This window comes from Tropicimonas sp. IMCC34011 (assembly GCF_003390865.1).
Taxonomy (GTDB): domain Bacteria; phylum Pseudomonadota; class Alphaproteobacteria; order Rhodobacterales; family Rhodobacteraceae; genus Tropicimonas_B.
Genome location: NZ_QMEJ01000006.1, coordinates 57,672 through 111,881, shown reverse-complemented (window position 1 = coordinate 111,881; position 54,210 = coordinate 57,672). Strand labels below are relative to the sequence as shown.

Below are 54,210 nucleotides of genomic sequence, written 5' to 3'. Positions count from 1 at the left end.
CGAGGAAGGAGGGGTGCAGGCTCATGCGAGCCGGAAGATCGCTTCGATCTCGACCGCGACGCCCATGGGCAGCGATGCGGCGGAAACGGCGGACCGCGAATGCCGCCCCTTGTCGCCCAGGAGCGCGACGAGAAGATCGGATGCCCCGTTCACGACCTTGGGCTGGTCGGTGAATTCGGCGGTGCTGTTGACGAAGGCGGTGAGCTTGACCACCTGCGCCAGCCGCCCGAAATCGCCGCCGCAGGCCGCGCGCGCCTGCGAAAGGAGGGACAGCGCACAGGCCCGCGCGGCCTCCACGCCCTGCTCGAGGTCGAGATCGGCGCCGAGCTTGCCGCGGATCAGACCGTCCGGGCCTTGGCTGATCTGCCCCGACACGAAGACAAGGTCCCCCGACACGACATAGGGCACATAGTTGGCGGCAGGCGCCGGCGCATCCGGCAGTGTAAGGCCCATCTCGGTCAGTCTCGTTTCGATCTCGGTCGTCATGGCTCTCGCCCTCATCTCATGTTCGCTCGCGCGCACCGTATCTGCATCGCATGGCGCAGAGAAGACGACGTACTACCTCGGATTCAACGCCAAGACGGGCGACATTGCCACATCGGGAGTAGATCATGGGTTATCTGAAGAACGGCGAATGGAATACCGGCTGGTACGACACCTCCGACGGGTCCTTCGACCGGCCGGAAACCGCCTTCCGGAACTGGGTCACCGCCGATGGCAGCCCCGGCCCGAGCGGAGAGGGCGGCTTCCCTGCCGAGAGCGGGCGCTACCATCTCTACGTCTCGCTGGCCTGCCCGTGGGCGCATCGGACGCTCATGGTCAGGGCTCTGAAAGGGCTGACGGGGGATATCGATGTCTCCGTGGTGCATCCGCACATGCTCGACGAGGGCTGGACCTTCGACGACAGCCGCGACGGTGCGACGGGAGACAAGCTCTATGGCCTGCCCTTCCTGCGGGACATCTACACCAAGGCCAAGTCGGACATCACCGGCCGCGTGACCGTGCCGGTCCTCTGGGACAAGGAGCGCGAGACCATCGTCTCGAACGAGTCCGCCGAGATCATCGTGATGCTCAACTCCGGCTTCGACGGCATCGCCTCCGGCCCCGAGCTGGAGCCCGAGGACCTGTCCTCCGAGATCGAGAAGGTGAACGAGCGCGTCTATCCGGGGATCAACAACGGCGTCTACAAGGCTGGTTTCGCGACGAAGCAGGAGCCGTACGAGAAGGCCGCCAAGGAGGTCTTCGCCACGCTCGACTGGATGGAGGAGCTTCTGGCGGAGCGTCGGTACCTCGCGGGCGACCGCCCCACCCTCGCGGACATCCGCGCCTTCACGACGCTCGTCCGCTTCGACGCGGTCTATCACGGTCATTTCAAGTGCAACCGCCGGAAGCTGATCGAGTACCCGAACCTGTGGGCCTACGCGCGGGAAATCTACCAGTGGCCGGGTGTCGGCGAGACGGTTAATTTCGATCAAATCGTGCAGCATTACCACTACAGCCACGACATGATTAACCCGAACCGCATCGTGCCCATCGGCCCCGCCGACGACTGGACAGCGGACCACGGACGGGGCGCCGCGCCGTTCTGAGGCATCGCCCGCGCTGACAACTCCGTCAGCGCGGATTGCCATGGGCGGGGGTGGCTCTAGGGTGCGGGCAACATCTGACCCCACCCGCCGGAGACCTCCCCCATGCGCTACATCGCCCTTGCCGCCCTGCTCGCAGCGCCGCTTCCCGCTCTGGCGCAGGAGAGTTGCGGCGGCGGCTTCCCGGCCTTCGTCGAGGGATTGAAGGCCGAGGCGTTGGGGCGGGGCGTTTCGCCGGACACAGTGGAGGCGTTCTTCAACGGCACCCGGCACGATCCGGCCGTGATCGCGGCGGACAACAAGCAAGGGGTCTTCGCCGTCCCCTTCGTTGACTTCGCCCGCCGCCTGATCTCCGAGAACCGCATGAGCCGCGGCATGGCCAACCGCTCCGAGTATTCCGCCACGCTGTCCGAAGCGGAAGCGCGCTTCGGCGTGCCGCCGGGGATCCTCCTCGCCTTCTGGGGCTTCGAGACCGACTTCGGCGCGGTTCAGGGGGACTTCAACACCCGCAACGCCCTCGTCACGCTGGCGCATGATTGCCGCCGCCCCGAACTCTTCCGGCCGCAGGTCTTCGCCGCGCTGGACCTCTATGCCCAGGGCGATTTCGAGACAGGGACCACCGGCGCGTGGGCCGGCGAGATCGGACAGGTGCAGATGCTGCCGGGCGACATCCTTCGCAACGGCGTGGATGGCGACGGCGACGGACACGTGGACCTGAAGGGCTCCGCCGCGGATGCCCTGATGAGCGGCGCCAAGGCGCTTGCCGATCGCGGCTGGCGCGCCGGAGAGCCGTGGCTGCAGGAGGTTCAGGTGCCCGAAGGGATCGACTGGTCGAAAACGGGGCTCGACCATGCGCTGCCCGAGCAGGAGTGGCAGGCGATGGGGATCAGCGCTCGCGGCGGAACCCTGTCGAACCCGGAGCTCTCCGCGCACCTCATCGCGCCGCAGGGACGAGGCGGACCGACCTTCCTCGCCTACCCGAACTTCAGCGTGCTCTTCGAGTGGAACGAGAGCTTCGTCTATGTCGCGACGGCGGCCTATTTCGCGACCCGCCTGTCCGGTGCACCGGTTTTCGATGCGGGCTCCCCCGCGCCGGGGCTGAACCAGACCCAGATGACCCAGCTCCAGCAGAAGCTTCAGGCGAAAGGCTATGATGTGGGGGGAGTGGACGGGATCCTGGGCGAGATGACGCGCCGCGCGGTCCGCGCCGAACAGGTTCGGCTCGGAAAGCCCGCCGATGCTTGGCCGACCCCGGATCTTCTGTCCGCGATGTGAGCCTCGCGCAGTTCCGGCGATGGCGCGCCCATCGTCCGGAGCCGCCGGAACCCTGGCGAGGATCGGGAGTTTGGCGGCATACCCGCTCTAGAATGCGGGGCGTGTTTTCACGGAGGACACCCCAATGAGGAAGTTACTCGCTTCCACCGCACTTCTGGCAATCGGCGCGACGCCGCTTTTGGCCCAGACAGATACCACCGCCACCCAGACCGCCGGGGAGGACAGCGTGTTCCTCGCCGATGCGACGCCGGGTCAGATGCTCGCGTCCCGCCTGATGGGAATGCGCGTCTATACCAGCGAGGCGGATCTCGGCGATGCGACCTTCGCCGACGCCGACCAGGACTGGGACGACATCGGTGAGGTCGGAGACGTCATTCTGTCGCAAGATGGCAGCACCGAAGCGATCATTCTCGACATCGGCGGCTTCCTCGGCATCGGCGAGCGCAACGTGGCTGTCTCGCTCGATCAGATCCAGTTCGTCGCCGACGACAACGACCCGGGCGATTACTTCCTCGTGGTGAACGCCACGCAGGACCAGCTCGAGAACGCGCCGCAATTCGACCTTGCCCAGATGAACGGCACCGCGGCGATGACGGCCGGGGACGACGCCGAGCTTGCGGCGACCGACGCGCCCGAAGCGGGTCTCGAGATGGACGCCGCTGAGATGGACGCCGAAACTCAGCCGAGCGAAGGCGAGGTCGCCGAGGGCGGTGAGCTCGTGACCGAGTCCGAAGCCGGGGCGACGGACCAGGCTGACCTCGCAACCGACACCGACACCGAGACGCTGGCCAACGGCGGGATGGCCCCTACCGCCACCGAGCCCGGCATGGTCGGCGACGGCCTCGCGACCGGTGAAGGCTTCAGCCGTGAAGGCTACCAGATGGTCGACGCCACCGCGATGACCGCCGAGGAGCTCGACGGCGTCCGCGTCTACGGCACAGATGACAGCTGGATCGGCGAGGTGTCCGACATCCTCCTCAGCCAGGAAGGCTCCATCGAGTCCGTGATCGTCGACGTGGGCGGCTTCCTCGGCATTGGCGAGAAGCCCGTTCAGCTTTCCTTCGAGGATCTGAACCTGCAGCGCCAGGAGAACGGCAACCAGCTCCGCGCCTATGTCGGCGCCACCGAGGAAGAGCTGGAAGCCCTGCCTCGCTTCGAACAGTAAGCCCCTTTCGGGCACAGACGTCGAAGGCCCCGAACCGCTCGGTTCGGGGCCTTTTTCTGTGCCGCTTTCCCTCCAGCCCCGCGCCGGTCAGCTTCCCCGGTACGTGCTGTAACCGTAGGGGGAGAGGAGGAGCGGGACGTGATAGTGGCTCTCTTCGGCCATGCCGAAGCGGATGGGGACGTGATCGAGAAAGAGCGGCTCCTCCCCGGCCAGACCCGCCCCGCGCAGGTAGTCGCCGGCGTGGAAGAGAAGTTCGAACCGGCCGGTATGGAAGCTCTCCTCCGGCAGGATGGGAGCGTCCGTCCGGCCATCCTCGTTCGTCACCTTGGTGGCGAGAAGGAGTCGCTCGCTCTCCCCGACGCGAAAGAGCTGGATCGTCAGCCCCTCGGCGGGAATGCCGCGCGCCGTGTCCAGAACGTGGGTTGTCAGGAATCCCGGCATCTCGCCTCCGCTGTCTTGCACCTGCCTCATAAGGGCGGAAAACTGGGCGGGGACGCAAGGGGACCGGCCATGGACAGATACGAACGCGACATGCTCGGCTACGGGCAGAGGCCGCCAAACGCGAACTGGCCGAATGGTGCGAAGATCGCGGTGCAGGTGGTGGTCAATTACGAGGAGGGCGGTGAGAACTCGATCCTCCACGGCGACAAGGCCTCGGAGGCGTTCCTGTCGGACGTGATCGGCGCCCAGCCCTGGCCGAACCAGCGTCACTGGAACATGGAATCGATGTACGAATACGGCGCCCGTGCCGGCTTCTGGCGACTGTACCGGATGCTGACGGAGGCGCGCATCGGCGTCACGGTGTTCGGCGTCGCCACCGCCCTCGCCCGCTCGCCCACGCAGGTCCGCGCCATGCAGACGGCCGGGTGGGAGATCGCCTCCCACGGGCTGAAATGGATCGAATACAAGGATTTCTACCGCAAGGACGAGCGCGACCACATGCTGGAGGCGATCCGCATGCACCGCGCCGTCACCGGCCAGCGCCCCGTCGGCTGGTATACCGGGCGCTGCTCAGAGAACACGGTGGAGCTTGCCGCCGAAGAGGGCGGATTCGCCTACGTCTCCGACGTCTACGATGATGACCTCCCGCACTGGATGGAGCTCGAGGGGCGCCGCCAGCTCGTCATTCCCTACTCGCTCGAAACCAACGACATGCGCTTCTCCGTCGCGGCGGGCTTCGGCTCGGGGACGGAGTTCTACGATTACCTCAAGGACAGCTTCGACTGCCTCTATGCAGAGGGCGAAGCGGGCAGTCCCAAGATGATGTCCGTCGGCCTGCATTGCCGTCTTGCCGGCCGGCCGGGGCGGGCGGCGGCGCTGAAGCGGTTCCTCGATTATGCGCGGGGGCACGAGGGCGTCTGGTTCCCTCGGCGGATCGACATCGCGCGGCACTGGGCAAAGGAGCATCCAGCGGCCGACCGCGTCCGCCCCAGCCGGATGGACAAGGCCCTTTTCACCGAGCAGTTCGGCGGCGTCTTCGAGCACTCCCCCTGGATCGCGGAGCGCGCCCATGCCCTGGAGCTTGGTCCCGCCCACGACTGCCCGGCCGGCGTTCACTCGGCGCTGGCGCGGATCTTCCGAAGGGCAAGCGAGGAGGAGCGGCTGGGGGTCCTCGCGGCGCATCCGGACCTTGCCGGGAAGCTCGCGGCGGCGAAACGGCTGACCCCGGACAGCACGGAAGAGCAAAGGAGCGCCGGCCTCGATGCCCTCACCGACGAGGAGCGCGCCACGTTCGATGCCCTGAACGCAAGGTACACGGCGAAGTTCGGCTTTCCGTTCATCATCGCCGTGCGGGATTACGACAAGGCCGGCATCCTCGCGGCGTTTAAGCGGCGCATCGAGCATGACCGCGCCGAGGAGATCGAGGAGGCGGCCCGGCAGGTCGAGCGGATCGCCGAGCTCCGGCTCTACGCGATGGACTTCTCATGAGCGCACCGGGGGCGAGGGTGGACGGCTCCGTGTCGGGGAGAGACGGGCCGGAGGTGATCGCGGCGTCCCTGACGCGAGAGGCGTTCGCGCCGTTCGGGGAGGTTCTGGAGGCCGCGGGAGATCCGGACAGGATCATCAATGACGGGGCCTGCGGACGGTGGCACGATCTGGCGGGGCTCGACATGGCAGGCGGCCGCGCCGGGATCAGCCTGTTCCGGGCCGAGCCGCGCGCCCTACCCTATGCCTGCGCCCTGCTGGAACGCCACCCCCTCGGCAGCCAGGCTTTTCTGCCGATGTCGATGGATCCGTTCCTCGTCATCGTGGCGCCGGACGAGGCGGGCCGGCCCGGCATGCCTGTGGCCTTCGTGACCGCACCGGGCCAGGGGGTGAACATCGAGCGCAACACGTGGCACGGTGTATTGACGCCGCTTCATGCCCCCGGCCTCTTCGCCGTGGTGGACCGGATCGGCGAGGAGGCGAACCTCGAGGAAGTGCGGCTGGACACGCCGTTTACCGTCCGCCTTGCGCAGGAGACATCATGAACGAACTATCCGTCCTCTTCGTCTGCCTCGGCAACATCTGCCGCTCGCCTCTGGCCGAAGGCGCGTTCCGCGCGGCCGCGGAGGAGGCCGGGGCGGACATTCGCGCCTCTTCCGCCGGGACGGGAAGCTGGCATGTGGGCGAGCCGCCCGATCCCCGCGCCATCGCCGTGGCGAACGCCAATGGTGTCGACATCTCGGCCCTGCGGGGGCGGCAGGTGACGGCGGAGGACTTCCTGCGGTTCAGCCACGTCATCGCCCTCGACCGCGAGAACCTCGCCCATCTCAAGCGGTTGCGGCCAAAGGGCGGTGGAGCGGCGGAGCTGTCCCTTCTTCTCGACCACGTTCCCGGCCGGGAGGGTGAGCCGGTCGCCGATCCCTATTTCGGCGAAGAGGACGGGTTCGCCGAAACCTGGGACGACGTGGTGGCCGGCACGCGCGCGCTTCTGACCGAGCTCGCACCGTGAGGATAACGGCGGAGCGGGCCGCGGAACTCCTCGGCGGCACCCTTGCCATGTCGGAGCGGCTGCAGGGCGGCGACGTGGCCGAGGTCTTGCGCCTCGAGCTTGCGGACGGGCGCACGGCGGTGGTGAAGGCCGATCGCCGCGCCGAAGCGGAAGCCCGCATGCTCGAGGCGATCAAGCGCGCGGGAGCGCCGGCGCCCGACATCCTGGCCCGCGCGGACGGACTTCTGATCATGTCGGATCTCGGCGGGTCGGAGGGAGTGGCGGCGGCCTCCGCCGATCTCGGCGATGCGATCCTGCGCCTGCATGCAGCGACGGGCGAGGTTTATGGCTGGGAGACGGATCACGGTTTTGGACCGGTCGCGATACCGAACGGAGAAACGGAGGACTGGCCCACTTTCTGGGCCGAACGACGTCTCCTCCCCTTCTGCGACACCCTGCCAGACGATCTTGCGCATGCCGTGGAAGCGGCGGCCTCGCGGCTGGGAGAGATCCTGCCGAAGCGTCCTCGCCCTGCCCTTCTGCATGGTGATCTGTGGTCCGGGAACGTGATGACACGGGGCGGTCGCGTGACCGGGTTGATCGATCCGGCCTGCTATCACGGCCATGCCGAGGTCGATCTCGCGATGCTCTGCCTCTTCGGCAATCCGGGCGATGCGTTCTGGGAGGTCTATGGACCGGATGCGGGGCACGAGACACGGCGCCCGGCCTACCAGCTCTGGCCGGCGCTGGTGCACCTGACGCTCTTCGGCAGCGGCTATCGAGAGCTGGTGGAGCGATGCCTCTCGGCCCTGCCCCGCTGACAAAATCCGCCCGGCCCGAGAGAGGGGCCGGGCGGCGCTCTGGCATAGTGCCGCGGGACTTCAGCGGCGATAGACCGCCGAGGACACGTTGATCTTCAGGCCCTCGCGCGTCAGCAGGGGCCGGGTGGCCAGATCGACGCAGATCGGAGCGCCGGAGCGATGCGCCGGATCGGAGCAGAGCATGCCGTCCTGCATGCCCGTCACGACGCCGAGCATCTGGCCGTCCGAGGAGATGAGAGGCTGCCCGACAACGGACACGCCGCCACCGCCCGAGGACGATCCGCTCGTACCGCCAGCCGTCGTGCCGAGCCCGGCCGTTGTCGCCCTGCCGACGGTGGCGCCGACATTGACATCCGCGACGCTACCGCCGCCGACCGTGGCTCGAACGTTCGCATCTGCGACACTGCCGCCACCGACCGTCGCATCGACATTCGCATCTGCGACACGGCCACCGCCGACCGTCGCATCAACGTCAGCGTCGGCCACCGAGCCGCCACCGACCGTCGCGTCAACGTCAGCGTCGGCCACCGAGCCGCCGCCGACAGTCGCACCGACATCGGCATCAGCGACCTTGCCGCCGCTGCCGAGACTGGCGCCGACATCGACGTCGGCGACCTTGCCGCCGCCGATGGATACGCCGGCCCCGAGGCTGAGATCAGCCTGCGCGGGGATGGCGGCGAAAGCGGCGATGGACGCCGCGCTGAGGAAGGCAAAAGTTCTTGTCATAGCGTTATATCCCTTGAAATCGTACAGAACCATTTGGCTCGGATCGCCCCTCGATCTTTCCCCGGTTTCGCCTCGTTCCGCGGGCGGCTGCCGGACAGTCCTTCGGTTACTGGATGTCGTTGCGCACCTCCCCGGTCGTCCGTGAAGCGGGCGTCGGTGCAGCGCCGGGGCAGAGCACCGGCGTTCCATTGGCCCAAAGGATGGCGGGCCCGCCGCACCGGATCTCGATCATGTCGAGACGGCGGGACGCGGTGACGGGGTCGGCGCCGCAGCCCAGAAGGTCTCGCGCAAAGGCGAGCCCGGCGGGGCGGCCGAACATGAGCTGCATCTGCGGGCAGGTGATGGAAATACGTTGCTCCGGAATGACCAAGAGGTCCGAAGTCGGCATCGCAAGATCAAGCGCGCCGGCATGGATCCGGACGAGGGGGCCGGTGAAAGACAGCCGCCGAACTTCGTGGACAACATGCGTCGCACCGTCTGCGTCGATGACGCGATCACCGGAGCGAACTGTCTCCGCGGGCAGCTTGCCGAGCGTGGTCAGGATCCGCGTGCCAGCGGCGAACCCGGTGGGTGTCTCGCGGGGCGTTATCCGGGATCGGTGAGTTTCGCAGGTGGCCTCGACTGCGGACATCGAAGAAGCGGCGGACGGCGTCGGCGCGCTTGGACTTGCGATATGCGAAGCCTGCGCGGCCGTCTCCTGGGACGAGGATGACCATGCGTCATTATCGAATTTGTCTATACGCCATGCTATGCCGCTGCCCATCAGCGTCGCTGAAATCAGACGGCTACCCTGCCCCGTCGAACTGCACTCACTCATGCCGCAACCCCTTTAATACAGGCTCCGCTGCCTCCCCAATGATGCTAGCGGGGACGGCAAACGGGAAAAGGGCAGCACTTCTCACACGTTTCGCGTGAAACGTTTAATCAAATTAACCAAAGTTAAAATTTGTGGGCAGTACAAAGATTTATCGGATAGTGAATTTTCTGTGTTCTTTTCATGTTGCGAATGCAGCAATCCGCAATGCACTACCAATCAGTAGGTCTGGGCAGCGATTGTTGAGCGAATCGTCGGATGCTCGCATCGGGTCCGCATCCTCGGCGCATGAAAAAGGGCCCCGAGAGGGGCCCTTTGATCGTCCTGCGGGGGGCGGATGTGCGCCTCAGCTAAGCCCGGCCATGATCTTGTCCAGCGTGGCCGGGAAGTCCCTCACGCGAACGCCGGACGCATTGTAGATTGCGTTGGCGACAGCGGCCCCTGCGCCGCAGATACCGAGCTCGCCGATCCCCTTGACCTGCATCGGGTTCGCCCAGGCATCTCGTTCATGCAGGAGATCCACCTCGATCTGCGGTACGTCCGCATTCACCGGGATGTGGTACTCGGCGAAGTCGCGGTTGGCGAGGTGACCGTCCCGCATGTCGAACAGCAGCTCCTCGGTCAAGGCCATCCCGATGCCCCACGTCATGCCACCGAGGCACTGGGATCGGGCAGTCTTGTGGTTGAGGATGCGGCCCGCGGCGAAGACGCCGTGCATTCGTCGCACCCGCGGCTCACCGGTGACGGCGTTGACCGCGACCTCGGCGAAATGCGCGCCCCACGTCGCCTGGCGCACCTCCTTGGAGGTCTTGCCCGGCTCCACATGGCCTTCAGCCGTCAGCGCCTCGGAGTTCAGGATTTCCGAAAGGCGCATCCGCTTGTTGCCGGCGATCGCTTCGCCGTCCTTCAGCGTCAGATCATCCGCCTCGACGCCGAGCTTGCCGGCCAGGGTCTTGCGGATGTTGTCGCAGGCGAGCCAGATCGCGGTTCCGGTGGACGCCGCCCCGAACGAGCCGCCGGACCCCGAGCCCGGAGGAAGGTCCGTATCGCCCAGGACCACGCGGACCTGCGATGGCGGCAGGCCCAGCATCTCGGCGGCGATCTGGGTGAAGATCGCGTAGGAGCCCGTGCCGATATCCGTCATGTCGGTCTCCACGACGGCGGTGCCTTCGGGATCGAGCCGGACGCGCGCCTTGGCCTCGATGACGAAGTTGACCCGCACGGCGGAGGAGACGCCCATACCGACGAGCCACTCCCCTTCGCGGCGCATCCCCGCCTTCTGGCGCTGGTCCCAGCCGAAGGACTTCGCCCCAGATTTGAGGCATTCGGCCAGCATGTGGGAGCTGAACGGGATCTCCTTCGTCGGGTCCTGATCGGGGATGTTCCGCAAGCGCAGGTCGACCGGGTCGATCCCGAGCTTCTCGGCCAGCTCGTCCATCGCGACCTCGACCGCGAGGATGCCGACCGCCTCGCCCGGCGCCCGGACGGAGCCCGCGCACATCCGGTCGGTTTCGGCGACCTGCTGCACGATCTCCCGGTTCTCGCCCTTGTAAAGGAACGGCGTCGCCTGCGTGACCGGCTCCGCGAAGGATTGGCTGCCGAGGTTCGACACGAGGCTGTGGTGCCCCATGCCGGACATGTTGCCCTCGGCATCCGCGGCGAGCCGCACGCGCTGGCGCGTCTCGGACCGGCGCATGGTCGCCTCGAGCACCTGCTGGCGCGAGAGGGCCACCGACACAGGCCGCCCGATCTCCCTCGACGCGAGCGCTGCCGCGACCGCCTCGTGGCAGATACCGAGCTTGGAGCCGAAGCCGCCGCCGACATAGGGCGACAGGATGCGGACGTTCTCGGGCTTGATGCCGAGACTGTCGGCAAGCTCGTTCTTGTTGAACTTCAGCATCTGGTAGGAGCCGTGGAGTGTCAGCTTGTCGCCGTCCCACTGTGCCACGGATGTGTGCGGCTCCATGGCACCGCTGTTGTGGCCGGCGGTGGTGTACGTCTCGTCGACGGTGAAGGCGGCGTCCGTCATCGCCTTGTCCAGATCACCCTGGCTCGACTGTTTGGCCTTCGGCGTTTCGACCTTGGTGTCCGCCGCCCAGGGGTCGTAATGGGCGCCCTCGTCCAGCTCGACCACGACCTCCATGCTCTGCGCGGCAAACCGGGCCTGTTCGAAGCTCTCGGCGACGACGAGCGCCACCGGCTGACCGTCATAGGCGATGCGGTCATGCCCCTGCTCGGGCGCGGCATTCGCCATGCCCTGCGCGGGCACGGTGAGAAGACGCTGATCCGTGACAACGTCGATCACGCCCGGCATCCCGCGCACCTCGTCGGCGCCCAGGTGCTTCAGGTTCCCCGGCCCCTTACCGGCGCGGACGAGAACACCGTGACAGAGCCCCTCGGGGTGCCACTCGTGAGCGTACATCGCAGTGCCCGTGACCTTGAGCGGGCCGTCGGGACGGTTCATCGGCGTGCCGAGGACGCCCTGCGCGGTGTCGTCGAGCATGTTGCGCTCGTCCGGCTTGTCGATCTTGAAATGCTCGGTCATTGACGGACCTCCCCGGTCGCTTCGGCCAGCACCGCCTTCAGCGTGCGCCGCGCCAGCGGTATCTTGAAATCATTGCCGCCCTGCCCCTTGGCATCGGCCAGAAGGACGTCCGCGGCCTTGTCGAAGACGGCTTCGGACGGCTCGCGCCCGATCAGGACCTGCTCTACCTCATCCGTGCGCCACGGCATGTGCGCGACGCCACCGAGCGCGATGCGGACCTCGGCAATCTTGCCGGCATCGACACGCACGACGGCCGCGACGGAGACGAGCGCGAAAGCGTAGGACGCGCGATCGCGAACCTTGCGGTAGACCTGCGTCGTGCCCTCGGGCGCCGGCGGCAGTATGACGGCCGTGATCACCTCGCCGTCCTTGAGGTTCGTTTCGATCTCGGGCGTGTCGCCGGGCAGACGGTAGAACTCGCCAAGCTCGAGACGGCGCGTGCCGCCCTCACCTTCGATCTCCACCTCCGCGCCCAGCGCCCTGAGAGCGACCGCCATGTCCGACGGGTGGGTCGCGATGCAGTGCTCCGAGGCGCCGAGGATGGCGTGAAGCCGCGTGTGACCCCCGATAGCACTGCATCCGGATCCCGGCTCGCGTTTGTTGCAGGGCGTGGCGGTGTTGTAGAAATAGTAGCACCGCGTCCGCTGGAGGAGATTGCCGCCCGTGGTCGCCTTGTTGCGCAGCTGCCCGGACGCCCCGGCCAGAAGCGCGCGTGAGAGGACCGGATAGGACGCGCGCACCTTCGAATGCGCGGCAAGGTCGCTGTTCGTCACCAGCGCGCCGATGCGCAGGCCGCCCTCCGCAGTCTCCTCCACGTCATTCAGGGGCAGGCGCGTGATGTCCACCAGTCGCTCCGGCGTCATCACCTGAAGCTTCATCAGGTCTAGCAGGTTGGTTCCGCCGGCGATGATCTGGGCGCCCTTGGACTTGGCGGCTGCATCCGCGACGTCCGTCGCCCGTGTGTAGTCGAACGGCTTCATTCTGCAGCCTCCTTCGTCTCGCTGGCGCCCACCTCGAGAATAGCGTCCACGATATTGGGATAGGCGGCGCAGCGGCAAAGGTTGCCGCTCATGCGTTCGGAGATCTCTTCGGCGGTCAGCTTGGGCGGGCCGTCGAGCGTGCCGGAGACGTGGCTCGGCCAGCCATCCTTCAGCTCCTGCAGCATCCCTTCCGCGGAACAGATCTGACCCGGCGTGCAATAGCCGCACTGGTAGCCGTCATGATCGACGAACGCCTTCTGCAGCGCGCTCATCTGCTCCGGCATGCCGAGGCCCTCGATGGTGGTGATCTCGTCACCGTCGTGCATGCAGGCGAGCGACAGGCACGAATTGATCCGGCGGCCATTGACCAGAACCGTGCACGCGCCGCACTGGCCGTGGTCGCAGCCCTTCTTGGACCCGGTCAGACCGAGGTGGTTGCGCAGCGCATCGAGAAGAGTCGTGCGGGAATCTGCATCAAGCGACCGCAACTCCCCGTTGATTTTGAGATCGGTTTTCATGAGCCTCATTCCTGCTGGCTGGGATGCTTGCGGTGGCGGGACGCAAGGCGCCCCCGTTTCGAATTCATCGCCAAACGTCCCCGGCCGCGGCCCTGTTCCTAGTCTTCGGGCCATGCGTGAAACCAGGTTGACCCGACCCCACGTCACAGGCGGGATAACGTCAGCCGAATTACTCCCGGGAGGCACGGGCCATAGCCAGATCCCAAACCACGGCAACGCAGTTCGCCGCGATGCCGCTCCGCAAGAAGAACGGGCGGCTTGAAGTCTGCCTCCTGACCTCCCGCGACAGCGGGCGATGGATCATCCCCAAGGGCTGGCCGATGAAGAACAAGGCCGGCTGGCGCGTGGCGGAGATCGAGGCCTTCGAGGAGGGTGGCCTCGCCGGACGGCTCGCCCGAAGGCCGATGGGAAGCTTCAGATACGTGAAGGGCATGGAGGGCGGAGTCCATATTCCGGTCGTCGTCCACCTCTACGCGATGCGCGTGCGAAAGCAGCACGGCAACTGGAAGGAAAAAAAGCAGCGCACCCGCCGCTGGACGCCCCTCAAGGAAGCCGCCGAGATGGTGGAGGAGCCCGAACTGGCCGAGCTCTTCCTCACAGCGCGCCGGGCGGGCCTCCGCCGCCTCGTCGGGTGAGTCGCCACGCGGGAACGGCGCATACGGACCGCGCGTTGGACTTCAAGGTTTAGAGAACGGGAGCGGCGGCAGATGAGCGAGATGTCAGGCACGATCGAGGGGCGGCTCCTCGCGCAGCGCAAGGTGCTGTCGATGATCCTTTCCCACCTTTCGGCAAGCGGCAACGCGGAAAGCCTGATGGACCGGTTGCGGCAGGAATCGACATTTGAAGGGTTCGAGGAGGATCCGGGCGAAGGTGAAGGCTGCGCCTTTGCCATCGAGGAATCCCTCGCCGAGGAAATCCGGGCCATCCTGCGCGGCGTGGATGCGCGCTCGGACGGCTAGGCGAACGTCACTGCTCGACATCCCGATCGGCGTCGCCATCGGCACCGGGCTAGGAGAGGCCCTGAGACTCGCATCAGGCGGCAAGGCGAGGAGCCCGAACAAGACGGATGAAACGGACTGACCCCACCCGGCGCCGGGCGGGGTCTGAAACTTCGAAGCGCGAGCCGGCCTAGTTCGGGTTGTCCACCCGCGCGGTCAGGTGCACCCGCCCCTGGCAGGGCTCAGGCCATTCGACCTTGACCTGATTGGCGTTCGGTCCCTGCTCCACCCGAACGAAGGGCTGTGCCCAGATCGTCCCGGACGCGCCGGTGATGGGCAGTTCCTTGACGATCTCCGTGATGTTCCGCGCGCGCCCCCCGAACGGCAGGAAATCCCCGAAATTGAGCACCCAGACCTGCGTATCGGTGTTCTGGTCGAACTGGAGCGTCACCGGCGAGGCGCAGAGCTGGCTCACCCCGTTATAGGTATTGCCCTCGATCCGGATGTTTCGGAATCGTCCGTAATCCAGATCGGCGTAGCTGGTATCCACCTGCTCGATGCGGTCCACCGCGCCGCCGATGGCCTTGAACGTGTTGCCGCCGACATTCAGCCCGTGAAGGAAGTGCCCCGGCCCGTAGGGCTTCACGATCAGCCAGCGAAACCACGGCGCGACATTGGTGCACACGAAGATGTTGTCCGTCACCGTCAGCCCGCCGAAGGACAGCTCGCTTCCGAAATCGGGCCGCGCGTCGTGTTCGTTCGTCCATTCGATGGGACAGTTGTCGACGTAGTTGCCGTCCACGATCATGTTGACGTTGAGCTGCGTCAGAACCAGCCCCGCGGTGCGCACGCCATTGGGCTCGTTGTCCCCCTGGAACCAGTGATTGCCGCTGATGATATGGCCCGATCCGTTCAGCACCGCGAAATGCAGGAAGCGCACCACACGGTTGTTGCGGATCTTGCTGTCGTTGGCATTGACGTTGAGCGCGATGGACACCCGATCCTGCGACGCCAGCGGCTGCTCCGAGGACAGAAACTGGCAGCGATCGACGTTCAGCCCCTGGCAGGCCGTACCATGCGAGGTGATCCCGCGATCCTTCGGCTGGGTGAAGTAGCAGTCGTTGAACTGGAAGTTGATGCCGGACGGCGGCAGCAGGATGGCGCTGCACTCGGAGTTGCACTGGAAGTCGATCCCCTCGAGCGCGAACTTGTCCATATGCGCCATGTTCGAGAAGTCGAACGCGTACTTAAACCGGCGGAACGTATAGATCTGCGTCCCCTCCGCATCATAGAGCGGCTGGGAGAGCGTGACCGTTCCGGCGCTTTCGTCCTTCCCGCGGACGTAGACCTCCCGGCCCACCCCATTCCCCTCGACCAGCGCGCCAACCGGCACGTTCACCACGTTCTGCACGCCCGAGAGCAGGGTCGGAGAGTTCGGATGGTAGGTGCCGTGGGACGTCACCACCTCTGTGTCCCAGGCCGGCGACGGGCGGACGTAGATCTGCCCGTTCCGGATCACCCGGCGCACGGTCAGCGAATCGAGGTTCCCGACGGCTGCCTGAATGTCGAGCGGCTCGAAAAGATCGACGCGGCGCCCCCTGAGATCGAGTGCGTCGTGGTCGGTATAGTTGAAGAGAGCCTGGATCGCCTTGCGTAGCCCGAGCGCCTCGTCCCCGAATGCATCGATGTAGCTCGGCAGCTCGAAGGACCGGATCAGCGCCAGCCGCGCTTCGTCCGGCATCGACAGCGTGCCGACGAAGCGGACCGGACTGTCCAGCGTCAGGGTGCTGTTCACGCGGTACGTTCCCGCCGGCACCAGAACCGTCCGCCCGTTCGCCGCGCTGTCCGCCGCCTCCAGCGCGGCCCGGTCGTCGGAGATCCCGTCGCCCTTCGCGCCGTAGTCGCGGACATCGACATAGGAGAGCGTATCGCCGAGAAAGTGCGAGGTCACATCCTCGACGCGCAGATCGTCGATCCGCACGGCCCCGCCGCTTGGCCCGACGAGGTCCAGCCCGATGAGCGCCTCGTCAGGCACCAGTCCCCAAGCAAGGTCCACCCCGTCCCGCGCGCCCGTTCCCAGCACTGCCGAGACCTGGGTGATCGCACCATACTCCGTCAGCGCGACCTCCGGCCCCGTCTCCACCAGCCCCGCCACATGGGCGCCGCCGGATCGGCCCGGGCGGGCGGCTATCCGCACACGTGGCAGCGCGCCGCCCACGGCCTTCACCCGCGCGACGATCCGCAAGTACCGCCCCGGCACCATCGCGATCGGCTGAGTGTATCTGAGATATTGCGGCTCCGCCGTCTTCAGAAGTTCAAGGCAACTTCCGAAATCCTGATCTGCGGGAACGATCGCCGCGTTGCCCGCCCCGTCATAGGTCGGCGCGCCCGCGGTGCCGTCGCCGCTCGACCAGTTCTCAAGCCCGTCTTCGAACGGGGTCGGCATCAAGGCCGCCCCACCGATCGCAAAGGTCATTCCGCTTGCCCCTTCTCGCCATCACAGGTCCACCCGCGAGGCTAGGGAATGAGGGATGAAGCGCGCGTGATCCGGCCGTTCGCCTCGGCGCCGCGCCGGGCAACGCCCCGCCCGGTCAGGCTCCGACCTGTGGCGCCTGCAAGAGGGAGACGCCGTTGATCTTCCAGCCGTCTTCGGTCTCGACCATCTCGTAGCGCAGGACGTGAACGGCCCCCGCCTCATCCGTGATCACGACGTTCTGTAGGACCGCGCCGCCCTGCTCCTCCCGCTGGCCGTAGGACACGTCCGCCGGGCGGTGCACCATCGGATATCCGCTCCGCACCATCGCGCCGAAGTTTTCGGAGGTCTGGAACAGCCCCCGGATCATCGGGGAGGCGTGGGAGAAGGCATCGTCGAAGTCATCGGCGCCGAACGCCTCGAGCTGGTCCGAGATAACGCCTTCGATGGGATCCGCGCTCTGGGCCGAGACCGGGGAGAGCCCGAAGCCGAGGCAGAGCATAAGCGCAAGGGCTGCGTGTCGCATGATTTCGTCTCCTCCTCGCCTAGATGATGAAAGATACGGACCGGCCGGTCCAATGGTTTCATGACCCGTGGAAGGAGAGCGGACCCCTTGGCCTACCGCATCAAAAGAGGTGACGCGACGCTCGGCGCCGCCTTTCGCCGCATCGCCGCCGAGCAGATCGAACGCGGGATGGAGGAGGCACGCGATCCCGAGAGTATCGGGACGGCCAATGCCGTTCATCAGGTCCGCAAGCGCTGCAAGAAGGTGCGCGGCCTGATCAGGCTCGTCCGGCCCGGCTTCGAGGACTACAAGCAGGCGAACAAGGACTTGCGGGATATCGCGCGGGGCCTCTCCGGCCATCGGGATACCGGCACGCTGATCGAAACCCATGATGCGCTGATGAAGCGCGCCGGCGCCGACCGGTCGCGATTCGCCCCCGTACGCGCGGCGCTGACGCGGGATCACAATGCCTCGGAAGATGCCGGCGACACCGGTGCGGCGCTCGCCCGTGCGCATGACGACCTCGCCACCGTCGCAGCCACGGTTCCCGAATGGTTGCTCCGAGGCAAGTCCCGCAAGACACTCGAACTCGGCCTGTCCAGAAGCTTCGGTCAGGCGAGAACGGCCATGGCGCGCGCCCGCAAGGATCCGAGCGTCGACGCGATGCACGAGTGGCGGAAACGGGTGAAGGACCACTGGTATCACGCGCGCATCCTCCATCCCGTCTGGCCGGACATGATGACCCCTGAGCGGCGTGCGGCGGGCAGGTTGTCCGAGCTTCTCGGCCTTCACCATGATCTGGCGCTCTACGCGGACCGCCTCGTGACGGGAGACCTGCCAGACGGCGAGGGCGGCCGTGTGACGGCTCTCGCGGAACATGCCCGCGAGCAAAGCGCGATCATCGAGCAGGACGCCTTTGCCCTCGGCGCGTTCCTGTTTGCCGAAGATGAAACCGCGTTTGCCGCGCGGTGGACCAGGTGGTGGCGGATCTGGAAAGGATCGGGCGCGCCTACCTGACGGGACAGGCGATGCATGGATACCGGAGAGCCGATGCCCGCCCCTTTTGGTGGCATTCACCGCACCGGCTCCACAGGAGCATGTCCCAAGCGTCGGGCTACGCGCCACGCCGCTATCCTCGATCAGCAGGAGGCCTCCGCCCGTCCTGTGCCCCCGGCGGATAAACCGTGCCTACTCAGCGTGTCAGGTCTTTGGGAACGACGGCGCCAGAGAGTTCCGCACGCCCCGCATATCCATCCCGAACCAACCGTAGATCTCAGTCCGGCCCCACCACCACGGCGCTCCGTCGTCCGGGCATGACACTCGGCCAAGGGAACTTGCCGAGCCCGATCGTCCAGCGCAGCCACGGTATCCGCGCGATCCCGAGGGTCATCGCGTAACTCACGGCCACGGCGAAACTCATGTTCGCCAGGACATAGACCGTCGGACTTGCGATCCTGTGCTCGAACGCGAGGCGAAAGAGGTCGAGCGCGATGGGATGCACCAGGAAGATACCGAAACTGTAGGGCGCGAGACGGCCGATCCAGCGGGGCCACGGCACCGGTGCCAGCATCGCGAGACCGAACAGCGCCACCGGCATCGCCAGGTTGGCGTAGCCCGCGTAGGGATAGTTCCCCTGCCAGCTGCCCGCCTCGATCGTCGCGAAGGCCTGCGCCAGCTTGAGATGGATGCACGCCGCCGCGATCAGGACGAGCGCGATCAGGAGCCCCCGATGCAGCAGCGTCCGGCGCATGCCGTCATGAGTGCCGCCCTGCCCGCCGGCCCCGATGCGCAGGTAGATCCCGTAGAGCCCGGCCGCGGCGAACCCGTAGCCGGTATAGGTCACGCAGCGTATCGCCCTCAGAAGGTACTGCCGCATCACCGGATCGCCGACCTCGCTCCACACCTCAAGGTTCAGATGCCGCTTGGCGATCAGGAGCGGAACGAGGATCAGCGCGACCGCCGGCCATCGCACCCCGATCCTGTAGAGCGGATAGCACAGGACAAGCACGAAGAGCGTCGGCAGGAAATGCATGTGCTGCTTGACGTCGCCGAGGACGAGATACCCGACCCACGGCTCCACCATCGTCGTGAGGTCGCGCCATAGATAATGACCCCAACCGAGCTGGTATCCGATGGCGAGGTTGAACGCGACGTAGACCGCCACCCAGAAGAGGAACGGCACCAGGAGCCGCTCCGCTTGCTCCCGGATGGTCGTCGGGTAGCTCCGCGGCCGCCTGTGCAGGGACATCGACAGCAGGAAGAGGGAGATCACCAGGAAGAGCTCCGTCCGCGCCATGTAGAACAGCGTGCGGATGAGCACCGGAACGGTTCGCGCATCCGGCGTCGCATCGGCGAACGGACTGCCGTCGGGCGCATTTGCCGCGTGCATGCAGATGATCGAGATCCCGGCCGTGACGCGAAGTGCGTCGAGCCAGAGCGAACGGCGGGGCTGCCGGGCCAGCGGGGAGGTAATCTGCGTCATGCTGCTTCGGGTAGCAGCAACCCCCTAAGAAGCGCCTAACACCGGCGCTTCATCTTTCCTGCAAATACCCCCGGGGGGAGCCTGAGGCGGGGGGCGGAGCCCCCTACCCCGCGGTCAGATCGCCCCGGAGCGCGCGCTCGATCAGGGCGACGCTTTCCTCGACGCCATAGAGCGCCACGAAACCGCCGAAGCGCGGGCCCTGGCTTGCGCCCAGAAGCACCTCGTAGAGCGCCTTGAACCAGTCGCGCAGCGGCTCGAAGCCGTGCTCCTTGCCGACGGCGAAGACGAGGCTCTGCAGAGTTTCGGCATCCCGCTCGCCGCTCCACCCCGCAAGGCGCCCGGCAAGGTCCTCCATTGCTGCCCGTTCCTGCTCGTCCGGCGCCCGGAAGACCTTCTCTGGCTTCACGAAATCGTTGTAATAACGCACCGCGTAGCCCGCCGCTTCGTCGAGCTGCGGGTTGCTCTCGGCGCTGGCCTCCGGGGCGTAGCGGCGGATGAACCCCCAAAGCGTCTCCTTGTCCTCGGCGCCGGCGACGGAGGCGAGGTTCAGCAGCATCCCGAAGGACACCACCATATCGGAGGCCGGAACGTTATGGCCGTGGATATGGAAGACCGGGTTGGCGAGGCGCTTCTCGGCATCTTGGCCCGCATAGGCATTCAGCTGCTGGTGGTACTCGTCCACCATGCGCGGGATCACGTCGAAGTGGAGGCGTTTCGCCGTCTTCGGCTTCTGGTACATGAAGTAGCCGAGACTGTCGGTTGAGGCGTAGGTGAGCCATTCGTCGATGGTCAGGCCGTTGCCCTTGGACTTGGAGATCTTCTCGCCGTTCTCGTCGAGGAAGAGCTCGTAGGTCATGTGCTCCGGCTTCTTGCCGCCGAGTATCTCGCAGATGCGGTCGTAGATCGGCGTATTGGTCGAGTGATCCTTGCCGTACATCTCGAAATCGACGTCGAGCGCGGCCCAGCGGGCGCCGAAATCGGGCTTCCACTGTAGTTTCACCTGCCCGCCGGTGACGGGGAGGGTCCATTCGCGGCCGTCCTCGTCGTCGAACGTGATGGTTCCCGCCTTTCCATCGACGTGCTTCATCGGAACGTAGAGCACTCGGCCCGTCTCTGGGTGGATCGGCAGGAAGCACGAATAGCTCTGCTGGCGCTCCTCGCGCAGCGATTTGAGCATCACCGCCATGATATCGTCGTAGCGTTCCGCAGCACGCAGCAGCACGTCGTCGAACTGGCCGGAGCGGTAATAGTCGGTGGCAGAGATGAACTCGTATTCGAAACCGAACGCCTCGAGGAAGCGGCGGAGCATGGCGTTGTTGTGGTGCCCGAAGCTCTCGTGGGTCCCGAAGGGATCCGGCACGGATGTCAGCGGCTTCTGCAGGGCCTCGGCGAGCACGTCGCGGTTCGGGACGTTCTCGGGCACCTTCCGCATTCCGTCCATGTCGTCCGAGAAGACGACGAGACGGGTCGGGATGTCCGAGATGATCTCGAAGGCGCGGCGGATCATCGTCGTGCGCTGGACCTCGCCGAACGTGCCGATATGCGGCAGGCCGGAGGGGCCGTAGCCCGTCTCGAACAGCACATGTCCCTTCTCGGGCGGACGCTTTTCCACGCGTGCGAGAATCTTCCGGGCTTCCTCGAAGGGCCAGGCCTTGGACTTCATCGCCGCATCGCGCAGATCGGACATCGCATCACGCTCCCGTTGGGAAATGCCGGTCAGCCCGGCGCGCGCTACCTATTGCGGGGCGCCCGGGAGGTCAATAAATCCGGGCGGTGAGACGCGCCCTGCCCACCTCTGCACGAAGGACTGCCTTCCCGTGACCGATACATCGCCCGACGAGACCTCCCGCCTGACCCAACAGGAAGCCCTCGTCGCGATCATGGTCGCAACCTCCGCCTCGGACGACACGGTGCGGACCTCGGAGCTCCTGACGATCCAGCGCATCGTGCAGAGCCTTCCGGTCTTCGCGGGGTTCGATCATTCGGCCATCCGCCCGGTTTCGGAACTCGTCTTTCGCCTCTTCGCGGAGGAGGACGGCCTCGACGCCTTCTTCTCGGTGGTGAAGGAAGCCCTTCCGAGGCGTCTCAACGAGACGGCCTATGCCCTTGCCTGCGACATCGCGGCCTCGGACGGCCGGCTCGGTCAGCAGGAACTGGAGATGCTGGAGGAAATTCGGGAGGAGCTCGAGGTCAGCAAACTGCATGCCGCCGCGATCGAGCAGGGAGCGCGGGCGCGGCACCTCGGTTTGTGAAAGGCGCCGCGCCGCAGGGTCGCGTTCAGTAAGCGCCCGCGACAGTCACGTCGGGGCGCTGCGTCGGTGCATCATCCGTCATCACCGCGCCCAGAGCAGCGCGGCTGGTGCCAACCGCCGTCGTGTTTTCCCCCAGAGAAAACACCGCGATTCCAAGTGCGGTTATGGCACAGACGGCAACGCCAAAGGCGAGTTCGGTCGTCATTCGTCGTACCCCGGTTTCATACTCTTGACCTGTCGAACCCCGCCTGCAGAGCAAAGGTTCCGACGATCGCCGATTAGATGAATCAAATTTGTAAAACCGGTCAGGCGTGATGCACATCCGCCCAGCGTTCGATCAGGCGCATCTGCAGGTTGCGCGAGCGGCTGGCCCAGTACGCGCCGCCCGGCGGCTGCTCCATCTGCTCGCGGGAGAGCGCGGCGCGGCGTTCGGTATCGGCTGTCAGGATCGAGAAGACGCCGGGCCGCCCCCCGGGCAATTCCACGAACCCCGTCAGCGCGCTGACGAAGTTGAGCGTGCCGGTCTTGGCGAAGATCGGAACCTGCCGCGCCATGGCCTCGCGGCGTTCATTCACCAGCGGCATGGACTTGAGGATGGGGGCGAGATCCACCGCCGGACCGAGCCGCGCAAGCGCACGCGCCATGTCGGCGGCGGAGATGCGGGAGCCGGTGCCGAGCCCGCTGTGATCGAGAAGCGCGGGCGAGGTTCCCGGCACCTGCCCCGCCACCCAGGAGCACATGCGACCGGCGGAGGCGGCGAGGCTGCCCGGGCGCTCTCCCCGCGCGGTGGACGCAGTCAGCCCGATCGTCTCGGCCGTCAGGTTGGTGGACCATTTGAGCATGTCCCGCAGCATCTCCCGCAGGGGCTGGGACCGGACCTGTGCGATCACGGTCCCGCCGGGGCGGGCCGACACCTCCACCGGGGCATCCAGAACGATCCCGTTGGCCCGGGCGAAGGTCTGGAACACCTCGGCGGTATAGGCGGCGGAATGGCGGACGGGCAGCCAGCGGCTGCCGCCGTTTCCGAGAGCGCCGCCTGCGACCGTCCATGCCTCGACGTTGCCCTTGTCCGCATAGGTGTAGACCGGGGAGCCGCGATCCACGACGGACATCTGCGCCATCGTCACCGGCGGGCGGTGCGTTCCGGAGCGGGCATCCATGTCGACGCTGTAGCCGGCCCCGGCCCGGCGCCATTCGAAGTGGACGCGGTTGTAGTTGAGGTTCAGCCCCGACAGACCCGGATTGTACCCGACATGGACCGGCTGATCGGGCTCGATGGCCGGCAGCGAGGGCAACGCGCCCGACCAGACGAGAAAGCGCCCCGTCACCTCGATGACGCCGGCGGCCTTCACACCAGCGGCAAGCTCGGCGAGGCGATCGGTATCCAGCGTCGGATCGCCCGAGCCGGCAAGGACGAGATCACCCTCGAGCCGCCCGTCCCGCACCGGCCCCGTCGCGATCACCCGCGTCTCGAAGATGAAATCGGGCCCGAGAGTATCCAGTGCGTAGCTCGCGGTCAGCGCTTTCGCCGTGCTGGCGGGCGGCAGCGGCAGATCGGGGTTCATCGCTTCCAGCATCTGGCCCGTCCGCGCATCGATCAGCGCAAAGCCGACGCGTGCCCCGGAGCCCAGCTCGGCGGCGGCGACGAGGTCCGATGCCTCGGGCGCCAGCTTCGCACGCCCCCCGCCGGGATTGGGCATCGGCCGCAGGGAGGTCTCGGGAGGCTGGGCGAGCGCATGGCTTGCGAGGCCCGAGAGGGCTCCGGCAAGCAGCGTGCGGCGGGTGAGGCGATCAGGTGTCATCATGGCGCCGGCACGATTCCAAAGCCGGCGCCCCTCGGCAAGGGGCCGCGTCGCACGACCTCGCGCCGCGGGACCACTTGTCCGTGATCGTCGCCCGCGTTGCGAACATCACCCCCGGCGTCGCGCGCGGCCCCTCATGCGGCGCAATGCGGCTTCAACCCCGGCCGCCCTTGCGATAGGGAGGACGGGAACTCGCGCGGGGGACCGCTCCCCCGCTGCCCGTTGCCAGGGGAACCCGATCCATGAACGCACCGCAGCGCGATACCACATTCTTCGGCGATGCCCTCGCCTCCCGCGATCCCGAGATCGCCGAGGCCATCGGCCTCGAACTCGGCCGTCAGCGGGACGAGATCGAACTCATCGCCTCCGAGAACATCGTTTCCCGTGCCGTCCTCGAGGCGCAGGGATCCGTTCTCACCAACAAGTACGCCGAAGGGTATCCCGGCCGCCGCTACTATGGCGGCTGCGACTATGTCGACGTGGCCGAGAACCTCGCCCGCGACCGGGCCAAGCAGCTCTTCGACGTCCAGTATGTCAACGTGCAGCCCAATTCCGGCTCTCAGGCGAACCAGGGTGTCTTCACCGCCCTGCTGCAGCCCGGCGACACGATCCTCGGCATGAGCCTCGACGCCGGCGGCCACCTGACCCACGGCGCCAAGCCGAACCAGTCGGGCAAGTGGTTCAACGCGGTGCAGTACGGCGTGCGCAAGCAGGATCACCTGATCGATTACGACCAGGTCGCCGAGCTCGCCGCCGAGCACAAGCCGAAGATGCTGATCGCCGGCGGCTCCGCCATTCCGCGTCAGGTGGATTTCGCGAAGATGCGCGAGATCGCCGACAGCGTCGGGGCCTGGCTTCTCGTGGACATGGCGCACTTCGCGGGCCTCGTGGCCGGCGGCGCGCATCCCTCGCCGTTCCCCCATGCCCATGTCGCGACCACGACGACGCACAAGACCCTGCGCGGTCCCCGCGGCGGCATGATCCTCACGAACGACGCGGACATCTCCAAGAAGGTCAACTCCGCGATCTTCCCCGGCATCCAGGGCGGCCCGCTGATGCACGTCATCGCCGCCAAGGCCGTCGCCTTCGGCGAGGCGCTCCAGCCCGGCTTCCGGGACTACGCGGCGCAGGTCGTCTCCAACGCGCAGGCTCTGGCTGACCAGCTCATGAAGGGCGGCGTGGACATCGTCACCGGCGGGACGGACACCCACGTCGTCCTCGTCGACCTGCGCCCCAAGGGCGTGACCGGCAAGGACACCGAGGCCGCTCTCGGCCGCGCCAACATCACTTGCAACAAGAACGGCATCCCGTTCGACCCCGAGCCGCCCGCAATCACCTCCGGCGTCCGCCTCGGCTCCCCCGCAGGCACGACGCGCGGCTTCGGCGAAGCCGAGTTCCGCCAGATTGGCGACTGGATCTCCGAGGTTGTCGACGGGCTTGCGGCGAACGGCGCGGACGGCAATGCTGAGGTCGAAGCGAAAGTGAAGGCCGAGGTGCAGGAGCTCACCGGCCGCTTCCCGATCTACAGCTGATCCGGACCTGACGACCCGGATGCGGCGCGGCCCGCCGCATCCGGCCCTTCCCGCCAGACCGCCCGGGACCCACAAAGGCGGATCTCCCACGCGACGGGACCCTCATGGCGACGACAGATCCAGACTTTCCGACCCCCGAATACCTGGCCCGCCTCGAACGCACCCGCGCCGAGATGGAGAAACGGGGGCTCGATCTCCTTGTCTGCGTCGATCCCTCGAACATGCACTGGCTGACTGGCTACGACGGCTGGTCCTTCTACGTCCATCAGGCCGTGATCCTCGGCATGGAGGGCGAGCCGGTCTGGTGGGGCCGCGCGATGGACGCCCTCGGGGCGATGCGCACGGTCTTCATGTCCGACGAGGCCATCGCGGGGTATGACGACAGCTACGTCCAGAACCCCGAGAAGCATCCGATGTCGATTCTCGGGCAGCTGATCGAGGGGCGCTTCCCGAATGCCCGGCGGATCGGCGTCGAGCTCGACAACTACTACTACAGCGCCGCCGCCCACGCCGCCCTGCAGGAGGCGCTTCCGAACTGTCGCTTCTTCGACCAGGTGGGCCTCGTGAACTGGCAGCGCACCTGCAAGTCCCCCGAGGAGATGGTCTATATCCGCCGTGCCGCGCGGATCGTGGAAGCGATGCACCAGCGCATCGTCGAGGTGGCCGAACCCGGCATGCCGAAGAACATGCTCGTGGCGGAGATATTCAAGCAGGGCATTGCCGGCGCGGACGGCGAATGGGGCGACTATCCCGCCATCATGCCGATGGCGCCCTCCGGCATGGACGCGACCGCGCCCCACCTCACATGGGACGGCACGCCACTCACCTCCGGCGTGCCCACCTTCTTCGAGATTGCCGGCGTCCACCGCCGCTACCACGCGCCGCAGGCCCGGACGCTGTTCCTCGGCGAAGTGCCGGACAAGTACCTCGCCGCCGAGGAGGCCGTCCTCGAAGCAACCGAGGCTGCGCTTCGGATGGCCCGCCCCGGCAACCGCGCCGAGGACGTGGCGAATGCCTTCAACATGACGCTGAACGCCCGCGGCTTCATGAAAGAAGGCCGCGTCGGCTATGCCGTCGGCCTCTCCTATCCTCCGGACTGGGGCGAGCGTACGATCAGCTTCCGCCCCGGCGACCAGGCGATCCTGCAGCCGGGCATGGTGTTTCACTTCATGCCGGCCCTCTGGCTGGACGATGGCGGCATCGAGATCACCGAGCCGATCCTCATCACCGAGGACGGCGTCGAATGCCTCTGCTCCACTCCCGCAAAGCTCTTCGTGAAGTAACCCGGCGCGGGCGGAGCAGGCTCTCCGCCGCCTTCGCGCAAGAGGGGCCGGGACAGAGGCCGACCGCCTACATGCCCGCGATCACGGTATCGGTCGTTCGCTGTACATGGGACGAGATGATCCGGATCGCCTCGTCCACGTCCCGCTCCATTGCCGCGTCGAAGAGCGCACGGTGCTCGTCGTGGATGTCCCTCTCGCGGGCAGTGTTTTTGCGGGAGAAGCGGCGGTAGCGTTCGTGCTGGCGGTACATGTGCTGGCGCATCCTGAGAAGCCACCCCGACGTGCAGGCTGCGACGGTGGCGTCATGGAATTCAGTGTTCCGGACCTCCCACTGGTAGAGATCGGCCTCGCTCGGATTCTTGTCCCGTTCGAGGCGCTCGAGCCGATGATAGGTGGTGATCAGGCGCTCTTCCCACGCCACGTCCCCCGCGGGGATCGACTGGCGAAGAGCCTCGACCTCGAGAAGCTTGCGCAGATCGCCGATCTCCTCGGCATCCTTCGCCGAGATCGGCGCCACGATGAACCCCCGCTGGCCCTGCAATTCCACAAGGTGATCGCCCGAGAGGCGGGCCAGCGCCTCGCGCAGGGGAGCCGCGCCGAAGCCGTAGCGGCCGCGCAGCATCTCGATCTTCATCTTCTCGGAGGGCGACAGGGCACCGGCGACGATGTCGTCCCGGATCCGTCGGTAGGCCCGCTCGGCATTGGTCTTCTCGGGTGGCTCGGCCTGGGGCGCGCTCATGCTGGTCCTCGTTCGGCTTCCCTGTTTACCCCTGCATAACCCGGGGAAGAACCCCAGGCAATAATCTCGATTTTTTAAGTTGACCCACGATTAATATCGATATTCCTTGTGGCACGTCTGGCGGAGGAGCCGGGCGAGACGCGGGGGGAGCGGTGCGATGATTAACGCCGATGGGGAGAGTGCGGATGCGGTGGCGCATGGGCGCGCGCCGGGCATCCTGGCGCGCATCAGCGCCGCTGTGGCGCGCCTCGAAGCGTGGATGGCCGCGGCGGCAATCCTGGGTGTGTTCTGTCTTCTTCTGTGCAACGTCATCTCCCGTGCCTTGGGGGCGCCGCTGATCTGGACGGACGAACTGGCCGTCTACCTCATGATCGTCGGAGCGTTCCTCGGCGCATCGGTCGGCATCGAGAAGCGTCAGCATATTTCCGTCACCCTGATGGTCGACACGTTGTCGGAGCGAACCCGCCGTCTCTACACGCTCGTCGTCGATCTTCTGCTGCTCGGCTTCTTCGTGGTGCTCGGCCTCATGCTGTGGCGGTGGTTCGATCCACTCGGCCTGATGCGCGCCGAGTCGATCCAGGCCTTCTCCCTCGAGACCTTCAACTTTCTCTATCAGGAGCCGACCACCACGCTCGGCATCCGCAAGGTCTGGTTCTGGCTCATTCTGCCGGTCTTCTGCATCACCGGCGCGCTCCATGTTCTGGCGCGGTTCGGGCGGCCTGAGGAGATGCCGTCATGATGGCCGGCGGCTCCTTCCTCCTGCTGCTTGCGATCGGCGTCCCCATCGCCTTCGCGCTGCTGCTGCTGGCGCTCATAATCATCGCGCTCGGTGGCAATTTCGTCCTTCTCCAGAGCTATCCGCAGCAGCTTTTCGGCGGGCTGGAGAATTATGGCCTCCTGGCCCTGCCGCTCTTTATCCTGCTTGGGGAGTTCATGAATTCGGGGGGGATCGGACGACGCCTGATGGCGCTCGCGCTGGCGCTCCTGGGGCCGGTCAAGGGCGGGCTGGCCTACGTGAACCTGATGGCGAACATGCTGATGGCGTCGATCCTGGGATCGACCGTCGCCCAGATCACGATCATGTCCCGCCTTGCGGTTCCCGAGATGGAGAAGGCCGGCTACCCGCGGGACGTCTCCGTCGCCATCACGGCGGCCGGCGGTATGCTCGCGCCCATCATTCCGCCGTCCATGATGTTCATCATCTTCGGGGTCATCGCGCAGATCCCCATCGGCGATCTCTTCATCGCCGGGATCGTGCCGGGGCTCATTCTGTTCGCCGCGTTCATCGGTGTGATCGCATGGCTCGGCCGACGACACGGCTTTCCCCGCACCGAACCGATGCCGTTCAGGGCCCGCTTGCACTCGGCCGTGGATGCCCTGCCCGCGGCCCTGATCCCCGCCGTCATCATCGGCACGATTCTGGGCGGGATCGCGACCCCGACCGAGGCCGCAGCGATCGCGTCGCTCATGGCGGCGGCCATCGGGCTCGGCATCTACCGCGAACTGAAGCTGTCCGACATCTGGCCCGCCTTCGCGCGCTCCGCGGCCTCCAGCGCGCTCGTTCTCTTTCTGATCGCGGCGGCGCAGGTCTTTTCCTGGGTGATCACGTTCGAGAACGTACCGGCGCAGGTTGCCGCGGCGCTGCAGGCCATGACCTCCTCTCCGATCGTCTTCCTGCTCCTGCTGAACCTGCTCCTGATCTTCCTTGGCATGGTCACGGACCCGATCCCGGCCATCATCCTGATCGTTCCCGTCTTCCTGCCGGTCGCGACACAGGTCTACGGGATCGACGTCTTCCAGTTTGGCGTCATCGTTTGCCTGAACCTGACCGCCGGCCTGCTGACGCCGCCGGTCGGAACGGGTCTCTTCACGGCCGCCCTGATGGGGGAGGTGCGCGCGGAGCGGCTGGCCCGTCTGATCCTGCCGTTCTTCCTTGCCGTCTTGCTGGTGATCGTGGCGCTGATCCTGTTCCCCGTGCTCAGCCTCGGGCTGGTGGAGGCGATGGGATGAGCCGCGTTCTCATCCTCGGGGGCGGTCTCATCGGGGCCGGATGGGCAGCCGCCTTTGCCGGCGCAGGGCACGAGACCGTGGTGCTTGATCCTGCACCGGATGCGGCGGAGCGGTGCGCCCGGGTCTGGGACGAGGCGCGCCCGGTGCTCGCCGCGCTTGGCCGCCCGGCGGCGGAGGTCGCCCCGCGCGTGGTCGCGCGAGCGGAGGAGGCCGGGCCCGCCCACTTGGTGCAGGAGGCGCTGCCTGAGGATCTGGCGCTGAAGCATCGCGCACTGATCGCCCTTGAGCCCTTTCTTCCCTCGGATGCGGTCGTGGCGAGTTCATCATCGGGGCTGACGGCGGAGGAGATCGCGGCGCCGCTCCAGCAGCCGGACCGGCTGCTGATCGCCCATCCCTGCAACCCGCCCTACCTTATGCCAACCGTGGAGATCGCGACCGGACCCCGCACCTCCGAGGTTGCCGCCGCAAAGGCCGTGGCTCTCTACACAGGCATGGGAAAGACCGTCCTGCAGCTGAAGCGTCCGGTGCCGGGGCACCTCGTGAACCGGCTGCAGGCTGCGCTTTGGCGGGAGGCGGTCCATCTGGTGGCCGAAGGCGTGGCGTCGGTGGAGGACGTGGAGCGCGCGGTCAGGGTCGGGCTCGCCCCGCGCTGGTGCCTGATGGGCCCGTCCGCCGTCTTCCATCTCGCCGACGAGACGAATGGAATGGCCGGCTTTTGCAGGACGCTCGGGCCCGCCTTCGAGCGCCTGTGGGGGGATCTGGGCGAGCCGTCCCTCGATGAGGAGGTCGCGCGCATCCTCGATGCGGGGATGCGCGCCGCGGATCCAAGGCCCGTCCCCGAGATCGCCGCAGCCCGCGATCGGGATCTGCCCCGGCTCATGACGGCTGTGGCAGATCTCTCGGGAGGTGCGCCGGAGGTAGACACCCAAAACTGAAATATCGATATTGATGGTTGTAAGACCAATAATATCGATATTTACTCAGCACAGGGCGCGGGGAGCGTCCGTTCCACGTTTCGGGAGGAGAACCGAAGATGACACGGAAGACGACAGCCCTGCTGGCCATGACCGCCAGCGCCCTCGTGACCCAGACCGCCGGCGCCGAGGAGTACCGGATGGGCCTCATCACCCCGCCGTCCCACCAGTGGACGCAGGTCGCCGAGGCCGCGTCCAACGAGATCGGCGAGCGCACCGAAGGGCGTGTCGAGATCCTGATCTTCCCTTCGGGACAGCTCGGCAGCGAGTCCCAGATGCTCCAGCAGCTCCAGACCGGCGCCGTCGATTTCGCCTTCCTGACACTCGGGGAGTTCGCGAACCGCAACCCCGATTACGGCATCTTCCTCGCGCCTTACCTCGTGGACGACGTGGCCGGCGCGCGCGAGATCCTGAAGGGTGACGTCGCCGGTCGGCTTCTGGACGGAATGACCGAGTTCGGCCTCGTCGGGCTCGGCTGGGGCATGGCCGGGATGCGGATGATCGTAACCGCGGATCCAGTGGACAGCGTCGAGGATCTCGCCGGCCTGAAGATCCGCACGATCCCCTTCGCCCCCGAGCTGGCCTTCTGGGAAAGCCTCGGCGCCGCGCCGACACCGATGCCGCTGCCGGCGCTCTACGATGCCTTCGCCAACGGCCAGGTGGACGGCATGCAGATCGACGTCGAGGGCACCTGGAACAGCAAGTACTACGACCATGCCGGGCAGATCATCATCTCCGACCACATGATGTTCCCGATGGCGGCCGTGGCCTCGGGGCGGAGCTGGCAGTCGATTTCCGAGGAGGACCGCGCGGTGATCGAAGAGGTCTTCGGTCAGCGGGTGGACGAGATGGTCGGCGCCTATGCCGACATCGATGCGGAGTACCGCGAGAAGCTGGAGGGAACGGACGTGCCGGTCCTCGAGGCCGACCGTGCCTGGTTCGGCAGCGCGATCGACGACTGGTACGCCGAGTGGCGCGAGAAGGCGCCCATGCTCGAAGAGCTCGAAGCCGAGGCAAGCGGCCTCTGAGCGACGCTTGAGACTGAGGGGCGGCCGACCGGGCCGCTCCTGCGGATCACCTGGAAGGATAGACCCAAATGACCGAGTTCCGCGATTTGCGTTACGTCCGCGTCGAGGTGGAGGATCTGGATGCGGCGACGCACTTTTCCGCCGATGTTTTCGGCCTCCAACCCGCTGACAGAGACGGCGAGCACGCCATGTTCCGCTCGGACGAGAGGAACTATGCGCTGTGCTGCTCCACCGCCGGAGACGGGGAGGCGGTGGCCCTGACCGTCGGGAGCCGCGCGGCGCTCGAGGACGTGCGGGCGCGCCTCGAGGGCGAGGGCGTCGCGGTGTCGGACCTGGACAGGGATCAGGCGGCCGCGCGCCAGGTGAAGGCCGGGATCGCCGCCCGCGCGCCGAACGGGGTCGCGGTGGAGATCGTCTGGCGCCCGCTCACCTCGGGCTGGCGCTACCACGGCCCTCGGGATGCGGGCCTCTGCGGCTTCCAGTCCGTGTCCATGGCCTGCACCGATATTGCGGCGAACGAGCGCTTCTGGACCGTCGGCCTCGGGCTCCGCGTCGCGGACTGGGCGGGCGACGCCGTCTTCCTCGCGCTCGACGACGCGCATCACCGCATTGCGCTCTACCCCTCCTCCAGGGACGGCCTTCTCGGTGCGACCTGGGCCGTGGAGGACAAGAACTTCGTCATGGGCGGGTGGTACGCCCTCAAGGCACGGCAGGCGCCGATCGTTGCCGGTCCGGGTCGGCAACCGACCTCGGGAGCGATGTTCGTCACGACCCGCGCGCCGTTCGGTCTTCTGATGAGCTATGCCTGCGAGATGGAGGAAGGCCCCGAGCTCGCCGAGCGGGGGCCACGTCAGTTCGCGGATGCCGCCGCCAGCCACTGCGCCTGGGGATCCCCCACCGATCAGACTGAATTCCTGGGAGAACGGACATGATCGAGCTGAACGACGTCGTCTATTGCCGTCTCGGCACCACCGACCTTGCCGGCGCGGAATGGTATGCCACCAATATCCTGGGCCTCGAAGTGTCGGACCGGCGCCGCGGCGCGGTCTACTTCAAATCCGACTCCCGGGCCCACACTCTCTGCTACTTCGAGGGCGATCCCGAGGATCAGGCCACCGCGTTCGAACTTGGACGAAAAGAGGATCTCCATGCGGCCGGGGCCGCGCTTGAGGCGCTTGGGCACCGGGTCCATTACGGAAGCCGCGCCGAATGCGAGATGCGCTTCGTGCGCGAGTTCATCCGGTTCAATGATCCCACGGGCAACACGATCGAGTTCGTCGTCCGTCCCGAGGCGACCGGGCAGCGCTACCACGGCACGCGCGATGCGGGCATCACCGGCTTCAGCCATGTCGGCCTCTGCACCACCGACGCCGAGCGGGACGAACTCTTCTGGACCACGGTCTGCAACGCGAGGGTCAGCGACCGGATCGGCGACGCGCCCCTGATGCGTCTGGGGACGATCCACCATTCCATCGCGCTCTTCCCCTTCCACAAGGCGGGGATCCAGCACATCAACCACCAGGTCGGCGGCACTGACGACATTCAGCGCAGCTTCAACTTCGTGCAGGACAATCAGGTCAACGTCACCTTCGGCCCGGGCCGCCATCCGACCTCGTCAGCCGAGTTTCTCTACTTCACCGGCCCCGAAGGCATGACCTTCGAATATTCCACCGGTGTGCGGGAGATCCACGACGAGCCGCTCTGGCGTGACCGGCAGTTCCATTTCGCGCCGAAGGGCTTCTGTCACTGGGGCGCCGCCCCCCGGATCGCTGCCTTCGAAGACGGCTCCATCTGATGACGGGACAAGACGACATCGCGCGCACCGTGCGCATCGCGGCGCGGGCGCTGGGACGGGCAGGTCTCGTCCATGCGTACGGGCATTGCTCGGCGCGGCTGCCGGGAGAGGACACGTTTCTCGTCTGCCCGCCCGTGCCGATGGCCCAGGTGGCGAGCGGCGCGGAGTGCACGGCGGTCCCCGTGACCGGCGCCCTGCCGGAGGGCGTGCTGGGCGAGGTGCGCCTGCACCAGAGGCTCTACGCGAGCCGCCCGGATGCCGGAGGCGTCGTTCGCTTCATGGGGCCGAGCGTCATGGCCCTTGGCGCGATCGGCCGGACGCCCCGGATGCGCCACGGCTTCGGCACCTACTTCGCTCCGGGCGTCGGGCTCTGGGAAGATATCCAGCTGATCCGGGAGGATGATGCGGCGGACGGAGCCATCGCCGCGATGGGGAAGAGCCGGGGCCTCCTGATGCGGGGCAACGGCGCCGTCGTGGTCGGGGACAGCCTCGAAGAGGCGGTGGGGCTTGCCTTCTACCTAGAGGATGCCTGCCGCATCGAGCTGGCGGCGTTGGCCACGGGCCTCGAGGACAGCCCCGAAATCGGCACCGAAGAGGCTGAGCGCAGGGCGACCCGCTCCGGACGCATCTTCGAACGTATGTGGGACCATCTGACTGCGGGCGATCCCGAATTGCCCGCCAGCCAGTGAAAGGACGGACGTGAGCAATTTTCTGAATTTCATCGACGGCGAGTTCGTTGCCGGGGCGGGCGAAGCCTACCCCAACCATTTCCCCACGACGGGGGAGGTGATCGGCGAGGTGCGTGCGGCAGATGCCGCACAGGTGGATGCCGCCGTGGGCGCCGCCCGCGCCGCGCTGAAGGGGCCCTGGGGCCGGCTTTCGGTGCCCGACCGGGTCGTCCTCTTGCGCAAGCTCGCGGCCGGCATCAACGCCCGCTTCGACGATTTCCTGGCTGCCGAGATCCGCGACACGGGCAAGCCGCGATCCCTCGCGAGCCATATCGACATCCCGAGGGGCGCCGCCAATTTCGATGTCTTCGCCGATCAGATCCTTGCCGATCACACGGAGACCTTCCGGATGGCCACGCCCGACGGGCGCGGCGCCCTGAACTATGCGCTGCGGTTGCCGCGCGGGGTGATCGGTGTCGTGTGCCCGTGGAACCTCCCGCTGCTTCTCATGACCTGGAAAGTCGCCCCCGCTCTCGCCTGCGGCAACACCGTAGTCGTCAAGCCCTCCGAGGAAACGCCGGCGACGGCGGCGCTCCTCGGGGAGGTCATGAACGACGTTGGCATTCCGCGCGGCGTCTACAATGTCGTGCAGGGACAGGGTGGCGGCAGTGCCGGCGAGTTCCTGACGCGGCATCCGGGGGTCGACGGCATCACCTTCACCGGGGAGACCACGACCGGCGAAGCCATTATGGCCGCCGCCGCGAAGGGGGTGCGCCCCGTCAGCCTCGAACTGGGCGGCAAGAACGCGGGCATCGTGTTCGACGACGCGGATGTGACGAAGACGCTGGAGGGCCTCGGCCGAGCGTGTTTCGCCAATACCGGGCAGGTCTGCCTCGGAACCGAGCGCCTCTACGTCCAGCGTGGCGTGTTCGACGAGATCGCGGAGGGACTGGCAAAGGCGGCGCGGGGCTATCGGATGGGCGATCCGTTCGACGCGGCCACCACGCTCGGCCCGGTCATCTCCGAGCGCCAGCGCGCCAAGGTCATGTCCTACTATGACAGGGCCCGCTCGGAAGGGGCGGAGATCCTCGCTGGCGGCACCGCCCCTTCGCTTCAGGGGTACGAGGGCGGCTACTGGGTCGAACCGACGGTCTGGACCGGCCTGCCCGAGACCAGCGGCGTCGTCACCGAGGAGATCTTCGGGCCCTGTACCCATATCTGCCCCTTCGACGACGAGGAGGAGGGCCTCGCGCTCGTCAACGACAGTCCCTACGGCCTCGCCACGACGATCTGGACCGAGAACCTGACCCGCGCCCACCGGGCGGCCGAGGCGATCGAGGTCGGCATCTCGTGGATCAACTGCTGGTTCCTGCGCGACCTGCGCACGCCCTTCGGCGGCTCCAAGCAATCCGGTATCGGCCGCGAAGGCGGGGTCCATTCGATGGAGTTCTATTCGGAACTCCGCAATGTCTGCGTCAAACTCTGAGGACACGAAAATGCTGAGCGAAGAGCAGCGGGCGGAGGCGGTCGCCTCGCTTCTGGAAAGCCACCGAACGAAGGTTCAGGGCGAGCGGCCCTCCCAGATGTTCCCCGGTATCGAGATCGAGGACAGCTATGCCATCTCCTCCGCCGTTGCCGAGCGGAAGGTGAGGGACGGGGCGCGGATCGTCGGCCACAAGGTCGGCCTGACCTCGCGGGCGATGCAGGCGTCCTCGAAGATCGACGAGCCCGATTACGGCTATCTTTTCGACGACCTCGTGCTGCAGGACGGGGCGGTGGTGCCGTTCGAGAGCTTCTGCGTGCCGCGCGTCGAGCCGGAACTGACCTTCATCCTCAAGGAGCCGCTCAAGGGCCCCGGCGTCGGTCTGGTCGACGTGATGCGGGCGACGGAATGGGTCGTTCCCTCCATCGAGATCATCGACGCGCGGGTGACGGAGCCGCGGAAGATCTACGACACCGTGGCCGATAACGGCGCGGCGGCGGGAATCGTTCTCGGCGGGCGTCCGGTGCGGCCCGAGGATGTGGACCTGCGGTGGGTCGGTGCCGTGTTCTATCGCAATGCCGGGATCGAGGAGACCGGGCTCGCCGCCGGCGTCCTCGGCCACCCGGCCATGGCGATCGCCTGGCTTGCGAACAAGCTCGGCCCCCTCGGCACGACCCTGGAGCCCGGCCACATGGTCCTCTCCGGCTCGTTCACCCGCCCCGTATGGGCAGAGAAAGGCGACACGCTCCACGCCGATTTCGGTCCGCTCGGCTCGGTCGCGGTGCAGTTCTCATGACCGAGGCGCCGAAGAACCACTTCAAGCGCAGGCTTCTTGCGGGCGAGGTTCAGCACGGGCTCTGGATGTCCCTCGTAAGTCCTGTCGCGGCCGAGGCCCTGTCCCTCGTGGGGTATGACTGGCTGCTCTTCGATGCCGAGCATTCGCCGGTCGAGATCGCGGGCCTTCAGCCGCTCCTTCAGGCCGCAGCGGCGGGGTCTTCGTCCTGCGTCGGACGGCCCGCATGGAACGACAAGGTTCTGATCAAGCGCATGCTCGACATCGGCTGCCAGACGCTCCTCATTCCCTTCGTGCAGACGGCGGAGGACGCCCGCGCGGCAGTCGAGGCGTCGCGCTATCCGCCGGCGGGCATACGGGGCGTTGCCGGCGGCACGCGCGCCAGCCGCTTTGGCCTCGCGTCGGACTATTTTTCCACGGCCAACGAGGAAACCTGCATCATCGTCCAGATCGAGACGGCCCACGCGATGGAGCGACTGGAGGAGATCGCGGCTGTCGACGGGGTGGACGGTGTCTTCATCGGCCCGTCAGACCTCGCCGCGTCGATGGGCCATCTCGGTCAACCCGCCGCCGCTCCGGTGCAGGAGGCGATCCGAGCCGCCGCAGAGAGGATCGGAAGCGCCGGCAAGGCGCCCGGCATTCTCGCGACCAAGCCGGAGGACGCACGTCGCTACAGGGACTGGGGCTACCGCTTCGTCGCAGCCTCGGTGGATCTCGGCCTTCTGGTCGGAGCGGCGAAGGGTGTTCTGGAACGGGTCCGCGGGTAGCTCGTCGCGGCATATCCATGCGAGGGGCCGGATCGCTTTTGCGGCCGGCCCACGCTCCCGACCATGAGCATCGCCGCCCTAGATGCGCAGCGCCTCGATCCCTTCCGCTGCCGTGGTCAGGCCGCTCGGGACCTTACAGATGTCGTCGCGATCACGAGCCCGGTCCTGCCTCGGGCATTTCACACGTCGGGCGGCACGCCTGCCGCCACCTCGACGGTCACATGCTTCATCCCGGTCGTCTCGCGCACGCGGCCCTTCACGGCGCGGCGCACATCGTCCGCCACCGCGCCGGGCGCGAGGTCGACCTCCAGCGTCGCCATGGGACGCTCCTGCGTGATCGACCAGGCATGAACGTGATGGGCGCGTGCCACCCCGGGCAACGTGGCTTCCAGATCGGCCGCGATAGCGCGGGCGTCAAATCCGGCGGGCGCGCCTTCGAGCAGGATGTGTCCGCTCTCCCGCACCACGCTCCAGGCCGAGCGCAGGATGAGGAGGGCGACCAGTACCGACAGGATCGGGTCGATCGGCGTCCAGCCTGTCCATATGATGATCAGCGAGGCCGCGATCGCAGCGACCGAGCCCAGGAGGTCGCCCATCACGTGCAGCGCTGCGGCGCGGACGTTCAGGTTGTCGCCCTCGGTGCGGCTGAGCACTAAGAAGCACAGCACGTTCACCACGAGCCCCCCCACGGCGACCCAGAGCATCAGCCCGCCCAGCACCTCGTGCGGATCGAGCATGCGCTGAACGGCCTCGAAGAGGATCCACCCCGAGACGGCAAAGAGCGTCAGCCCGTTCACGAAGGCAGCCAGCACCGAGAAGCGGTCGAAGCCATAGGTTCGCTTCCAGTCCGCCGGCCGCCGCGCCAGCCGGAAGGCGAACCAGGCAAGGAGCAGCGAGGCGAAGTCGGTCAGCATGTGGCCCGCATCGGCGAGGAGCGCGAGCGACCCGGAGATGAGCCCGCCGATGACTTCCGCCCCCATGAAGCAGCCGGTCAGGCCCGCGGCGATGAGGATCGCGCGTTCCTTCGACCGGCGCGCCTTCGGCGTGTCGCTCGTCGAAAGGCTCGGGCCGTGCGAATGGCCGGCATGGCCGTGTCCGTGGCCATGCGCATGATCGTGTCCCGCCCCCATCAGTGCGCTCCCGCCCGTTGATCCGCATCTGCCGGGAGCGCGGCGAGGCGGCCACCGGGCATGGGGTGGGCATCGGCATCCAGCAGTTTGGTGCGGCGGAGGTATCGGTCGGGCATGGCGGCACTCTTGATTCGTCGGGTCCGCATGGTGGATACAATCTACAGCGGCTGTAGGTTCAAGGGGTGATCGCGATGCAGGGCCATTCCATAGGCGCGCTTTCAAAGCACACGGGCGTGAAGGTCACCACGATCCGCTACTATGAGGCGCGTGGTCTCCTGCCCGATCCCGGCCGCACGGGCGGAGGGCAACGCCGCTACGGCGATGACGAGCTGGACCGCTTGTCCTTCATCGCTCATGCCCGGCAGCTCGGCTTCGACCTCGACGCGATAGCCGAACTGATCGCGTTGCAGGAAACGCCCCATGGTGCTCATGGCGACGCGCACCGCATCGCGACGGATCGGATTGCCGAAGTCCGTAATCGGATCGAGCGGTTGCGTCGGCTGGAGGCGGAACTGGTCCGCGTTGTGAATGCCTGCGACGGTCATTCCGATGGCCAACCCTGCCAAGTGCTGCACGCCCTGGCGGATCATCAAGCTTGCAAGGGCGAGCACTGAGACGGCACTGCTTGCCGAGGCGTCCATTCTGACGTTCCGCAGCGTCCGGCAATTCAGGGCTCAGGACGGACTTGCGGCCATGCGCGAGCCAGCCAAGAACCACCGTCGTCCACGCTCTTTCCGGCCGTCCAGCCCCCTGCCCGACCGCAGCGACTGACGACCCTCTGCCTAGCCGACCGCGGGCACTTTCGGTTCAATGCGGACCTTCGCCGGATAGGCCTTCGCAGCGGCGCAGCTTCCGTCAAGCCTTAGGAACAAGGGACGCGGCCGTGTGCTGTAAAGTGAAATATGGCGGAGACGAAGGGATTCGAACCCTCGAGACCCTTCCGGGCCTACTCCCTTAGCAGGGGAGCGCCTTCGACCACTCGGCCACATCTCCGCCGACGCGTATATCCCGCCAAGCGTAGGATCTACAAGGCGAAATTCGGAATTCTCTTTGCGGCGTCCTCAAGGTCCTCAAGCCGTTGAAATGGCGACAAAAGGCACCGGGCAGCATCTAAGTTGGGAAAGATTTGGTCAATTCCCTCCTGCGGGTTCGCGGTTCGGGCCGTTGGCTGGGTCGCGCGACATCGCGGTGGCGGTCAAGCGTGAGCTCGTTGCGCTACTCGGCGCTGAGGTTGAGCTGTTCCTTTCCCTGTCGACTTCAGGCGACGACTTCGGTTTCGGCTCTTCCGAGGGCCGAGCAGGGATTCATGATGGCAATGCGGATCTGGACTTCGGCGGTTTGGCGGTCCGGATCGCGTGCCATGATCCGTTCGCCATCGGGTCGCTCGCATAGCTCAGTGCGCGAGATCGCGGCGGGGCCATCGGGCGTCCAAGCGAGGTCATTCCGCCGGATCCGGATGAGCTGGAGGTGACGTCGACTGCACGAATATCACCCCTCGTGGTGTCCATCGCCAGGTGAACCTTGCGCCACTCTCGCCTGCGCGCCCCACCATGCTTGCGGGCCAGCCCTTCGCCATCACTGCGGAAACGGATGCCGGTCCTGTCGATCGGCAGGTTCGGGGGATGGCCGCCTACCACGAGAATACCTGACTATTTTGCATTGAACTGGTGATGCCGCCTCTGTAAGCGCGTCCCGAACAGCGTTTCGGTAGCCGGAGACAGATCATGAAAAGCGGTATTCTTCTGGGTGTCGGCAGCCTCGCCGTGGGGCTCGCGGGCCCGGCGGCGCTGGCGGAGCCCACGTCCTACCCTCTCGAGATCGAGAACTGCGGCGAGACCGTGACCTTTCAGAACGCGCCGCAGAACGCCGTGGCACTGGGTCAGAACACAGCCGAGATCATGTATCTGCTCGGGCTCGAGGACCGGATGGCCGCGACGGCCTTCTGGCCGAACGACGTCCTGCCGGTAGTCGAAGACGCCAACGCGAAGGTCGAAACGCTGACCGTCGAATTTCCGACGCTGGAAGCGGTCCTGTCCAGGCAGCCTGACTTCGTCCCGGCGATGCTCGTCACCCTCATGGGCCCGGACAGCAAGGTGGCCCAACGGTCTGACTTCCAGCGGCTGGATATTCCGACCTACCTGTCACCGAGCGCGTGTTCGGTGACGGAGATTTCGAGCGACATCTACGGGGCCCGCGACGAGCTGTGGTCCATGGACCTGGTGTACCAGGAGATTGAGGACCTTGCGCGGATCTTCGATGTGGCCGACCGCGGCGACGCGCTGATCGAGGACCTCAAGGCCCGCGAGGCCGCTCTGCGGGAGGAATACGAGGATCGCGACGATCTCACCTTCCTGTTCTGGTTCTCGAGCCCGTCACCGGAGGACGACGCCTATCTTGCCGGCGGAAACGGCCCGTCGGGTTACATCGCGGACGTCCTCGGCGGCGCCAACGCGCTCGAAACCGAGGCCGAATGGCCCTCGCTCGGGTGGGAAGGGATCATGGCGACCGAGCCCACCGTCATCGTGGCAGCCCAGGTGGATCGTGAACGATGGAATCTGGACGACGCCGAGAACAAGATCGAGTTCCTGGAATCCGACCCGATCGTCAGCCAGATGGAGGCCGTGCAGACCGGACGCATCGTCACGATGCCCGGCGCAGCCATGAATGGGAGCATCCAGACCCTCTATGGCGCCGAGCAAGTTGCGGAGCAGCTTGAGGACCTCGACCTGCCGCAATGATGTCCAGCGTCGCAAGCACCAGCCAAGGGGTCCGGTTGCCGCTCTTGATGGTCGGCTCCTTGGTTGCTCTCGCCGTCGCCATCGCAACGGCGACCGCGATCGGGGACTACACGATCGGGCTCGGGACGGTCGTCCTGTCGATCACGAACGAGCTGGGCCTGACCGGCGCCGAGCTCTCACCGATCGAGCAGAGCGTTGTCTGGGATCTGCGGCTCAGCCGGGCGCTCGTTGCGGCCCTCGCCGGTGCAGGCCTCGCGCTCAGCGGCACGATCCTGCAAGCCCTGTTGCGCAACGCGCTGGCGGAACCGTTCGTGCTGGGCGTCTCGGCCGGGGCGTCCACCGGGGCGGTCTGCGTGATCGTCCTCGGGATCGGAGCGGGCAGCAACGCCCTCTCCTTCGGCGCCTTCGCCGGCGCCTTCGCGGCCTTTGGCGTCGTTGCCCTCCTGTCGAACGGCGCCACCACTGGCCCCAGCCACACGATCCTGGCCGGTGTCGCCGCATCACAGCTTTTCAGCTCGCTGACCTCCTACATCGTCACGACCTCGGGAAATGCCGAACAGGTTCGCAACGTCATGTTCTGGCTGCTCGGCAGCTTCGGTGGCGTGCGCTGGCCCGATTTCCAGCTGCTGCTCATCATCGTGCCACTGGGGCTTGCCGTTTGCATGTACCTCGGGCGCGCGCTCGACGCCTTCACATTCGGCGATGAGGACGCGGCGGCCCTCGGCGTGCCCGTGGGCCGTATCCGCATCGTCCTTTTCGCGGTGACGGCAATGATGACCGCGGCAATCGTCAGCATGATCGGCGCGGTCGGTTTCGTCGGCCTCGTGGTGCCCCATGCCGCGCGCTATGTCGTCGGGCCGATGCACATGCGCCTCTTGCCGGCGAGCGCCATCGTGGGGGCGGTGTTCATGGTGACTGCAGATATCGTGTCGCGGGTGATCGTGTCGCAGCAGACGATCCCGATCGGTGTCGTGACCGCGCTGGTGGGCGTGCCCTTCTTCGCCGTCATCCTCTATCGGGCGAGGCCGCAGGCATGAGCATTCTTGCCGAGAACCTGACCTGGGGCGTCAGGCGCAGGACGATCGTCTCGGGCATCTCGATCTCGGTGGAACGGGGAGAGACGCTGGGGCTGGTCGGGCCCAACGGCTCGGGCAAATCGTCGCTCCTGCGCCTGCTGGCCGGGCTGAAACGCCCGGGCGCCGGAACTGTGACGATCAACGGCCGGGACATCGCGCAGGTGCCCCGAAAGGCTCTCTCCCGCGAGGTGGCTTTCGTGCAGCAGAGCGCCGCCACCGAGACCAGTGTCACCGTCCTCGACGTGGTGCGGCTCGGCCGAACCCCACATCGCTCGGCCCTGGCCGGGTGGTCCGCCCGGGACGAATCCGCAGTCGTGAAAGCCCTTGAGCGCGTGGACATGTGGGGCCGCAGGCAGCAGTCATGGCAGACATTGTCGGGCGGAGAGCGCCAGAGGGTGCATATCGCCCGCGCGCTCGCGCAGACGCCGCAGGTCATGTTCCTCGACGAGCCGACGAACCACCTCGACATCCATCACCAGATCGAGATCCTGCGCATGGTCCGCGACCTCGACCAAACGAGCGTCGTCGCGCTGCACGACCTGAACCTCGCCGCGATGTTCTGCGACAAGATCGTGGTCCTGCAATCGGGGTCGGTCTTTGCCTCGGGGACGCCGGAAGATGTGCTGACCGAAACCCTTCTGAAAAGCGTCTTCAAGGTGACGGCAGACGTCACACGAACGGCGGCAGGCGCCGACATGCATATCCGGTTCATGCCGTAGACCGCCCTTCGCCCGCGGAAGACGAAGCATCTCACAGGCCGCCGCGAGGGATGGCTCCGCAGGAAATCGCAGGGAACGGGCAAGTCTCGGCCCGCCCCCTCCTCTGGCCGCACGCGGGCTTACCGGATCACGTGAACGCAGGTTCCGGCATGGCGGACGACGCGGGCGGCGGTGGAGCCGAGGAAGAAATCCTGCAGGCCCGGACGGTGCGAGCGGATGACGATCAGGTCGTAGGCATTGTCCCTGGCCATCTGCACGATGGTCGACGGCGCGTGGCCGGAGACCACGAGACGGCTCACGTCGGGCGCATCCTTCAGCACCTCTTCGAGGGAGGCGGCGATATCGGCGCGGGTCTGGTCGATCAGCCCGGCCGGCACGTCGGCGGACATATAGAGCGGCACCTGCTCCACCACCGAGACTGCGGTGATCTTCGCGCCTTCGCCGGCAAGTTCGCGGGCGACGGCGAGGGATTCGTGCGCAACGTCGCCCTGGTCGGGCGCGACGGGAATGAGAATGTTCTGGTACATGAGCGTTACCTCCTGGCCCGGACGATGACCGACCGGGCCGGAGGACGCCTTGATCTGGATCAGGCTGGCGCGAAAAGCGTCAGCGCCTGATCGCGGCCACGATGGCGAGGATCACGGCCGCGCCGATGGCCCCGACGATGAGCAGCAGGATCAGGCCCAGCGCGCCCAGCGCGATGACGCCGAGGGCGGTGAGGATGAACGGCACCGCAACGGCGCCGACGACACCCGCGATCAGGTAGAAGATGCGGTTCCGGCCGCCCGCGATGAGTGACGCGATGTAGCCCGCGATCAGGCCCACGATGACGAGAAAGATGAGGCCGACCGCACCGAGCGCGTCGAAGAAGGTTTCCATGGCTGAACGTTCACTCCGTTGAAGGGGGGCCCGGCGCGGGGCGGAGGCGCCGGGCATCGAGGCGGAGCTTACGCGGCCGGCGGGGTGGGGGCGAGTCCCCTTCCATGCAGGAGCGCCTCCGGTCCCGGCAGGCGGCCCCGGAACGCGGTGTAGAGCTCGTCCGGTTCCTGCCGTCCGCCGGCGGAGAGGACCATCTCCTCCAGCCGCGCCGCCACCCCCGCATCGAAGGGATCCCCCGCCTCGGAGAAGGCCGCGAAGGCGTCCGCGTCCATCACCTCGGACCACATGTAGCTGTAGTAGCTGCTGGCGTAGCCGCCGGCGAAGACATGGGCGAAATGCGGCGTGGCGTGCCGCATCGCGATGGCCCTCGGCATGCCCAGCTCCTCGAGGACCTCGGCCTGACGTTGCATCGGATCCGCGGGCGGCCGTCCCTCGTGAAAATCGAGATCGACGAGGGCGGAGGCGATGTATTCCACGGTCTGGAAGCCGGTATCGAAGGTCGCGGCCGCGAGCACCTTGTCGAGAAGAGCCTGCGGCATCGCTTCCCCCGTCTCGGCATGGAGGGCGTGCCGGGTCAGCACCTCGGGCACTTCCAGCCAGTGCTCGTAGAGCTGGCTCGGCAACTCGACGAAATCCCGCGGCACGGAGGTGCCGGACATCGACGCGTAGCGCACGTCGCTCAAGAGCTGGTGCAGGGCGTGACCGAATTCGTGGAAGAGCGTTCGCGCGTCGTCGAAGGACAAAAGCGCGGGCTTGCCCTTCGAGGGCTTGGCGAAGTTGCAGACGTTGAGCACATGGGGCCGGATCTCGCCGGACAACGTCTCCTGATTGCGTAGGGTGGTGCACCATGCACCCGAGCGCTTGCCGGGCCGGGCGAAGTAATCGCCGATCAGGACGCCCATGTGCCGCCCGTCACGCGTGACCTCCCAGGCGAGCGCGTCGGGAGTGTGGAGCGGAACGTCGATCTCGCGGAATTCCAGCCCGAAGAGGCGATTGGCGCAATCGAAAGCCGCCTCGGTCATGCGTGAAAGCTGGAAATACGGTTTCACCTCCCCTTCGTCGAGATCGTGCTCGGACCGGCGGAGCTTCTCGGAATAGTAGCGCCAATCCCAGGGCTCCAGCGGCCCCGTCTCTCCGTCGGCGTGGAGGAGCGTCTCGAGCCGTTCGGCATCGGCGTCCGCCGCTGCCTTGGCCGGCGCCCAGACCTCCATCAGAAGGCCGCGCACGGCGTCCGGCGTCTTCGCCATCTCGGTTTCGAGCTGCCATGACGCGTAATCCTCGTACCCCAGGAGCTGCGCGCGCTCATGGCGAAGGGCCAGCGTCTCGGCGGCGATGGCGCGGTTGTCGGTCTCGCCGCCGCCGGCGCCCCGGCCCGTCCACGCCTCCCAGGCCCGGCGGCGCAGCGCGCGGTCCGGGCAGGATTGCAGGAACGGCACGATGACGGAGCGGGACAGCGTCACAGCCGGCCCCTCCTCTCCGCCAGCCTCACGAACGGCATCGGCGAGGAAGTCGGGCAGCCCCTCGACCTGCGCCTCGCTGAGCGGCATGCGCCAGTCCCGCTCGTCGGCGAGGAGGTTCTGCCCGAAAGCGGTCGAGAGCTCGGACATCCGTTGCCCGATCGCCCGCATCCGCTCCCGCGCCTCTCCCTCGAGCGCTGCGCCGGCCCGCACGAAGGAGCGCCGGGTGAGATAGAGAAGCCGGGCCTCCTGATCGTCCAGGCCCAGATCGCTCCTCGCCTGCCAGACCGCCTCGATCCGCTCGAAGAGCGCGGGATTCTGGACGATGTCGGTGCGGTAGGAGGCGAGCTTCGGCCCGAACTCCCTCTGCAGCGCCTGCCGCGTGTCGTTCGAGTCCACCGAGGCGAGGAAATAGAAGACCGAGAGCACGTCATGGAGCGATTTGCCCTGCCGCTCGAGCGCCTCGATGGTGTTGGCGAAATCGGGGGCCTCGGGATTGGTCGCGATCCGCTCGATTTCCGAGCGCGCCTCTTCCAGCGCCTCCTCGAACGCGGGGGCGAACTGGTCGTCCGCGATGGCGGGAAAGTCGGGCAGCGTGAACGGCGTGTTTCGCGGGGCGAGCAGCGGATTGGTCATGGGGCAATCTCCTTTGCACCAGAGCTAGGGGTCGCGGTGCTCAGGTGCAATCGGCAGCGCCGGGCCTCCTAGCTCGCGACTGCTCCCGATCCGCATGTCGGGCAATCGGCGCGCCGCTTGAGGCCGATCTTGCGCGTCTCGCCCCAGAGCGCATCGTAGATCAGCATCTCGCCGCGGAGCGGGGCGCCGATCTTCGCGATAAGTTTGACCGCTTCGACCGCCATCATCGAGCCGACGACGCCCGGCAGGGGGCCGGCCACGCCTGCCTCGGCGCAGGACGGCGCGAGCCCCGGCGCCGGCGCCTCGGGGAACACGCACCGGTAGCAAGGGCCGCCCCCCGCGGGATCGAAAATGGAGACCTGCCCCTCCCACTGGCTGAGCGCGCCCGAGATCAGCGGCCGTCTGGCCGCGACGGCGGCGCTGTTGGCAAGGTAGCGGGTCTCGAAATTGTCGGTGCCGTCGAGGACGATATCGTATTCGGCGACCAGCTCACCGGCGATGCTCTCCTCGAAGCGGCGATGATACGCCCGGACCTCGATGAACGGGTTGAGAGCCAGCATCGCATCCCGTGCGGAATGCGCCTTGGACCGGCCGATGTCGGCGTCCCTGTGGATGACCTGACGCTGCAGGTTCGTCCCCTCGACCGCGTCGCCGTCGATCACCCCGATGGTCCCGATCCCCGCCCCTGCGAGATAGAGAAGCGCGGGCGACCCAAGCCCGCCCGCTCCGATCACCAGAACCTTCGCGTCCTTGAGCGCGCGCTGCCCCGGCCCGCCAATCTCCCGAAGCGTGATATGGCGGGCATACCGGGACAGCTCCGCCTGGGAGAAGGGACCGGACGCCGCGGGCGCCTCGTCCGTCCTCGGTGCCACGCATCTTTTCAGTGCCGCCAGGAGCCGCGTATACCCCCAGACGGCCAGCCCGACGCCGCCGAGGAAGAGCCAGAACGCCGGCTCGCCCCCCGTCGCGGCCCTCAGCGGATTGCCGTCAGGCAGGGCGACCTGCGCGACGAGGACCGCGCCGTAGAGCAGCGCCAGGAGCAGCCAGCGCGTGCCTTTCGGCAGACCCGCCCGGCCGCCAATGACCCAGATCGCGGCGGCGAGGGCGAAAACGACGAGCATCAGCCCTGCCCGGTCGAGCCGAAGCCGCCCTGCCCTCGGCTCGTCTCGCCGAGGGTGTCCGTCACCTCGAAGACCGCCTGCACCACCGGCGCGATGACGATCTGCGCGATGCGGGCCCCGTGCTCGACGGTGAAAGGCGCGTCGCCGAGATTGATCAGCGGCACGAGGATCGGTCCGCGATAATCGCTGTCCACCGTGCCGGGCGTGTTCGGTAGGGTCACGCCGTGCTTCGTGGAGAGGCCGGAGCGGGGCCGCACCTGCATCTCGTAGCCCTCCGGGATCTCCGCCCTCAGCCCGGTCGGCACGAGGATGCGCCCCATCGGCGGCAGGACGAGGCCCGCGGACCGATCCTCCCGCGCAAGATTGGCGCGGATATCGGCGCCCGCGGAGCCCGGTGTGGCATAGGCCGGAAGGGGAATGTCGGGATCGGCGCCAGCCTCCCGCACGAGTTTCACGGAAACGGTCATGATGTGCCCTCCAGAGCTTCGGCGATCCGTTCGGCCAGCCGCCGGGCCACCGCGTCCTTGCTCATGCGCGGCCATGCCTCGGCGCCGCTGCCCGTGATCAGGGTCACCTCGTTGTCGAGCCCCCCCATCGCACCGCCTGCCTCGGAGACGTCGTTCGCCACGATCCAGTCACACCCCTTGCGCGCGCGCTTCGCGGTCGCATGCTCGACCACGGTTTCCGTTTCCGCGGCGAAGCCGACCACCAGAGGCGGACGCTCCGCGTGGCGCGAGAGGCCGGCGAGGATGTCCGGGTTCTCGACGAAGTCGAGCGCCGGCGCGCCCTGCCCCGCCGTCTTCTTCATCTTGCCCGTCGCCGGCGCCCTGACACGCCAGTCCGCCACCGCAGCAGCCATGACGGCGGCATCCGCCGGCAGCGCGGCCATGACCGCCGCTTCCATCTCCAGCGCCGTGCGCACCCGCACCACCTCGACGCCCGGCGGCGGCGCGACGTCCGCGGGCCCCGTCACGAAGGTCACCCGTGCGCCGGCCTCTGCAAGCGCCTTTCCCACCGCGCTGCCCTGCGCGCCGGAGGAGCGGTTGGCGATGTAGCGCACCGGGTCGATGGGCTCGTGCGTCGGCCCCGAGGTGACGATCACGTGCCGCCCCTTCAGCAAGGCGGCTCCGGAAGTCGCCGCGTCCAGCGCCGCCTCGACGGCTTCGACGATCCGCGGCACCTCGGACAGGCGCCCCTCGCCGAACTCGCCGCAGGCCATCGGCCCCTCGTCCGGCCCCACGAAGAGGATTCCATCCGCCTCGAGCTGCGCCCGGTTGCGGCGCGTCGCGGGATGATCCCACATCCGCACGTTCATCGCCGGTGCGAAGAGCACTCGGGTATCCGTCGCCAGAAGGAGCGTCGTGGCCAGGTCGTCCGCGTGCCCCCCTGCCATCTTCGCCATCAGGTTCGCCGTTCCGGGCGCGACCACGATGAGATCGGCCGAACGCGACAGCTCGATATGACCCATCTCCGCCTCGTTCGTCAGATCGAAGAGGTCGCGATACACCGCCTCGGCGGCCAGCGCGGAAACGGAAAGCGGCGTCACGAACTCCTCCGCCGCGGATGTGAGGACGGGGACCACGCGAGCCCCGCGATCCCTCAATCGCCGGATCAGATCGAGCGCCTTGAAGGCCGCGATGCCGCCGCCGATGATCAGAAGGATCCGCTTGCCCTCGAGCATGTCCGCCTCCGGGGATTGAACGGGGCACCCCTGCCCCAGCGCCGCGGAAAGTAGGCTCCCCCGCGCCCGCTCGCAAGGCGGGCCACGATGCCCGGGCGCGAGCGGCTCGCCGCGCTCGCGGCCGCATGTTGCCGACTGGCGTGACGTCCGGCGGGCACAATGCGGGAATACCGCTTTTTCGCGCGGTTTCGGATGCATAGTCTTGTCTGAAAGTCAGATGTTCCGCTTCGGCGGCCCGGAGGAGACGCGCAATGTCGGCAACATCCCACAAGGGGACCCGGTTCAACTGGGAAGACCCGTTCCTGCTCGACGATCAGTTCACCGACGAAGAGCGCATGATCTCGGAGACCGCACATCAGTTCGCGCAGGACCGTCTGCTTTCCCGCGTGGAAGAGGCCTACCTGAGCGAACACACCGACCCCGAGATCTTCCGCGAGATGGGCGCCCTCGGTTTGCTCGGCGTGACCGTGCCGGAGGAGTACGGCGGCGTCGGCGCGTCCTACGTGTCCTACGGGCTGGTGGCGCGCGCCGTCGAACGCGTCGACAGTGGCTACCGCTCGATGATGTCGGTGCAAAGCTCACTGGTGATGTTCCCGATCCACGCCTACGGCTCGGAGGAGCAAAAACAGAAGTACCTGCCCAAGCTCGCGACCGGCGAATACATCGGCTGCTTCGGCCTGACCGAGCCGGACGCCGGGTCCGATCCGGCGGGGATGAAAACCCGCGCGATCAGGACCGAGGGCGGCTATGTGCTGAACGGCTCGAAGATGTGGATCTCCAACAGCCCCATCGCCGACGTGTTCGTCGTCTGGGCCAAGTCGGAGGCGCATGACGGCAAGGTTCGCGGGTTCATCCTCGAGAAGGGAATGAAAGGGCTGAGCGCGCCAAAGATCGGCGGCAAACTCAGCCTGCGTGCCTCGATCACCGGCGAAATCGTCATGGACAACGTCGAGGTCGGCGAGGACGCGCTACTGCCCGGCGTTCAGGGGATGGGCGGCCCGTTCGGCTGCCTCAACCGCGCGCGCTACGGCATCTCCTGGGGCGTCATGGGCGCGGCGGAGGACTGCCTGCATCGCTCGCGCCAGTACGGGCTCGACCGCAAGCAGTTCGACCGTCCCCTCGCCGCCACGCAGCTCTACCAGAAGAAGCTCGCCGACATGGAAACGGAGATCGCACTTGGTCTTCAGGCCTGCTTGCGGGTCGGCCGACTGCTCGATGAGGGACGGTTCGCGCCCGAGATGATCTCGCTCATCAAGCGCAACAATTGCGGCAAGGCGCTCGACATCGCGCGCAACGCCCGGGACATGCATGGCGGCAACGGAATCCAGATCGGGTATCACGTGATGCGCCACGCGCAGAACCTCGAGACGGTCAACACCTACGAGGGCACGCATGACGTGCACGCCCTGATCCTCGGGCGCGCGATCACCGGTCTTCAGGCCTTCGCCTGAGCCATGGCCGGTGGCGCGCCCCTCAAGGGTCTCAAGGTCGTCGAGCTGGCCCGCATCCTGGCCGGTCCGTGGATCGGGCAGACGCTGGCCGATCTCGGCGCCGAGGTCATCAAGGTCGAGGCGCCCGAAGGTGACGATACGCGTCGCTGGGGTCCGCCCTTCGTCGAACGCCCCCTGCCGGGTGGCGGCACGGCCCGGGTCGCGGCCTATTTCCACGCCGCCAATCGCGGCAAGCGGTCGGTGACCTGCGATTTCGCGAACCCGGGCGATCTGGCCCGGCTGCGCGATCTGATCGCGGAGGCCGACGTTCTCATCGAGAACTTCAAGGTTGGCGGCCTTGCGAAGTTCGGGCTGGACTACGAGAGCGTGTCAAAGCTCAATCCACGCCTCGTCTACGCCTCCGTGACGGGCTTCGGTCAGGACGGTCCGCGCGCCGGGCAACCAGGGTACGATTTCCTGATCCAGGGCATGTGCGGCATCATGGACCTGACGGGGGACCCGGACGGCGAGCCGCAGAAGGTCGGCGTCGCATGGATCGACATCCTGACCGGCCTGTACGGCGTGATCGGGATCCAGGCCGCACTGGCCGACCGGGACCGTTCGGGGCTCGGCCAGCATGTGGACCTCTCCTTGCTGGATTGCGGCGTGGGCGTTCTTGCCAACCAGGCCACGAATTTCCTCCTCGGCGGCCTTCTTCCGAAACGGCTCGGAAACGCCCACCCGAACATCGTGCCCTATCAGGTGTTTCCCTCATCCGACGGGCACCTGATCATCGCTTGCGGCAATGACCGCCAGTTCGCCGCGCTCTGCCGCGTGCTGGAGCTGGGCGGGCTGAGTAACGATCCGGCCTATGCCACCAACCCTCTCAGGGTCGAGCATCGAGACGCGCTCTGCGGGGCGCTGGCCGAGGCCACGGCGAGACGCTCCAAGGCGGATCTGATCGCGGCACTGGAGGAGGCAGGCGTCCCGGCCGGGCCGATCAACAGTGTGGCCGAAGCCCTGGGCGAGCCCCAGATCGAAGCGCGCGGCCTGCGGATCGCGCCCGAAGGGATCGAAGGGCTGCGCACGCCGATAAGGTTCTCGCGCAGCGAGATGACGCTCGACCGCGCCGCCCCGCTTCTCGGCATGAACGATGCCACCTTCGGTGAGGTTGAATGACGACCCGAAAGAGTTCGGTCTTGGGCGCCGGTCGATAGGGATCATCGGCGCCCCGCGCGACCGTGGAACACGGCCAATGCCGCCCCATCCAAATCGCCAAAACGAGACGGGGCTGGAACGGTTCGCCGCCCTGCGCGATGGTACCCTAGCGCCGCCCCGGCGCCTTGGGAGCATCAGATGATCACGCTACACCATTCCCCCGGCAGTTGCTCCACCGGCATCCGCTTCCTGCTCGAGGAGGCCGGGCTTCAGTACAAGACGTCGGCGGTGAACCTGAAGGACAAGGAGCAGCACGAACCGGCCTACCTTGCCCGCAATCCCAAGGGGAAGGTTCCGGCTCTCGACATCGGTGGCAACACGGTGCTGACCGAGTTTCAGGCCATCGCCTACTGGATCGCTCATCAATCGCCGGAGAGGCCGCTCTGGCCCGCCGATCTCGAGACGCAGGTCCGCACGCTCGCCCGGCTCGATTACATCGTCGGAACGCTGCACATGCGCGCCTTCACCTTCGCACGCGTGCCCCAGATGTTCGTCAGGGACGAGACGGCGCGCGAAGGGCTGAGAACCTACGGCCTCGATCAGGTGACGAAGGCGCTCGGCATCCTCTCCGCCGACGTCGGCGGTTCCGAATTCACCGCCGGGCCCCTGACCATCGCCGACGGCGCCGCCTTCTACACACTGAACTGGGCGGCCGAGATGGGCATCGCCCTGCCGCCGAACCTCGCCTCGCTGCGCTCGCGCCTGAACGCCCGCCCCGCCGGACAGACGGTTGTGAACGAGATCACCGCGCCGAAGGGGACCTGATCGGCGCGCGCGCCTGACGACGGCGCGGCCGCGGCCTACTCCGCCGCGGCCGGATCCTTCCGCCAGTAATTCGCGGCCTTGTAGCTTTCGGACGGCAGGCCTAGCCGGTCGAAGGTCGCCCGCGCCTCGGCCACCACACCCGCCTCGGCGGCAAGGAACGCGAAGCCTTCGCCCTCCGGCAGCGTCAGGCCCTCGAGATACTGTGACAGGCCCTTCGCCGTGTGGAGCCACGTCGCATCGAGCGTGGCCTCCGTCTCGAAGGTCTGCACCTCCGCCGCATCCATGACCTCGACCTCAGATTCGGTAACGCGCCCTTAACCTCCCACCCGACCGCATGCCCGGCCAGATTCGGAGGCTGGGGCCGCAGGCAATTTCACCGCTTTCTCAACAGCTTGAATCAAATCCCGGCGGTTAACCAAGCCGCAACGACTTGAGTGGCAGAACGCCCCCGGCGCACGAGGCCCGTGCGACCGTTTCACTCTCATCGGGGATGACTTGCCGTGACGATGCACGACGCAGCGCTTGATGTCTTCGCAGCTCCGGCCCTCGGGGGCGGGCAAGGCCTCTCCCGCGGCAGGGCGCTCCCTTCGGCCTGTCCTCGGCCGGACGGCATTCCGGCCGCAGGTCTCTATTCAGCCCTCGGAAAACGCGCCCTCGACCTTTCTCTCGCCTTGCTGATGCTGCCGATCGTGGCGCCGCTCATCGTGCTGCTCTGGGCGCTTGTGCGGGCGGACGGAGGGGCCGGTTTCTTCGGGCAGACCCGTATCGGCCGGGGCGGCCGGACCTTTCGGTGCTGGAAATTGCGGACGATGGTCCCCGATGCCGAAGCGGCGCTCGCCCGGATGCTCGCCGCGGATCCCGATCGGGCCGCAGAGTGGGCGCGCTTCCAGAAGCTGGCGCGCGATCCCCGGATCACTCCTGTCGGGCGCATCCTGAGAGCGACCTCCCTCGATGAGCTGCCCCAAATCTGGAACGTGATCCGGGGGGACATGAGCCTCGTCGGCCCCCGCCCGTTCCTCCCGGCGCAGGCGCCGCTCTACCGGGCCGCCGGCGGGCGCGGCTATTTCGACCTGCGCCCCGGCATCACCGGACCGTGGCAGGTGGAGGGACGCGGGAAGACCGCATTCGCCGACCGCGCGGCCTTCGACAATGCCTATGCTGCGGGGCCGACACTTCGCCTCGACCTTCTGTACCTAGCCCGGACGGCGAAGGTGCTGGCGCGCCGGACCGGCCAGTAGCCTCCTCGGCCAAGACACGGCATCGCCATTTGCTCCGGCGCCTCTAGATGGAAGGACGACGCGACACTGACAGGAGGCGCAAGATGACACTTCCCGTGGACCTGACCTGGTTCGGACAATCCGCCGTGCGGCTCGATTTCGACGGAGCCGTCGTGCTGATCGACCCCTTCATCACCGATGCGCCGCAATATGACGGGACGCTGGAGGCAGCGATGGAGGGCTGCACCCACGTCCTGCTGACCCACGGCCATCAGGACCACATCGGCAATACCAAGGAGATCATCGAAGCGACCGGCGCCGAGCTCGTCGCGGGCTTCGAGGTCTGCAACTACATCGGGGCGAAGAACGTCAATCCGGGAAATATCGGCGGCAAGCTCGATTGCGGCGCGTTCACCGTGGCGTTCACGCAGGCCTTCCACTCCTCCGGCCTCGTGGGCGAGGACAGCTCTGTCTATCTCGGCAACCCGATGGGCCTCGTCGTGACGCCGAAGAACGGCCCGTCGATCTACCACATGGGCGACACCGACATCTTCGGCGACATGGCCCTGATCGAGGAGCTGCATGCTCCCGAGATCGGCATCGTCCCCATCGGCGACCGCTTCACCATGGGCGGCCGCGTCGCCGCGCTGGCCTGCCAACGCTACTTCAACTTCCGCAAGGTGCTGCCGGTGCATTTCGGCACGTTCCCGATCCTCGACCAGACGCCGGACAAGTTCATCGACGCGCTCGGGCCGAATGGGCCGGAGGTGCTGACCCCGAAAGGCGGCGAGCGCATCAAGCTGAGCTGAGGGCGGGGGTCTCGCCGGTCTCGGGCGGCATGGGCCTTTGCGCCGGCGCCCGGTCGGGCTAGGTCCCTCGGCATCCGCTGTTTCAACGAAGAGGGACGAGAATGCGACGGAAGATGGCCGCCGGGAACTGGAAGATGAACGGAACCGCGGAGGCGCTCGGCGAGGTGGACACGCTGCTTGCGGCGCACCCCGCTCCGAGCTGCGACGTCCTGATCTGCCCGCCCGCGACTCTGCTGCACCGCCTGTCGGATCGTCTCCAGGGAAGCGCCGTCCGGGCCGGCGGCCAGGATTGCCATGCCGCGGAGACCGGCGCGCATACCGGCGACGTCTCCGCCGCGATGCTGAAGGATGCCGGGGCGACCCACGTGATCCTCGGTCATTCCGAGCGTCGCTCGGACCACGGCGAGGCCGACGACACCGTGCGCGCCAAGGCGGAGGCCGCGATCGGAGCGGACCTCGTCGCCAT

General features: G+C 67.1%; 56 protein-coding genes, 1 tRNA gene and 1 pseudogene (2 of these 58 running past the window's edge). 33 read left to right on the top strand and 25 right to left on the bottom strand.

The window, feature by feature from the left end; all coding sequences use genetic code 11:
• Positions 1-25: the 5' portion of a glycerophosphodiester phosphodiesterase family protein gene (locus DQG15_RS17150; RefSeq protein ID WP_116087443.1), read on the bottom strand. It extends 728 nt beyond the left edge of the window; 25 of the gene's 753 nt are visible here — the first part of the coding sequence; its start codon is at positions 23-25; its stop codon lies beyond the left edge, outside the window.
• Complete coding sequence (locus DQG15_RS17145; RefSeq protein ID WP_116087441.1) at positions 22-486, bottom strand: RidA family protein; 465 nt, start codon at positions 484-486, stop codon at positions 22-24. The genes DQG15_RS17150 and DQG15_RS17145 overlap by 4 nt, the downstream gene beginning before the upstream one ends.
• A 125-nt stretch (positions 487-611) precedes the next feature.
• Between DQG15_RS17145 and DQG15_RS17140 the strand changes: the two genes are divergently transcribed.
• From DQG15_RS17140 to DQG15_RS17130, 3 genes are all read left to right on the top strand, one after another.
• Positions 612-1,589, top strand: a complete 978-nt coding sequence (locus tag DQG15_RS17140; RefSeq protein WP_116087439.1) for a glutathione S-transferase family protein — start codon at positions 612-614, stop codon at positions 1,587-1,589.
• A gap of 102 nt (positions 1,590-1,691) precedes the next feature.
• Positions 1,692-2,861: a lytic murein transglycosylase gene (locus DQG15_RS17135; protein ID WP_116087437.1), complete on the top strand. Its 1,170-nt coding sequence runs from the start codon at positions 1,692-1,694 to the stop codon at positions 2,859-2,861.
• Between the two features lie 124 nt (positions 2,862-2,985).
• On the top strand, positions 2,986-4,026 hold the full coding sequence (locus DQG15_RS17130; protein ID WP_116087435.1) for a PRC-barrel domain-containing protein: 1,041 nt from the start codon (positions 2,986-2,988) through the stop codon (positions 4,024-4,026).
• Positions 4,027-4,113: 87 nt separating this feature from the next.
• On the opposite strand, the gene uraH is transcribed toward DQG15_RS17130, so the two are convergent.
• The gene (uraH, locus tag DQG15_RS17125; protein WP_116087433.1) at positions 4,114-4,467 is read right to left on the bottom strand and encodes a hydroxyisourate hydrolase; all 354 of its coding nucleotides are present in this window, start codon (positions 4,465-4,467) and stop codon (positions 4,114-4,116) included.
• Positions 4,468-4,536: 69 nt separating this feature from the next.
• On the opposite strand from uraH, the gene puuE reads away from it, so the two are divergent.
• From puuE to DQG15_RS17105, 4 genes are read left to right on the top strand one after another with little or no spacing between them, the layout of a single operon-like run.
• Positions 4,537-5,955, top strand: coding sequence for an allantoinase PuuE (gene puuE, locus DQG15_RS17120; RefSeq protein WP_116087431.1), 1,419 nt, complete (start codon positions 4,537-4,539; stop codon positions 5,953-5,955).
• On the top strand, positions 5,952-6,497 hold the full coding sequence (locus DQG15_RS17115) for an ureidoglycolate lyase (RefSeq protein ID WP_116087429.1): 546 nt from the start codon (positions 5,952-5,954) through the stop codon (positions 6,495-6,497). The genes puuE and DQG15_RS17115 overlap by 4 nt, the downstream gene beginning before the upstream one ends.
• Complete coding sequence (locus DQG15_RS17110) at positions 6,494-6,961, top strand: low molecular weight protein-tyrosine-phosphatase (protein WP_116087427.1); 468 nt, start codon at positions 6,494-6,496, stop codon at positions 6,959-6,961. The genes DQG15_RS17115 and DQG15_RS17110 overlap by 4 nt, the downstream gene beginning before the upstream one ends.
• On the top strand, positions 6,958-7,761 hold the full coding sequence (locus tag DQG15_RS17105) for a fructosamine kinase family protein (protein WP_232830908.1): 804 nt from the start codon (positions 6,958-6,960) through the stop codon (positions 7,759-7,761). Before DQG15_RS17110 ends, DQG15_RS17105 begins: the two co-directional genes overlap by 4 nt.
• 60 nt (positions 7,762-7,821) lie before the next feature.
• Here DQG15_RS17105 and DQG15_RS17100 read toward each other — a convergent pair whose 3' ends face one another.
• From DQG15_RS17100 to DQG15_RS17080, 5 genes are all read right to left on the bottom strand, one after another.
• Positions 7,822-8,487: a hypothetical protein gene (locus tag DQG15_RS17100; RefSeq protein WP_116087425.1), complete on the bottom strand. Its 666-nt coding sequence runs from the start codon at positions 8,485-8,487 to the stop codon at positions 7,822-7,824.
• A 106-nt stretch (positions 8,488-8,593) separates the two neighbouring features.
• A complete protein-coding gene (locus DQG15_RS17095; RefSeq protein WP_157969034.1) occupies positions 8,594-9,118 on the bottom strand; it encodes a Hint domain-containing protein in 525 nt (174 codons plus the stop codon).
• 529 nt (positions 9,119-9,647) lie between these two features.
• Complete coding sequence (locus DQG15_RS17090; protein WP_116087421.1) at positions 9,648-11,846, bottom strand: xanthine dehydrogenase family protein molybdopterin-binding subunit; 2,199 nt, start codon at positions 11,844-11,846, stop codon at positions 9,648-9,650.
• On the bottom strand, positions 11,843-12,826 hold the full coding sequence (locus tag DQG15_RS17085; protein WP_116087419.1) for a xanthine dehydrogenase family protein subunit M: 984 nt from the start codon (positions 12,824-12,826) through the stop codon (positions 11,843-11,845). Before DQG15_RS17085 ends, DQG15_RS17090 begins: the two co-directional genes overlap by 4 nt.
• Positions 12,823-13,344, bottom strand: coding sequence for a 2Fe-2S iron-sulfur cluster-binding protein (locus DQG15_RS17080; protein WP_116087417.1), 522 nt, complete (start codon positions 13,342-13,344; stop codon positions 12,823-12,825). The genes DQG15_RS17085 and DQG15_RS17080 overlap by 4 nt, the downstream gene beginning before the upstream one ends.
• 230 nt (positions 13,345-13,574) lie before the next feature.
• On the opposite strand from DQG15_RS17080, the gene DQG15_RS17075 reads away from it, so the two are divergent.
• Both DQG15_RS17075 and DQG15_RS17070 read left to right on the top strand, forming a co-directional pair.
• The gene (locus tag DQG15_RS17075; protein WP_116087415.1) at positions 13,575-13,979 is read left to right on the top strand and encodes an NUDIX hydrolase; all 405 of its coding nucleotides are present in this window, start codon (positions 13,575-13,577) and stop codon (positions 13,977-13,979) included.
• 72 nt (positions 13,980-14,051) lie between these two features.
• On the top strand, positions 14,052-14,303 hold the full coding sequence (locus DQG15_RS17070; protein ID WP_116087413.1) for a hypothetical protein: 252 nt from the start codon (positions 14,052-14,054) through the stop codon (positions 14,301-14,303).
• A 169-nt stretch (positions 14,304-14,472) separates the two neighbouring features.
• Here DQG15_RS17070 and DQG15_RS17065 read toward each other — a convergent pair whose 3' ends face one another.
• Together DQG15_RS17065 and DQG15_RS17060 are read right to left on the bottom strand one after the other, a co-directional pair.
• Entirely contained in the window at positions 14,473-16,758 is a 2,286-nt protein-coding gene (locus DQG15_RS17065; RefSeq protein WP_116087411.1) for a glycosyl hydrolase family 28-related protein, read from the bottom strand.
• Between the two features lie 115 nt (positions 16,759-16,873).
• Positions 16,874-17,281 carry a DUF4864 domain-containing protein gene (locus DQG15_RS17060; RefSeq protein WP_116087409.1) on the bottom strand — a complete coding sequence of 136 codons (408 nt, stop codon included), beginning with the start codon at positions 17,279-17,281 and terminating at the stop codon, positions 16,874-16,876.
• An 87-nt stretch (positions 17,282-17,368) separates the two neighbouring features.
• On the opposite strand from DQG15_RS17060, the gene DQG15_RS17055 reads away from it, so the two are divergent.
• A complete protein-coding gene (locus DQG15_RS17055; RefSeq protein WP_157969033.1) occupies positions 17,369-18,277 on the top strand; it encodes a CHAD domain-containing protein in 909 nt (302 codons plus the stop codon).
• A gap of 256 nt (positions 18,278-18,533) precedes the next feature.
• On the opposite strand, the gene DQG15_RS17050 is transcribed toward DQG15_RS17055, so the two are convergent.
• The gene (locus DQG15_RS17050) at positions 18,534-19,742 is read right to left on the bottom strand and encodes an acyltransferase (protein WP_116087404.1); all 1,209 of its coding nucleotides are present in this window, start codon (positions 19,740-19,742) and stop codon (positions 18,534-18,536) included.
• A 103-nt stretch (positions 19,743-19,845) separates the two neighbouring features.
• Positions 19,846-21,429 carry a lysine--tRNA ligase gene (locus DQG15_RS17045; protein WP_116087402.1) on the bottom strand — a complete coding sequence of 528 codons (1,584 nt, stop codon included), beginning with the start codon at positions 21,427-21,429 and terminating at the stop codon, positions 19,846-19,848.
• A gap of 130 nt (positions 21,430-21,559) precedes the next feature.
• On the opposite strand from DQG15_RS17045, the gene DQG15_RS17040 reads away from it, so the two are divergent.
• Positions 21,560-21,994, top strand: coding sequence for a tellurite resistance TerB family protein (locus tag DQG15_RS17040; RefSeq protein ID WP_255415177.1), 435 nt, complete (start codon positions 21,560-21,562; stop codon positions 21,992-21,994).
• A 25-nt stretch (positions 21,995-22,019) separates the two neighbouring features.
• Here the strand turns inward: DQG15_RS17040 and DQG15_RS17035 are convergent, their stop codons facing one another.
• A complete protein-coding gene (locus DQG15_RS17035; RefSeq protein WP_116087398.1) occupies positions 22,020-22,199 on the bottom strand; it encodes a hypothetical protein in 180 nt (59 codons plus the stop codon).
• Between the two features lie 100 nt (positions 22,200-22,299).
• Entirely contained in the window at positions 22,300-23,799 is a 1,500-nt protein-coding gene (dacB, locus tag DQG15_RS17030) for a D-alanyl-D-alanine carboxypeptidase/D-alanyl-D-alanine-endopeptidase (RefSeq protein ID WP_370454197.1), read from the bottom strand.
• 239 nt (positions 23,800-24,038) lie between these two features.
• On the opposite strand from dacB, the gene glyA reads away from it, so the two are divergent.
• Both glyA and DQG15_RS17020 read left to right on the top strand, forming a co-directional pair.
• Positions 24,039-25,328 (top strand): serine hydroxymethyltransferase, encoded by a 1,290-nt coding sequence (glyA, locus tag DQG15_RS17025; protein ID WP_116087396.1) that lies wholly within the window; start codon positions 24,039-24,041, stop codon positions 25,326-25,328.
• A 104-nt stretch (positions 25,329-25,432) separates the two neighbouring features.
• Positions 25,433-26,611, top strand: coding sequence for a M24 family metallopeptidase (locus DQG15_RS17020; RefSeq protein WP_116087394.1), 1,179 nt, complete (start codon positions 25,433-25,435; stop codon positions 26,609-26,611).
• Between the two features lie 67 nt (positions 26,612-26,678).
• Here the strand turns inward: DQG15_RS17020 and DQG15_RS17015 are convergent, their stop codons facing one another.
• The gene (locus tag DQG15_RS17015; RefSeq protein WP_116087392.1) at positions 26,679-27,350 is read right to left on the bottom strand and encodes a GntR family transcriptional regulator; all 672 of its coding nucleotides are present in this window, start codon (positions 27,348-27,350) and stop codon (positions 26,679-26,681) included.
• A gap of 157 nt (positions 27,351-27,507) precedes the next feature.
• Here DQG15_RS17015 and DQG15_RS17010 point away from each other — a divergent pair, with 157 nt between their 5' ends.
• The 10 genes from DQG15_RS17010 to DQG15_RS16965 all read left to right on the top strand — a co-directional run bounded on the left by DQG15_RS17010 (position 27,508) and on the right by DQG15_RS16965 (position 36,868).
• Positions 27,508-28,089, top strand: a complete 582-nt coding sequence (locus DQG15_RS17010; protein WP_116087390.1) for a TRAP transporter small permease — start codon at positions 27,508-27,510, stop codon at positions 28,087-28,089.
• Positions 28,086-29,360, top strand: a complete 1,275-nt coding sequence (locus DQG15_RS17005; protein WP_116087388.1) for a TRAP transporter large permease — start codon at positions 28,086-28,088, stop codon at positions 29,358-29,360. Before DQG15_RS17010 ends, DQG15_RS17005 begins: the two co-directional genes overlap by 4 nt.
• Positions 29,357-30,295, top strand: coding sequence for a 3-hydroxyacyl-CoA dehydrogenase NAD-binding domain-containing protein (locus DQG15_RS17000; protein ID WP_116087386.1), 939 nt, complete (start codon positions 29,357-29,359; stop codon positions 30,293-30,295). Before DQG15_RS17005 ends, DQG15_RS17000 begins: the two co-directional genes overlap by 4 nt.
• 98 nt (positions 30,296-30,393) lie before the next feature.
• Positions 30,394-31,362, top strand: a complete 969-nt coding sequence (locus tag DQG15_RS16995; RefSeq protein WP_116087384.1) for a TRAP transporter substrate-binding protein — start codon at positions 30,394-30,396, stop codon at positions 31,360-31,362.
• 68 nt (positions 31,363-31,430) lie between these two features.
• The gene (locus tag DQG15_RS16990; RefSeq protein ID WP_116087381.1) at positions 31,431-32,294 is read left to right on the top strand and encodes a VOC family protein; all 864 of its coding nucleotides are present in this window, start codon (positions 31,431-31,433) and stop codon (positions 32,292-32,294) included.
• Positions 32,291-33,157: a VOC family protein gene (locus DQG15_RS16985; protein ID WP_116087379.1), complete on the top strand. Its 867-nt coding sequence runs from the start codon at positions 32,291-32,293 to the stop codon at positions 33,155-33,157. Before DQG15_RS16990 ends, DQG15_RS16985 begins: the two co-directional genes overlap by 4 nt.
• Positions 33,157-33,846: a class II aldolase/adducin family protein gene (locus tag DQG15_RS16980; RefSeq protein WP_116087377.1), complete on the top strand. Its 690-nt coding sequence runs from the start codon at positions 33,157-33,159 to the stop codon at positions 33,844-33,846. Before DQG15_RS16985 ends, DQG15_RS16980 begins: the two co-directional genes overlap by 1 nt.
• 10 nt (positions 33,847-33,856) lie before the next feature.
• A complete protein-coding gene (locus tag DQG15_RS16975) occupies positions 33,857-35,311 on the top strand; it encodes a 2-hydroxymuconic semialdehyde dehydrogenase (protein WP_116087375.1) in 1,455 nt (484 codons plus the stop codon).
• A 10-nt stretch (positions 35,312-35,321) separates the two neighbouring features.
• On the top strand, positions 35,322-36,104 hold the full coding sequence (locus DQG15_RS16970) for a fumarylacetoacetate hydrolase family protein (protein WP_116087372.1): 783 nt from the start codon (positions 35,322-35,324) through the stop codon (positions 36,102-36,104).
• Positions 36,101-36,868 (top strand): HpcH/HpaI aldolase/citrate lyase family protein, encoded by a 768-nt coding sequence (locus DQG15_RS16965; RefSeq protein WP_116087370.1) that lies wholly within the window; start codon positions 36,101-36,103, stop codon positions 36,866-36,868. Before DQG15_RS16970 ends, DQG15_RS16965 begins: the two co-directional genes overlap by 4 nt.
• A 179-nt stretch (positions 36,869-37,047) precedes the next feature.
• Here DQG15_RS16965 and DQG15_RS16960 read toward each other — a convergent pair whose 3' ends face one another.
• Positions 37,048-37,998, bottom strand: coding sequence for a cation diffusion facilitator family transporter (locus tag DQG15_RS16960; protein ID WP_116087368.1), 951 nt, complete (start codon positions 37,996-37,998; stop codon positions 37,048-37,050).
• Positions 37,999-38,189: 191 nt separating this feature from the next.
• Between DQG15_RS16960 and DQG15_RS16955 the strand changes: the two genes are divergently transcribed.
• The gene (locus DQG15_RS16955) at positions 38,190-38,612 is read left to right on the top strand and encodes a helix-turn-helix domain-containing protein (RefSeq protein ID WP_116087707.1); all 423 of its coding nucleotides are present in this window, start codon (positions 38,190-38,192) and stop codon (positions 38,610-38,612) included.
• Positions 38,613-38,901: 289 nt separating this feature from the next.
• Here the strand turns inward: DQG15_RS16955 and DQG15_RS16950 are convergent.
• Together DQG15_RS16950 and DQG15_RS16945 are read right to left on the bottom strand one after the other, a co-directional pair.
• Positions 38,902-38,991: transfer RNA gene (locus DQG15_RS16950), tRNA-Ser, on the bottom strand.
• Positions 38,992-39,255: 264 nt separating this feature from the next.
• Positions 39,256-39,620: pseudogene (locus DQG15_RS16945) on the bottom strand (transposase); the annotation flags it as partial.
• Positions 39,621-39,722: 102 nt separating this feature from the next.
• Here DQG15_RS16945 and DQG15_RS16940 point away from each other — a divergent pair.
• Genes DQG15_RS16940 through DQG15_RS16930 form a run of 3 tightly spaced genes read left to right on the top strand, consistent with a single transcriptional unit; the run spans position 39,723 to position 42,531 of the window.
• Positions 39,723-40,736 (top strand): ABC transporter substrate-binding protein, encoded by a 1,014-nt coding sequence (locus tag DQG15_RS16940; protein WP_116087364.1) that lies wholly within the window; start codon positions 39,723-39,725, stop codon positions 40,734-40,736.
• The gene (locus DQG15_RS16935; RefSeq protein WP_198665184.1) at positions 40,733-41,773 is read left to right on the top strand and encodes an iron ABC transporter permease; all 1,041 of its coding nucleotides are present in this window, start codon (positions 40,733-40,735) and stop codon (positions 41,771-41,773) included. The genes DQG15_RS16940 and DQG15_RS16935 overlap by 4 nt, the downstream gene beginning before the upstream one ends.
• Positions 41,770-42,531 carry an ABC transporter ATP-binding protein gene (locus DQG15_RS16930; protein ID WP_116087363.1) on the top strand — a complete coding sequence of 254 codons (762 nt, stop codon included), beginning with the start codon at positions 41,770-41,772 and terminating at the stop codon, positions 42,529-42,531. Before DQG15_RS16935 ends, DQG15_RS16930 begins: the two co-directional genes overlap by 4 nt.
• Before the next feature lie 119 nt (positions 42,532-42,650).
• On the opposite strand, the gene DQG15_RS16925 is transcribed toward DQG15_RS16930, so the two are convergent.
• From DQG15_RS16925 to coaBC, 6 genes are all read right to left on the bottom strand, one after another.
• Positions 42,651-43,058 (bottom strand): universal stress protein, encoded by a 408-nt coding sequence (locus tag DQG15_RS16925; protein WP_116087362.1) that lies wholly within the window; start codon positions 43,056-43,058, stop codon positions 42,651-42,653.
• 79 nt (positions 43,059-43,137) lie between these two features.
• Positions 43,138-43,410 (bottom strand): GlsB/YeaQ/YmgE family stress response membrane protein, encoded by a 273-nt coding sequence (locus tag DQG15_RS16920; RefSeq protein ID WP_116087361.1) that lies wholly within the window; start codon positions 43,408-43,410, stop codon positions 43,138-43,140.
• Positions 43,411-43,478: 68 nt separating this feature from the next.
• Positions 43,479-45,503, bottom strand: coding sequence for a M3 family metallopeptidase (locus DQG15_RS16915; protein WP_116087360.1), 2,025 nt, complete (start codon positions 45,501-45,503; stop codon positions 43,479-43,481).
• A 68-nt stretch (positions 45,504-45,571) separates the two neighbouring features.
• Positions 45,572-46,624, bottom strand: a complete 1,053-nt coding sequence (locus DQG15_RS16910) for a HesA/MoeB/ThiF family protein (RefSeq protein ID WP_116087359.1) — start codon at positions 46,622-46,624, stop codon at positions 45,572-45,574.
• Positions 46,624-47,091, bottom strand: coding sequence for a dUTP diphosphatase (gene dut, locus DQG15_RS16905; protein WP_116087358.1), 468 nt, complete (start codon positions 47,089-47,091; stop codon positions 46,624-46,626). The genes DQG15_RS16910 and dut overlap by 1 nt, the downstream gene beginning before the upstream one ends.
• The gene (gene coaBC, locus DQG15_RS16900) at positions 47,088-48,305 is read right to left on the bottom strand and encodes a bifunctional phosphopantothenoylcysteine decarboxylase/phosphopantothenate--cysteine ligase CoaBC (RefSeq protein ID WP_116087357.1); all 1,218 of its coding nucleotides are present in this window, start codon (positions 48,303-48,305) and stop codon (positions 47,088-47,090) included. The genes dut and coaBC overlap by 4 nt, the downstream gene beginning before the upstream one ends.
• 251 nt (positions 48,306-48,556) lie before the next feature.
• On the opposite strand from coaBC, the gene DQG15_RS16895 reads away from it, so the two are divergent.
• The 3 genes from DQG15_RS16895 to DQG15_RS16885 all read left to right on the top strand — a co-directional run bounded on the left by DQG15_RS16895 (position 48,557) and on the right by DQG15_RS16885 (position 51,718).
• Positions 48,557-49,756: an acyl-CoA dehydrogenase gene (locus tag DQG15_RS16895; RefSeq protein ID WP_116087356.1), complete on the top strand. Its 1,200-nt coding sequence runs from the start codon at positions 48,557-48,559 to the stop codon at positions 49,754-49,756.
• Between the two features lie 3 nt (positions 49,757-49,759).
• Positions 49,760-50,914, top strand: a complete 1,155-nt coding sequence (locus DQG15_RS16890; RefSeq protein ID WP_116087355.1) for a CaiB/BaiF CoA-transferase family protein — start codon at positions 49,760-49,762, stop codon at positions 50,912-50,914.
• A 177-nt stretch (positions 50,915-51,091) separates the two neighbouring features.
• The gene (locus tag DQG15_RS16885; protein ID WP_116087354.1) at positions 51,092-51,718 is read left to right on the top strand and encodes a glutathione S-transferase family protein; all 627 of its coding nucleotides are present in this window, start codon (positions 51,092-51,094) and stop codon (positions 51,716-51,718) included.
• Between the two features lie 35 nt (positions 51,719-51,753).
• On the opposite strand, the gene DQG15_RS16880 is transcribed toward DQG15_RS16885, so the two are convergent.
• Positions 51,754-52,002, bottom strand: coding sequence for an SIP domain-containing protein (locus DQG15_RS16880; protein WP_116087353.1), 249 nt, complete (start codon positions 52,000-52,002; stop codon positions 51,754-51,756).
• 222 nt (positions 52,003-52,224) lie between these two features.
• Between DQG15_RS16880 and DQG15_RS16875 the strand changes: the two genes are divergently transcribed.
• The 3 genes from DQG15_RS16875 to tpiA all read left to right on the top strand — a co-directional run.
• The gene (locus DQG15_RS16875) at positions 52,225-52,956 is read left to right on the top strand and encodes a sugar transferase (RefSeq protein WP_116087703.1); all 732 of its coding nucleotides are present in this window, start codon (positions 52,225-52,227) and stop codon (positions 52,954-52,956) included.
• Positions 52,957-53,039: 83 nt separating this feature from the next.
• Complete coding sequence (locus DQG15_RS16870) at positions 53,040-53,744, top strand: metal-dependent hydrolase (protein ID WP_232830907.1); 705 nt, start codon at positions 53,040-53,042, stop codon at positions 53,742-53,744.
• 101 nt (positions 53,745-53,845) lie between these two features.
• Positions 53,846-54,210, top strand: the 5' portion of a protein-coding gene (gene tpiA, locus DQG15_RS16865; protein WP_116087352.1) for a triose-phosphate isomerase. The gene runs 385 nt beyond the window's last position; 365 of the gene's 750 nt are visible here — the first part of the coding sequence; the start codon lies at positions 53,846-53,848; its stop codon lies beyond the right edge, outside the window.

Excerpts from the sequence above, each read along its gene's own strand:
- DQG15_RS16970 (WP_116087372.1), top strand. The coding sequence starts at position 35,322 with ATGCTGAGCGAAGAGCAGCGGGCGGAGGCGGTCGCCTCGCTTCTGGAA.
- DQG15_RS17090 (WP_116087421.1), bottom strand. The coding sequence starts at position 11,846 with ATGACCGAGCATTTCAAGATCGACAAGCCGGACGAGCGCAACATGCTC.
- DQG15_RS17110 (WP_116087427.1), top strand. The coding sequence starts at position 6,494 with ATGAACGAACTATCCGTCCTCTTCGTCTGCCTCGGCAACATCTGCCGC.
- DQG15_RS16980 (WP_116087377.1), top strand. The coding sequence starts at position 33,157 with ATGACGGGACAAGACGACATCGCGCGCACCGTGCGCATCGCGGCGCGG.
- DQG15_RS16960 (WP_116087368.1), bottom strand. The coding sequence starts at position 37,998 with ATGGGGGCGGGACACGATCATGCGCATGGCCACGGACACGGCCATGCC.
- DQG15_RS16885 (WP_116087354.1), top strand. The coding sequence starts at position 51,092 with ATGATCACGCTACACCATTCCCCCGGCAGTTGCTCCACCGGCATCCGC.
- DQG15_RS16955 (WP_116087707.1), top strand. The coding sequence starts at position 38,190 with ATGCAGGGCCATTCCATAGGCGCGCTTTCAAAGCACACGGGCGTGAAG.
- DQG15_RS17045 (WP_116087402.1), bottom strand. The coding sequence starts at position 21,429 with ATGTCCGATCTGCGCGATGCGGCGATGAAGTCCAAGGCCTGGCCCTTC.
- dacB (WP_370454197.1), bottom strand. The coding sequence starts at position 23,799 with ATGATGACACCTGATCGCCTCACCCGCCGCACGCTGCTTGCCGGAGCC.
- DQG15_RS17140 (WP_116087439.1), top strand. The coding sequence starts at position 612 with ATGGGTTATCTGAAGAACGGCGAATGGAATACCGGCTGGTACGACACC.
- puuE (WP_116087431.1), top strand. The coding sequence starts at position 4,537 with ATGGACAGATACGAACGCGACATGCTCGGCTACGGGCAGAGGCCGCCA.
- DQG15_RS17020 (WP_116087394.1), top strand. The coding sequence starts at position 25,433 with ATGGCGACGACAGATCCAGACTTTCCGACCCCCGAATACCTGGCCCGC.
- DQG15_RS16880 (WP_116087353.1), bottom strand. The coding sequence starts at position 52,002 with ATGGATGCGGCGGAGGTGCAGACCTTCGAGACGGAGGCCACGCTCGAT.
- DQG15_RS17100 (WP_116087425.1), bottom strand. The coding sequence starts at position 8,487 with ATGACAAGAACTTTTGCCTTCCTCAGCGCGGCGTCCATCGCCGCTTTC.
- DQG15_RS16875 (WP_116087703.1), top strand. The coding sequence starts at position 52,225 with ATGCACGACGCAGCGCTTGATGTCTTCGCAGCTCCGGCCCTCGGGGGC.
- DQG15_RS16920 (WP_116087361.1), bottom strand. The coding sequence starts at position 43,410 with ATGGAAACCTTCTTCGACGCGCTCGGTGCGGTCGGCCTCATCTTTCTC.
- DQG15_RS16935 (WP_198665184.1), top strand. The coding sequence starts at position 40,733 with ATGATGTCCAGCGTCGCAAGCACCAGCCAAGGGGTCCGGTTGCCGCTC.
- DQG15_RS17010 (WP_116087390.1), top strand. The coding sequence starts at position 27,508 with ATGATTAACGCCGATGGGGAGAGTGCGGATGCGGTGGCGCATGGGCGC.
- DQG15_RS16965 (WP_116087370.1), top strand. The coding sequence starts at position 36,101 with ATGACCGAGGCGCCGAAGAACCACTTCAAGCGCAGGCTTCTTGCGGGC.
- DQG15_RS17075 (WP_116087415.1), top strand. The coding sequence starts at position 13,575 with ATGCCGCTCCGCAAGAAGAACGGGCGGCTTGAAGTCTGCCTCCTGACC.
- DQG15_RS17145 (WP_116087441.1), bottom strand. The coding sequence starts at position 486 with ATGACGACCGAGATCGAAACGAGACTGACCGAGATGGGCCTTACACTG.
- DQG15_RS16915 (WP_116087360.1), bottom strand. The coding sequence starts at position 45,503 with ATGACCAATCCGCTGCTCGCCCCGCGAAACACGCCGTTCACGCTGCCC.
- DQG15_RS16985 (WP_116087379.1), top strand. The coding sequence starts at position 32,291 with ATGATCGAGCTGAACGACGTCGTCTATTGCCGTCTCGGCACCACCGAC.
- DQG15_RS16995 (WP_116087384.1), top strand. The coding sequence starts at position 30,394 with ATGACACGGAAGACGACAGCCCTGCTGGCCATGACCGCCAGCGCCCTC.
- uraH (WP_116087433.1), bottom strand. The coding sequence starts at position 4,467 with ATGCCGGGATTCCTGACAACCCACGTTCTGGACACGGCGCGCGGCATT.
- DQG15_RS17035 (WP_116087398.1), bottom strand. The coding sequence starts at position 22,199 with ATGACGACCGAACTCGCCTTTGGCGTTGCCGTCTGTGCCATAACCGCA.
- DQG15_RS16930 (WP_116087363.1), top strand. The coding sequence starts at position 41,770 with ATGAGCATTCTTGCCGAGAACCTGACCTGGGGCGTCAGGCGCAGGACG.
- DQG15_RS17070 (WP_116087413.1), top strand. The coding sequence starts at position 14,052 with ATGAGCGAGATGTCAGGCACGATCGAGGGGCGGCTCCTCGCGCAGCGC.
- DQG15_RS17085 (WP_116087419.1), bottom strand. The coding sequence starts at position 12,826 with ATGAAGCCGTTCGACTACACACGGGCGACGGACGTCGCGGATGCAGCC.
- DQG15_RS16925 (WP_116087362.1), bottom strand. The coding sequence starts at position 43,058 with ATGTACCAGAACATTCTCATTCCCGTCGCGCCCGACCAGGGCGACGTT.
- DQG15_RS16890 (WP_116087355.1), top strand. The coding sequence starts at position 49,760 with ATGGCCGGTGGCGCGCCCCTCAAGGGTCTCAAGGTCGTCGAGCTGGCC.
- DQG15_RS17080 (WP_116087417.1), bottom strand. The coding sequence starts at position 13,344 with ATGAAAACCGATCTCAAAATCAACGGGGAGTTGCGGTCGCTTGATGCA.
- DQG15_RS17000 (WP_116087386.1), top strand. The coding sequence starts at position 29,357 with ATGAGCCGCGTTCTCATCCTCGGGGGCGGTCTCATCGGGGCCGGATGG.
- DQG15_RS17095 (WP_157969034.1), bottom strand. The coding sequence starts at position 9,118 with ATGTCCGCAGTCGAGGCCACCTGCGAAACTCACCGATCCCGGATAACG.
- glyA (WP_116087396.1), top strand. The coding sequence starts at position 24,039 with ATGAACGCACCGCAGCGCGATACCACATTCTTCGGCGATGCCCTCGCC.
- DQG15_RS17115 (WP_116087429.1), top strand. The coding sequence starts at position 5,952 with ATGAGCGCACCGGGGGCGAGGGTGGACGGCTCCGTGTCGGGGAGAGAC.
- DQG15_RS16910 (WP_116087359.1), bottom strand. The coding sequence starts at position 46,624 with ATGCTCGTCGTTTTCGCCCTCGCCGCCGCGATCTGGGTCATTGGCGGC.
- DQG15_RS17005 (WP_116087388.1), top strand. The coding sequence starts at position 28,086 with ATGATGGCCGGCGGCTCCTTCCTCCTGCTGCTTGCGATCGGCGTCCCC.
- coaBC (WP_116087357.1), bottom strand. The coding sequence starts at position 48,305 with ATGCTCGAGGGCAAGCGGATCCTTCTGATCATCGGCGGCGGCATCGCG.
- DQG15_RS17050 (WP_116087404.1), bottom strand. The coding sequence starts at position 19,742 with ATGACGCAGATTACCTCCCCGCTGGCCCGGCAGCCCCGCCGTTCGCTC.
- DQG15_RS17130 (WP_116087435.1), top strand. The coding sequence starts at position 2,986 with ATGAGGAAGTTACTCGCTTCCACCGCACTTCTGGCAATCGGCGCGACG.
- DQG15_RS16940 (WP_116087364.1), top strand. The coding sequence starts at position 39,723 with ATGAAAAGCGGTATTCTTCTGGGTGTCGGCAGCCTCGCCGTGGGGCTC.
- DQG15_RS17065 (WP_116087411.1), bottom strand. The coding sequence starts at position 16,758 with ATGACCTTTGCGATCGGTGGGGCGGCCTTGATGCCGACCCCGTTCGAA.
- DQG15_RS17015 (WP_116087392.1), bottom strand. The coding sequence starts at position 27,350 with ATGAGCGCGCCCCAGGCCGAGCCACCCGAGAAGACCAATGCCGAGCGG.
- dut (WP_116087358.1), bottom strand. The coding sequence starts at position 47,091 with ATGACCGTTTCCGTGAAACTCGTGCGGGAGGCTGGCGCCGATCCCGAC.
- DQG15_RS17060 (WP_116087409.1), bottom strand. The coding sequence starts at position 17,281 with ATGCGACACGCAGCCCTTGCGCTTATGCTCTGCCTCGGCTTCGGGCTC.
- DQG15_RS16895 (WP_116087356.1), top strand. The coding sequence starts at position 48,557 with ATGTCGGCAACATCCCACAAGGGGACCCGGTTCAACTGGGAAGACCCG.
- DQG15_RS17135 (WP_116087437.1), top strand. The coding sequence starts at position 1,692 with ATGCGCTACATCGCCCTTGCCGCCCTGCTCGCAGCGCCGCTTCCCGCT.
- DQG15_RS16990 (WP_116087381.1), top strand. The coding sequence starts at position 31,431 with ATGACCGAGTTCCGCGATTTGCGTTACGTCCGCGTCGAGGTGGAGGAT.
- DQG15_RS16870 (WP_232830907.1), top strand. The coding sequence starts at position 53,040 with ATGACACTTCCCGTGGACCTGACCTGGTTCGGACAATCCGCCGTGCGG.